At 61.6% G+C, this 57,080-nt stretch carries 51 protein-coding genes (1 of these 51 running past the window's edge); 34 read left to right on the forward strand and 17 right to left on the reverse strand.

Features of this window, described 5'->3' with window-relative positions:
• Nucleotides 1–600 carry the 3' portion of a helix-turn-helix transcriptional regulator gene (locus tag C515_RS0104720; RefSeq protein WP_028454599.1) on the forward strand. Its footprint begins 174 nt before the window's first position, so 600 of the gene's 774 nt are visible here — the last part of the coding sequence; its start codon lies off the left edge, out of view; it ends in the stop codon at nt 598–600.
• Nucleotides 601–805: 205 nt separating this feature from the next.
• On the opposite strand, the gene abc-f is transcribed toward C515_RS0104720, so the two are convergent.
• Both abc-f and C515_RS0104735 read right to left on the reverse strand, forming a co-directional pair.
• A complete protein-coding gene (gene abc-f / locus C515_RS0104730; RefSeq protein ID WP_028454600.1) occupies nt 806–2,707 on the reverse strand; it encodes a ribosomal protection-like ABC-F family protein in 1,902 nt (633 codons plus the stop codon).
• Nucleotides 2,708–2,737: 30 nt separating this feature from the next.
• The gene (locus C515_RS0104735) at nt 2,738–4,891 is read right to left on the reverse strand and encodes a DUF1631 family protein (protein WP_158380777.1); all 2,154 of its coding nucleotides are present in this window, start codon (nt 4,889–4,891) and stop codon (nt 2,738–2,740) included.
• Nucleotides 4,892–5,125: 234 nt separating this feature from the next.
• Between C515_RS0104735 and C515_RS19535 the strand changes: the two genes are divergently transcribed.
• The 4 genes from C515_RS19535 to C515_RS0104755 all read left to right on the forward strand — a co-directional run bounded on the left by C515_RS19535 (nt 5,126) and on the right by C515_RS0104755 (nt 14,073).
• Nucleotides 5,126–9,781, forward strand: coding sequence for an NAD-glutamate dehydrogenase (locus C515_RS19535; protein WP_051304638.1), 4,656 nt, complete (start codon nt 5,126–5,128; stop codon nt 9,779–9,781).
• Nucleotides 9,782–9,851: 70 nt separating this feature from the next.
• The gene (gene prfB, locus C515_RS0104745; protein ID WP_028454602.1) at nt 9,852–10,955 is read left to right on the forward strand and encodes a peptide chain release factor 2; all 1,104 of its coding nucleotides are present in this window, start codon (nt 9,852–9,854) and stop codon (nt 10,953–10,955) included.
• Nucleotides 10,956–11,127: 172 nt separating this feature from the next.
• Nucleotides 11,128–12,630, forward strand: a complete 1,503-nt coding sequence (gene lysS, locus C515_RS0104750) for a lysine--tRNA ligase (protein ID WP_028454603.1) — start codon at nt 11,128–11,130, stop codon at nt 12,628–12,630.
• A 168-nt stretch (nt 12,631–12,798) separates the two neighbouring features.
• Nucleotides 12,799–14,073 (forward strand): tyrosine-type recombinase/integrase, encoded by a 1,275-nt coding sequence (locus C515_RS0104755; protein WP_028454604.1) that lies wholly within the window; start codon nt 12,799–12,801, stop codon nt 14,071–14,073.
• A gap of 82 nt (nt 14,074–14,155) precedes the next feature.
• Here C515_RS0104755 and C515_RS0104760 read toward each other — a convergent pair whose 3' ends face one another.
• Nucleotides 14,156–14,497, reverse strand: coding sequence for a hypothetical protein (locus tag C515_RS0104760; protein WP_028454605.1), 342 nt, complete (start codon nt 14,495–14,497; stop codon nt 14,156–14,158).
• A gap of 667 nt (nt 14,498–15,164) precedes the next feature.
• Between C515_RS0104760 and C515_RS0104765 the strand changes: the two genes are divergently transcribed.
• From C515_RS0104765 to C515_RS19550, 13 genes are all read left to right on the forward strand, one after another.
• A complete protein-coding gene (locus C515_RS0104765) occupies nt 15,165–15,401 on the forward strand; it encodes a helix-turn-helix transcriptional regulator (protein ID WP_028454606.1) in 237 nt (78 codons plus the stop codon).
• Between the two features lie 11 nt (nt 15,402–15,412).
• Nucleotides 15,413–16,147 (forward strand): hypothetical protein, encoded by a 735-nt coding sequence (locus C515_RS0104770; protein ID WP_028454607.1) that lies wholly within the window; start codon nt 15,413–15,415, stop codon nt 16,145–16,147.
• Nucleotides 16,148–16,156: 9 nt separating this feature from the next.
• A complete protein-coding gene (locus C515_RS22965; protein WP_081686751.1) occupies nt 16,157–16,387 on the forward strand; it encodes an Ogr/Delta-like zinc finger protein in 231 nt (76 codons plus the stop codon).
• A 78-nt stretch (nt 16,388–16,465) separates the two neighbouring features.
• Complete coding sequence (locus tag C515_RS19540) at nt 16,466–16,921, forward strand: hypothetical protein (protein WP_211233976.1); 456 nt, start codon at nt 16,466–16,468, stop codon at nt 16,919–16,921.
• Between the two features lie 553 nt (nt 16,922–17,474).
• Nucleotides 17,475–17,648, forward strand: coding sequence for a hypothetical protein (locus C515_RS24270; RefSeq protein ID WP_169719576.1), 174 nt, complete (start codon nt 17,475–17,477; stop codon nt 17,646–17,648).
• Nucleotides 17,645–17,950: a DUF1484 family protein gene (locus C515_RS0104785; RefSeq protein WP_028454608.1), complete on the forward strand. Its 306-nt coding sequence runs from the start codon at nt 17,645–17,647 to the stop codon at nt 17,948–17,950. The genes C515_RS24270 and C515_RS0104785 overlap by 4 nt, the downstream gene beginning before the upstream one ends.
• Nucleotides 17,951–17,960: 10 nt before the next feature.
• Nucleotides 17,961–18,263, forward strand: a complete 303-nt coding sequence (locus tag C515_RS0104790; RefSeq protein WP_028454609.1) for a hypothetical protein — start codon at nt 17,961–17,963, stop codon at nt 18,261–18,263.
• Nucleotides 18,260–18,841: a hypothetical protein gene (locus tag C515_RS0104795; protein ID WP_028454610.1), complete on the forward strand. Its 582-nt coding sequence runs from the start codon at nt 18,260–18,262 to the stop codon at nt 18,839–18,841. The genes C515_RS0104790 and C515_RS0104795 overlap by 4 nt, the downstream gene beginning before the upstream one ends.
• A complete protein-coding gene (locus tag C515_RS0104800) occupies nt 18,838–21,627 on the forward strand; it encodes a toprim domain-containing protein (protein ID WP_051304640.1) in 2,790 nt (929 codons plus the stop codon). The genes C515_RS0104795 and C515_RS0104800 overlap by 4 nt, the downstream gene beginning before the upstream one ends.
• Before the next feature lie 62 nt (nt 21,628–21,689).
• Nucleotides 21,690–21,944 carry an AbrB/MazE/SpoVT family DNA-binding domain-containing protein gene (locus C515_RS0104805; RefSeq protein WP_028454612.1) on the forward strand — a complete coding sequence of 85 codons (255 nt, stop codon included), beginning with the start codon at nt 21,690–21,692 and terminating at the stop codon, nt 21,942–21,944.
• The gene (locus C515_RS0104810) at nt 21,941–22,285 is read left to right on the forward strand and encodes a type II toxin-antitoxin system ChpB family toxin (protein ID WP_028454613.1); all 345 of its coding nucleotides are present in this window, start codon (nt 21,941–21,943) and stop codon (nt 22,283–22,285) included. The genes C515_RS0104805 and C515_RS0104810 overlap by 4 nt, the downstream gene beginning before the upstream one ends.
• Before the next feature lie 15 nt (nt 22,286–22,300).
• A complete protein-coding gene (locus C515_RS22970) occupies nt 22,301–22,666 on the forward strand; it encodes a type II toxin-antitoxin system MqsA family antitoxin (RefSeq protein ID WP_081686752.1) in 366 nt (121 codons plus the stop codon).
• The gene (locus C515_RS19550) at nt 22,659–23,069 is read left to right on the forward strand and encodes a type II toxin-antitoxin system HicB family antitoxin (RefSeq protein ID WP_051304641.1); all 411 of its coding nucleotides are present in this window, start codon (nt 22,659–22,661) and stop codon (nt 23,067–23,069) included. The genes C515_RS22970 and C515_RS19550 overlap by 8 nt, the downstream gene beginning before the upstream one ends.
• Here C515_RS19550 and C515_RS0104825 read toward each other — a convergent pair.
• A complete protein-coding gene (locus C515_RS0104825; protein ID WP_144290344.1) occupies nt 23,066–23,701 on the reverse strand; it encodes a hypothetical protein in 636 nt (211 codons plus the stop codon). The genes C515_RS19550 and C515_RS0104825 overlap by 4 nt on opposite strands.
• A gap of 238 nt (nt 23,702–23,939) precedes the next feature.
• Here C515_RS0104825 and C515_RS23470 point away from each other — a divergent pair, with 238 nt between their 5' ends.
• The 3 genes from C515_RS23470 (at nt 23,940) to C515_RS0104835 (ending at nt 26,006) form a co-directional block, all read left to right on the forward strand.
• Complete coding sequence (locus C515_RS23470; RefSeq protein ID WP_144290345.1) at nt 23,940–24,176, forward strand: hypothetical protein; 237 nt, start codon at nt 23,940–23,942, stop codon at nt 24,174–24,176.
• Nucleotides 24,177–24,414: 238 nt separating this feature from the next.
• Nucleotides 24,415–24,663 carry a hypothetical protein gene (locus C515_RS0104830; RefSeq protein WP_028454615.1) on the forward strand — a complete coding sequence of 83 codons (249 nt, stop codon included), beginning with the start codon at nt 24,415–24,417 and terminating at the stop codon, nt 24,661–24,663.
• Between the two features lie 407 nt (nt 24,664–25,070).
• Nucleotides 25,071–26,006, forward strand: coding sequence for an NADP-dependent oxidoreductase (locus tag C515_RS0104835; protein WP_028454616.1), 936 nt, complete (start codon nt 25,071–25,073; stop codon nt 26,004–26,006).
• Nucleotides 26,007–26,102: 96 nt separating this feature from the next.
• Here the strand turns inward: C515_RS0104835 and C515_RS19555 are convergent, their stop codons facing one another.
• Entirely contained in the window at nt 26,103–26,498 is a 396-nt protein-coding gene (locus tag C515_RS19555; protein WP_051304642.1) for a hypothetical protein, read from the reverse strand.
• A 239-nt stretch (nt 26,499–26,737) separates the two neighbouring features.
• Between C515_RS19555 and C515_RS0104845 the strand changes: the two genes are divergently transcribed.
• The 4 genes from C515_RS0104845 to C515_RS22305 all read left to right on the forward strand — a co-directional run bounded on the left by C515_RS0104845 (nt 26,738) and on the right by C515_RS22305 (nt 32,819).
• Nucleotides 26,738–28,114: a sodium-dependent transporter gene (locus C515_RS0104845; protein ID WP_211233977.1), complete on the forward strand. Its 1,377-nt coding sequence runs from the start codon at nt 26,738–26,740 to the stop codon at nt 28,112–28,114.
• Nucleotides 28,115–28,264: 150 nt separating this feature from the next.
• Complete coding sequence (queF, locus tag C515_RS0104850) at nt 28,265–29,107, forward strand: NADPH-dependent 7-cyano-7-deazaguanine reductase QueF (RefSeq protein ID WP_028454618.1); 843 nt, start codon at nt 28,265–28,267, stop codon at nt 29,105–29,107.
• Nucleotides 29,108–29,199: 92 nt separating this feature from the next.
• Nucleotides 29,200–30,327, forward strand: coding sequence for an HD domain-containing phosphohydrolase (locus C515_RS0104855; protein ID WP_028454619.1), 1,128 nt, complete (start codon nt 29,200–29,202; stop codon nt 30,325–30,327).
• A 29-nt stretch (nt 30,328–30,356) separates the two neighbouring features.
• Nucleotides 30,357–32,819, forward strand: coding sequence for an ATP-binding protein (locus C515_RS22305; RefSeq protein WP_051304643.1), 2,463 nt, complete (start codon nt 30,357–30,359; stop codon nt 32,817–32,819).
• Here C515_RS22305 and C515_RS0104865 read toward each other — a convergent pair.
• Nucleotides 32,795–33,160 (reverse strand): cupin domain-containing protein, encoded by a 366-nt coding sequence (locus C515_RS0104865; RefSeq protein ID WP_028454620.1) that lies wholly within the window; start codon nt 33,158–33,160, stop codon nt 32,795–32,797. The genes C515_RS22305 and C515_RS0104865 overlap by 25 nt on opposite strands.
• A gap of 377 nt (nt 33,161–33,537) precedes the next feature.
• Here C515_RS0104865 and C515_RS0104870 point away from each other — a divergent pair, with 377 nt between their 5' ends.
• Nucleotides 33,538–34,392, forward strand: coding sequence for a Cof-type HAD-IIB family hydrolase (locus tag C515_RS0104870; RefSeq protein WP_028454621.1), 855 nt, complete (start codon nt 33,538–33,540; stop codon nt 34,390–34,392).
• Nucleotides 34,393–34,494: 102 nt separating this feature from the next.
• On the opposite strand, the gene dnaB is transcribed toward C515_RS0104870, so the two are convergent.
• Nucleotides 34,495–35,910, reverse strand: a complete 1,416-nt coding sequence (gene dnaB / locus C515_RS0104875) for a replicative DNA helicase (protein WP_505621170.1) — start codon at nt 35,908–35,910, stop codon at nt 34,495–34,497.
• A 57-nt stretch (nt 35,911–35,967) separates the two neighbouring features.
• On the opposite strand from dnaB, the gene C515_RS0104880 reads away from it, so the two are divergent.
• Complete coding sequence (locus tag C515_RS0104880) at nt 35,968–36,396, forward strand: type II toxin-antitoxin system RatA family toxin (protein WP_028454623.1); 429 nt, start codon at nt 35,968–35,970, stop codon at nt 36,394–36,396.
• Nucleotides 36,397–36,400: 4 nt separating this feature from the next.
• Nucleotides 36,401–36,709 carry an RnfH family protein gene (locus C515_RS0104885; protein WP_043648192.1) on the forward strand — a complete coding sequence of 103 codons (309 nt, stop codon included), beginning with the start codon at nt 36,401–36,403 and terminating at the stop codon, nt 36,707–36,709.
• A gap of 7 nt (nt 36,710–36,716) precedes the next feature.
• On the opposite strand, the gene C515_RS23985 is transcribed toward C515_RS0104885, so the two are convergent.
• Nucleotides 36,717–36,872 (reverse strand): hypothetical protein, encoded by a 156-nt coding sequence (locus C515_RS23985; RefSeq protein WP_158380779.1) that lies wholly within the window; start codon nt 36,870–36,872, stop codon nt 36,717–36,719.
• Between the two features lie 159 nt (nt 36,873–37,031).
• On the opposite strand from C515_RS23985, the gene C515_RS0104900 reads away from it, so the two are divergent.
• From C515_RS0104900 to C515_RS23475, 3 genes are all read left to right on the forward strand, one after another.
• Nucleotides 37,032–37,862: an SDR family NAD(P)-dependent oxidoreductase gene (locus C515_RS0104900; RefSeq protein ID WP_028454625.1), complete on the forward strand. Its 831-nt coding sequence runs from the start codon at nt 37,032–37,034 to the stop codon at nt 37,860–37,862.
• Nucleotides 37,863–38,042: 180 nt separating this feature from the next.
• On the forward strand, nt 38,043–39,353 hold the full coding sequence (locus C515_RS0104905; RefSeq protein WP_028454626.1) for a chitinase N-terminal domain-containing protein: 1,311 nt from the start codon (nt 38,043–38,045) through the stop codon (nt 39,351–39,353).
• Nucleotides 39,354–39,432: 79 nt separating this feature from the next.
• On the forward strand, nt 39,433–40,242 hold the full coding sequence (locus C515_RS23475; protein WP_144290346.1) for a hypothetical protein: 810 nt from the start codon (nt 39,433–39,435) through the stop codon (nt 40,240–40,242).
• A 39-nt stretch (nt 40,243–40,281) separates the two neighbouring features.
• Here the strand turns inward: C515_RS23475 and C515_RS0104910 are convergent, their stop codons facing one another.
• The 4 genes from C515_RS0104910 to C515_RS0104925 form a co-directional block, all read right to left on the reverse strand.
• On the reverse strand, nt 40,282–41,040 hold the full coding sequence (locus C515_RS0104910; RefSeq protein ID WP_028454627.1) for an MgtC/SapB family protein: 759 nt from the start codon (nt 41,038–41,040) through the stop codon (nt 40,282–40,284).
• A 297-nt stretch (nt 41,041–41,337) separates the two neighbouring features.
• Entirely contained in the window at nt 41,338–45,180 is a 3,843-nt protein-coding gene (locus tag C515_RS0104915) for a translocation/assembly module TamB domain-containing protein (RefSeq protein ID WP_144290347.1), read from the reverse strand.
• Nucleotides 45,177–46,931, reverse strand: a complete 1,755-nt coding sequence (locus tag C515_RS19570) for an autotransporter assembly complex protein TamA (RefSeq protein WP_051304644.1) — start codon at nt 46,929–46,931, stop codon at nt 45,177–45,179. Before C515_RS19570 ends, C515_RS0104915 begins: the two co-directional genes overlap by 4 nt.
• 46 nt (nt 46,932–46,977) lie before the next feature.
• A complete protein-coding gene (locus C515_RS0104925; RefSeq protein ID WP_028454629.1) occupies nt 46,978–47,925 on the reverse strand; it encodes a histone deacetylase family protein in 948 nt (315 codons plus the stop codon).
• 419 nt (nt 47,926–48,344) lie between these two features.
• On the opposite strand from C515_RS0104925, the gene C515_RS0104930 reads away from it, so the two are divergent.
• The 3 genes from C515_RS0104930 to C515_RS19575 are packed head-to-tail and all read left to right on the forward strand — an operon-like array spanning nt 48,345 to nt 52,203.
• On the forward strand, nt 48,345–49,265 hold the full coding sequence (locus C515_RS0104930; protein WP_028454630.1) for an AAA family ATPase: 921 nt from the start codon (nt 48,345–48,347) through the stop codon (nt 49,263–49,265).
• Nucleotides 49,265–50,242 carry a DUF58 domain-containing protein gene (locus C515_RS0104935; protein ID WP_043648133.1) on the forward strand — a complete coding sequence of 326 codons (978 nt, stop codon included), beginning with the start codon at nt 49,265–49,267 and terminating at the stop codon, nt 50,240–50,242. The genes C515_RS0104930 and C515_RS0104935 overlap by 1 nt, the downstream gene beginning before the upstream one ends.
• Complete coding sequence (locus C515_RS19575) at nt 50,239–52,203, forward strand: transglutaminase TgpA family protein (RefSeq protein WP_051304645.1); 1,965 nt, start codon at nt 50,239–50,241, stop codon at nt 52,201–52,203. Before C515_RS0104935 ends, C515_RS19575 begins: the two co-directional genes overlap by 4 nt.
• On the opposite strand, the gene C515_RS0104945 is transcribed toward C515_RS19575, so the two are convergent.
• From C515_RS0104945 to motA, 5 genes are all read right to left on the reverse strand, one after another.
• On the reverse strand, nt 52,172–52,963 hold the full coding sequence (locus C515_RS0104945; protein ID WP_245574987.1) for a TrmH family RNA methyltransferase: 792 nt from the start codon (nt 52,961–52,963) through the stop codon (nt 52,172–52,174). The two genes, C515_RS19575 and C515_RS0104945, sit on opposite strands and share 32 nt — an antisense overlap.
• Before the next feature lie 105 nt (nt 52,964–53,068).
• Entirely contained in the window at nt 53,069–54,436 is a 1,368-nt protein-coding gene (locus C515_RS0104950; protein ID WP_028454633.1) for a GAF domain-containing protein, read from the reverse strand.
• A complete protein-coding gene (locus C515_RS19580; protein ID WP_051304646.1) occupies nt 54,433–55,158 on the reverse strand; it encodes a class I SAM-dependent methyltransferase in 726 nt (241 codons plus the stop codon). The genes C515_RS0104950 and C515_RS19580 overlap by 4 nt, the downstream gene beginning before the upstream one ends.
• Before the next feature lie 5 nt (nt 55,159–55,163).
• Nucleotides 55,164–56,066, reverse strand: coding sequence for a flagellar motor protein MotB (motB, locus tag C515_RS0104960; protein WP_028454634.1), 903 nt, complete (start codon nt 56,064–56,066; stop codon nt 55,164–55,166).
• A gap of 27 nt (nt 56,067–56,093) precedes the next feature.
• Nucleotides 56,094–56,954, reverse strand: a complete 861-nt coding sequence (gene motA / locus C515_RS0104965) for a flagellar motor stator protein MotA (protein WP_028454635.1) — start codon at nt 56,952–56,954, stop codon at nt 56,094–56,096.
• Nucleotides 56,955–57,080 lie beyond the last annotated feature (126 nt).

Consider the following 57,080-nt stretch of genomic DNA (forward strand, 5'->3'; position numbering starts at 1 on the left):
GCGCGCGAAGTCAGCATGTCGGTCGCCGTGCTCGACCGGCTGGCCAATGCCCTGCGCATGGATCCGATGCAGCGCGGCTATCTGTTCGAGCTGGCCGGCAAGCTCGACCCCCAGCCTCACCATCCTGAAAGCCGGCTCGATCAGGCGATCATGCAGCAGCTGGTCGATGCGATTGCCACCCCCAGCTACCTGCTGGGCCCGTATTGGGACGTGCTGGCCTGGAATGCCGCCGCCGCCGGGCTGTTTGGCCACTGGCCGCGCTCGGGGGAGCCACTGAACCTGCTGGAATATGTGTTTTTTGCCGAGGATGCGCGGCAACTGATCGTCGACTGGGACAATCGCTGTCAGCGCCTGGTCGCGGAATTTCGCGCCGATAGCCGGGCCATGCTCGACGATCCGCATTTTCTGGCATTGCTGGCGCGCATGGAAGCCAGCGAGCGCTTTCGCACTTACTGGCATCAGCATGACGTGCTCGACCGCCAGGGCGGCTTGCGGCGTTTCCAGCATCCGCAGCACGGCGAACTGGCTTATCTGCAGTGCAGCTTTGCGCTGACCCAGCAGCAGGCACTCAAGCTGGTCATGCTGCTGCAGGCGGAGTAATACATCAGAATGTATTAGCCTGCAGCCCAATCATTAATTGAGCTTCAGAGATATACCCAAGATCGAGCTGAAACAGGTCGTTCATGGCAATGCCGGTGACGTGCTCTCGCCTTTCTCTGTGCTCTCTGTGGTCGATTTGGAGTGTGCCAAGCAGTCTTGCTACAGGGACCGCCATGCAGGCATCACCGCCGCAAACGCCCCCCAATCAAACCACCTGCAGCGCTTCCAGCTGCTCCTGCAGCTCCAGCCAGCGCAATTCCAGCTCGTCCAGCTCGGCTTTCAGCTCGGCTTCGCGCTTGAGCACCTGCTGCAATTCGTCCTTGCGCGCGGCCTCGTACAAGCCCTCTTCACCAAGCCGGCGACTCAGTTCGGCATGCTCGCTGCTGATGGGCGCCATCTTGCGCTCGATCTGCTGCAACTCCTTCTCCAGCGGCTTGCGCTGCACGGCCAGCTTCTGCCGCGCTTCGGCTTCATCGCGCTTTTGCTGCTTGCGATCCTGCCCGGCGCTTGAGGCACGCAACTCGCTGCTGGCGGCGGCGCGCTGCTCCTGGCTGTAGCGGGTGTAATCGTCCAGATCGCCGTCAAAGGGCCGCACGCGCCCGTTCTCGATCAGCCAGAAGTCATCCACGGTGGCGCGCAGCAGATGCCGGTCGTGCGAGACGACGATCAGCGCGCCTTCGAAGTCCTGCATGGCCAGCGTCAGTGCCTGGCGCATTTCGATGTCGAGGTGGTTGGTGGGTTCGTCCAGCAGCAGCAGATTGGGCTTTTGCCAGATCAGCAGCGCCAAGGCGAGGCGCGCCTTTTCGCCGCCGGAGAATGGCGCGATGGGCCCGGTCGCCATGTCACCATGGAAATCGAAGCCGCCCAGATAATTGCGGTGATCCTGCTCGCGGGTGGCCGGGTCGATTTTTTGCAGGTGCCACAGCGGCGATTCGTCCAGGCGCAGGTGTTCCAACTGGTGCTGGGCAAAGTAGCCGATCTTCAGGCCCTTGCCCTCGACCAGCTGGCCCGACAAGAGCGGGCGCTCACCGGCCAGCGCCTTGATCAGCGTGGATTTGCCGGCGCCATTCACACCCAGGAGGCCCAGTCTGGCGGTTTTCTCCAGGCTGAGATTCAGGCCGCTGAGAATGGGCCGGGCCGCATCGTAGCCCGCACAGCCGTTTTCGATGCGCAGCAACGGATTCGGGCTGGAATCCGGTTCGCGAAAGGCAAAACTGAACGGCGAATCGACATGCGCCGCTGCGATGCGTTCCATGCGCTCCAGCGATTTCACCCGGCTTTGCGCCTGCTTGGCCTTGCTGGCCTTGGCCTTGAAGCGGGTGATGAAGGATTCAAGATGCGCGATTTCGCGTTGCTGCTTTTCAAAGGCAGCCTGTTGCAGTGCGAGCTTCTGCGCCTTCTGCTCTTCAAAATCGGCGTAATTGCCGGTGTAGAGGTTGAGTTGCGCGCGTTCGATATGCAGGATCTGGCGCACGGTGTTGTCGAGGAAATCGCGGTCGTGCGAAATGACGACGAGCATGCCCTGGTACGAGCTCAGCCAGTTTTCCAGCCACACGACAGTTTCGAGGTCCAGGTGGTTGGTCGGCTCATCGAGCAGCAGCAGGTCGGAGCGGCACATCAGCGCCTGCGCCAGATTCAGGCGCATGCGCCAGCCGCCGGAAAAGCTGGATACGGGGCGTGCGGTTTCTTCCTGGGAAAAACCGAGTCCGGCCAGCAGCTTGCCGGCGCGCGCACGCGCGGAATAACCGTCGATGGCTTCGAGCCTGGCCAGCAGTTCGGCGTGCTCATGGCCCTGATGGTCGGCGATGGTGGCCAGCTCGCTTTCAATGCGGCACAGCTCGGCATCGCCCTGCAGCACGTAGTCGAGCGCGGAGATCGCCAGCGCGGGCGTTTCCTGCGCGACATGGGCAATGGTCAGGCGCGGGGGAAGTTCCAGGTCACCGGTATCGGCGTGCAATTCGCCGCGCAGCAAGGCAAAGAGGCTGGATTTGCCGGCGCCGTTGGCGCCCACCAGGCCAGTCTTGCTGCCCGGATGCAGGGTGAGATCAACGCGGTCGAGCAGCTGCTTCGTACCGCGCAGGAGAGTGAGGTTTTTAAGTCGGATCATGACCGGGAGTTTACCACCCCCGGTCGGTGCTCAGACAGCCAGGCTTTCGCGCACGCTGATGAGCGCGCGATCAGTCAGCGAACCGCCTTCCTGCAGGCGACGAATCAGGCCACGCCGCAAGGCTGCGTGCATTTCGTGCCGCAGCAGGGTCTTGCCATTGCCGCCGCTGCGGTTGGTCAGCAGGAAGCGCGTGCCCTGCGGGCTGATCCAGGAAACACGCAGGCGCATGGGCTCGGCTTCGCCATCCTGGAGCCACTCGACCCACTCGCCCCGCTCGGGGAGCACGTCTTGCGGCACCGGCACCAGCGCCGGCAGCGTTTCCGGTTCGGGCAGCAGCGACACCTGCTCCTTGATGACTGGTGCCGAGAGATCCAGCTGCACATCGGGCTGGGCCTTCAGGCCACTGCGAATGGCTGCGGCATGGCAGTGCACCAGCTCCGAGAAAAACTGCTTGCAATCGGCTTCGCTTGCACCTGCCGCGCGCGCCCCCTCTTCGAGTACCTTGAGCATTTCCGGCAGGGTATTGACCAGTTTCAGACGCTCTTCGGGACCGATTTTCGGCAACACGCTCCAGATCAGCTGGTCCATGGCATTGACGCGCGCCGCAAACAGGGGCTCGCTTTCTCCGGCGGGTCCATAGGCAGCGGCCAGCGCAGAGCGCCAGTATTGCGCGATGAAGTCGGCAACCAGCGGCGGCAATTCGCGGGTGCTGAAACGCACGCGCACCATCGTGTCGGCCGTGACGCGGCCGATTTCGCGCACTTCGGTATCAAGCAGTTCGCTGGTGGTTTCGGCGGTTTGCGCTTCAACCGCCTTCAGCTCGGCGGCCAGGAATGCTTCCAGCTCCTGCAGCGCAAGCTCGAATACTTCGACATTGTCGCCAAATTTGGCAACCACCCAGGCAACAACGGACGACAGCTTCTCGAAACGGCGATCACCCGTTTCCATTTTTTCCGGCGCGTCCAGCGCCGCTTCGGCAATGCAGTCCAGCAGGCGGCGTGCGGGGTGGTTCTTTCTGGCAAAGAAACTGCCGTCGAGCATCGACACCTTGAGCACCGGAATCTGCAGACGCCCGATCAGTCCTTTTACCGATGCCGGCAGCCGGCTGTCGTTGAACATGTGCTCGAACAGCAGTGCCACGAGATCCAGGGTCATGCCATCGACTTGCGAGAGCTTCTTGGCCCATGAGGTCGAGCGCAGGATGGCGACCATGTTGCGGCCAGCCAGAGTTTCTCCGCCCTGCTCGTCCACAAGCTCGCTGCTTGCTGCCAGAGTGGGATTTCTGCGCTGCAGGGCAGTCAGAAAATCAAGCCAGGCCGGTGGCGGCGCGTGTTCGGCATGCAGCGCCGAGCCGCCTGGCCCCTGCTGGGCAATTTCCAGCTGCTCCAGTGCGGCAAAGTGAGCGGCCAGGGCCTCGGCCTGCGGCAGGGGCAGGTGGACACCACCGGCAAACCCGGCCTTGCCGGGTGCATCTTCCGCTTTTGCCCCGGCAGCGGCGTCCGGCGCGGCTTTCTGTGCGCGGGCGACTTCGGCGGCAACGCGCGGCGTGCGCGGCATTACCGGCTCGACATGCTGCTGGATCAGGAACTGGTTCACGCTCTGGTAAACCTGGGCGACTTGCCCAGCCAGCTCGTTTTCGAAGGCCTTGAGTGCGACAAGGCGCGCATCCAGCCCGCTTTCCAGCTGCCGGCAGGCAGTCAGAAAGGCTTCACAGATGGCCTCCGGGCTCATCGGATTCGCCGTGGCTTCATCGGGCGCGATCAGGGTGGCGAAACGCTGCTCCAGCTGGCTGAGCTGTTCGCCGCCGTTGTTTTTCAGCGTTTGCGCCAGATTGGTGGCAGTGAGGTTTTCTTCGTACTCGTCGTTGGCTACCAGTGACAGCGCGGCAGGGCTGGCATTGACCTTGTAAAAATCATGCTTGGCCTGCACCGTCTGGCTGTGCGCAAGGCGGGCATTGAAGGCCGCAATGAAGCGCTGCCGAAATTCATCGGCCAGCAGGCTGCGTTTCTTCTGCATTTCCGCCCGGGCGGCGAAATAGGTGTCGCGCAGCTTGCGGTCGTGAGTCTTGTCGGCCAGATCGAGGTAGGTTTGCTCTAGCCGGGTGAAAAAACCGTCCAGCGACTGGCCGAGCAGCTGGATGGCCAGGTCGCGACACGCGGCAAGGGTGGGATCTGCAACCGGCATCTGCATGCTTGGGCCCGCTCTGGTAAACGATTGTGGCTGAGACTGGTTCATGGCGACTCCCGGGTGGGCGCTACTGCAGCATGCTAAATATGAGCAAATATTAGCATAACATAATACTCAACCCGGGCGCCGTCAATCATCGTAGGGCAACTGTTCGTCGCCTGGCGAGTCGGCTTGCTGCCCGCCCGGTGTGCTGGCTAGATTGAACTATCGCAGCCCTGCCGGATGTCGCCAATGACTAGCTTTGCCACTGATCTGACCGCAGCACTGGCTGCCCGCAAACTCGACTCGCTGTCTGCCTGCCTTGCGCACTACTTCCGCGATCTGCCCGACTCTGATCGCACCCTGCGCTCGCCCGACGAATGGCTGGGGCAATTCCTGATGCATGTCCGCCTGGCGGGCGACAGCGGCGACCTTGGCGCCTATCGGCTCAATGTCTGCAACCCCGATCTTGCCGAGCACGGCTGGCAGAGCCGCCACACCGTCATTGATCTGGTCATTCCCGACATGCCTTTTCTGGTGGACACCATTTCCATGGCGCTGGCCCGCCAGGGCTTGCGGGTGCATGTGCTGTTGCACCCGGTCATGACGGGCATCCGCCAGTCCGATGGCCACATCGCCGGCCAGCTGGATGGCGCAGGCCGCGAAGCCTGGATGCACTTCGAAGTGGATCGCGTCACTGGCCCGCGTGTCAATGCGCTTGTCGCGGAAATCGAGGCGGCGCTGCAGGCACTGCAGCAAGCCGTGCACGACTGGCCGGACATGCAGGCACTCGTCAAGGAAGAGCAAGCCTGGTATGCGGCCAGTCGCGCCGATGGGCATGCGGAAATCGCGGCATTTCTCGACTGGCTGCTGGCCGATCATTTCGTGTTCCTTGGCAGCCGCGATTATCACTTCAGCGATGGCGAGCTGCTGATCCGCAGCGAGCATGATCGTGGCATCCTGCGCAGCGACGCGCCCGGAACAGTCTCGCGCGTCTGGCAGCACCTCAGCCCGCCGCTGCGCGCCAGGGCCTTTACCGGCAACATCCTGCTGATCAAGTCGGCGCGCCGCTCGATCATTCACCGGCCGGCCTATCTCGATCTGGTCATCCTGCGCCGCTTTGCCGACGATGGTAGCCTTACTTCCGAACGGCGCTTTTTTGGCCTGTATGCCGCAAGCGCCTACAACACACCGGCGCGGCATATTCCCGTGCTGCGCCAGAAAATCGAAGCCGTGCTGGCGCGCACGGCAGCCGATCTGGGCGGGCATCGCGGCAAGGCGATGCTCAACATCCTGGACACCTATCCGCGCGACGAGCTCATCGAGATCAGCGAAGATGACCTGGCCCGCATCGCCACCGGCATCCTGGGGCTGCACGAGCGTCAGCATGTCCGAGCATTTTTCCGGGATGACATCTACCAGCGTTACACCTCGGTGATGGTGTTCGTGCCGCGCGACAATTACAACACCGACATCCGCCAGAAAATGGTCGACATCCTGCGCGAAGATCTGGCGGGCGAGCAGGTCGAATTCAATGTCGCCATGGGTGACGGCCCGCTGGCGCGCATCCAGTTTCGCGTGCATCGCCGCAGTGGCGAGCAGCCCGCCCAGGACTTCGCCGCGATCGAAGCGCGGATCAGCAAGGCTGCGCAGCGCTGGCAGGATGGGCTGCTGCACGCCCTGGTGGCAAGCCATGGCGAGGAGCACGGCAACCAGCTGTTCCAGCGCTACCAGTACGCCTTCAGCGCCGGTTATTGCGCCGAACACCCGCCCGAACTCGCAGTGCACGACATTGTGCATGCCGATCGCGCCTGCCGGCTCCAGGCACTGCAGCTGGCCTTGCATCCGGCTGGTCCGCTTGATCACGAACTCTGGCGCATCAAGCTCTACCACGCCCAGGCAATCACGCTGTCTGCCTGTCTGCCGCTGCTGGAAAACCTCGGCCTGCAAGTGCTGGACGAACGCCCGCATGCCGTCACACTGGCTGACGACAGCTCGGCTTGGATCATCGACATCGGCATCCGCCTGCCCATCGGGGCGTCGCTGGAAAATCCTGCGGACCGCGAGCGCATTCTGGCCGGCTTTGCCGCGATTTTTGCCCGGCAGACCGAAAATGACAGCTTCAACCGGCTGCAATTGCTGGCCGGCATGAACTGGCAGGATGTCCGGCTGCTGCGTGCCTATTGCCGCTACCTCAAACAGGTCGGGCTCAATCATTCAGCCGACCTGCTGGCCGACACCCTGCTCAAGCACGCCGGCATCGCCCGCCAGCTGGTGATGCTGTTTCATCTGCGCCACCAGCCCGACGACCCGCAGGATGCCGTGGCCGATCTGCTGGCCGAGGAAATCGCCCAGGCCTGTGCGGCACTGCCCAGCGTCGACGACGAGCGCATACTCAGTGGGCTACTCTCGGCCTGCGAGGCCACGGTGCGCAGCAATTTCTTCCAGCAGGCCGCCGATGGCGCACCGAAGCATTACCTGTCCTTCAAGATCGCATCGGCACGGGTACAGGGCATGCCGCAGCCGACGCCGCTTTACGAGATTTTCGTGTACGGCGCCGAGTTCGAGGGCATCCACCTGCGCGGTGGCAAAGTCGCGCGCGGCGGCTTGCGCTGGTCCGATCGTCGCGAGGATTTCCGCACCGAGGTGCTGGGGCTGGTCAAGGCACAGATGGTGAAAAACACGGTGATCGTCCCGGTAGGATCGAAAGGCGGCTTCGTACTGAAAAACCCGGCCAGCGATCGCGAACAATGGCTGGCGCAGGGCAAGGCCTGCTACCAGGACTTCATCCGCGGCCTGCTGGACCTGACCGACAATCTGCAACAAGGACAAATCCAGCCTCCGCCGCGGGTACGGCGCCGCGATGCGGATGACCCCTATCTGGTCGTCGCGGCCGACAAGGGCACGGCCAGTTTTTCCGATCTGGCCAATACGGTCAGCCAGGAATACGGCTTCTGGCTGGATGACGCTTTTGCCTCCGGCGGCTCGGTCGGCTACGACCACAAGAAAATGGGCATCACCGCGCGCGGTGCCTGGGTATCGGTCGAACGGCATTTTCGCGAAATGGGGCTGGATACGCGCAGCGAAGCCTTCACCGTGGTCGGCATTGGCGACATGTCGGGTGATGTCTTCGGCAATGGCATGCTGCTCTCGCCCTGCATCCGGCTGCTGGCGGCCTTTGACCATCGCCACATTTTCCTCGATCCCGACCCGGACCCGGTCGTGGCGCTGGCCGAGCGGCAACGGCTGTTTGCCCTGCCCCGCTCGTCCTGGGAGGACTACTCGCCCGAACTGATTTCCGAAGGTGGCGGTGTATATTCCCGTAGCCTAAAGAAGATAAGGCTCAGCCCGCAGATACAGTCAGTCCTATCCATTGCCGAGGCCGAGCTGGAGCCGGCCGCCCTGATCCAGCGCCTGCTGCGTGCCCCGGTTGACCTGCTGTACAACGGTGGCATCGGCACTTATGTCAAGGCCAGCCACCAGAGCCATGCCGAGGTGAACGACCGCGCCAATGATGCGGTGCGCATCGACGGGCGCGAGCTGCGCTGCCGCGTCGTTGCTGAAGGCGGCAATCTGGGCTTCACCCAGTCCGGACGCATCGAATACGCGCTCGCGGGCGGGCGCATCAATACCGACGCCATCGACAACTCCGCGGGGGTGGACTGCTCCGACCACGAGGTGAACATCAAGATTCTGCTCGGCGCCATCCTGCGCAACGGCGATCTGACCCTCAAGCAGCGCAACGAGCTGCTGGCGAGCATGACCGACACCGTCGCCGCGCAGGTACTGGCCGACAATGCCGCGCAAACACTGGCCATCACGCTGGAGCTGGCCCAGGGCATGTCGTTGCTGCCCGTACACCAGCGTCTGATGCAAAGACTGGAAAGCCAGGGCAAGCTCTCGCGGCGGCTGGAATACCTGCCCTCCGACAGCGTGCTGCAAGAACGCCAGGCCAGCGGCCAGTCCCTGACGCGCCCCGAGCTCGCCGTACTGCTGGCCTACGCCAAGATCGTGCTCAACCAGGCCTTGCTCGCCAGCACCCTGCCCGATGAGCCCAGACAGGTGGGCAATTTGCTGCACTATTTTCCTGCTGCACTGGTCGCGCGCTACGAAACGGACATCCTGGCGCATCCCTTGCGGCGCGAAATCATCGCCACGATACTCACCAACCGCATCGTCAACAATTACGGCCTGACCTGCGTTTTCCGCCTGACCGAAGAAACCGAGAGCCCCGACGAGCGCGTGATCGCCGCGCTCCTGCAGGCCGAAGCGCTGCTGGGCAGTACCGGCCTGATCACCGCGCTGGAAGCGCAGGAGACGCCGCTGCCCAGCGACGAGCGGGTGGCCCTGCTGCTGGCCATCCGCCGGCATACCGAACGGCTGGCACGCTGGCTGCTGCAGCATCCGGGACTCTGCGCCGACACACTGGCGCGCTGGCCGCAACTGCAGTCTGCGCTACTGGAAAGCCACGGCGTATCGGCCGCAGCCAGTGCCGGCTGGCTGGTGCGCACGCTGTTGCCGCACTCACTGGGTCTGATGGAGTTGCTGCAGCGGCTGCCTGCCGGGATCGACCCCGCACAGCTGCCCGCCTTGCTGGCCGACTATCTGGCGCTGCATCGCCGGCTCGGGCTGGACTGGCTGTCGGCCACCATCGAAGGGCTGCCGCGCGGCAATCGCTGGCAGACCCTGGCGCGGCTGGCCGCGCGCGATGAACTCAACCGCATTCTGGCCGAACTCACGCTGGCCGTGGGCGCCGCCGGAGCCGGTCGGGCAGAAGACTGGCTGGCCGGACAGGCAGAGGCGCTGACGCGCATTGATCGTCTCTTTGCCGGGCTGCAACAGGAGCAAGCCGACCTCGCCATGATCACGGCAGCCCTGCGCGAACTGCGGGCAAGGCTGCTGGCCTGACAAGGGGCAGCCAGCGCGCCGGGAGGCTGGTATAATCGGCGGTTTTGCAAGATAAAACGGACTGAACTGCATGGAAGCGGAACAGCTCAATCAGATCGCCAACCGGTTTGATGATCTCGGCCAGCGCGCCGATGAATTGAAGCGTTATCTGGATTACCCGGCCAAGGTCGACCGCCTCGAAGAAGTGGTGCGCCTGATCGAAGACCCGGAACTCTGGAACGACCAGAAAAAAGCCCAGGAAATCGGCCGCGAGAAAAAAGCGCTCGAAGATGTGGTCGTGGTGCTTGACGATGTCAGCAATGGCGTGCGGGATGGCCGCGAGCTGTTCGACATGGCGCGTGCCGAAGACGATTTCGACACCATCGCCGCGATCGAGGAAGACCTGGTCGCGCTCGAAGAGCGCATCGCCAAGCTCGAATTCCGCCGCATGTTCAACAATCCGATGGATCCAAGCCCCTGCTTCATCGACATTCAGTCGGGCGCCGGCGGCACCGAAGCCCAGGACTGGGCCGGCATGCTGCTGCGCATGTACGTACGCTATGGTGAGCGCAAGGGTTTTGACGTTGAAGTGCTGGAAGAATCCGCCGGTGAAGTCGCCGGCATCACCAGCGCGACGATCAAGCTCTCCGGTGACTACGCCTTCGGCTTTTTGCGCACCGAGACCGGCGTGCACCGCCTGGTGCGCGTGTCGCCGTTTGACTCCAACGCGCGCCGCCATACCTCGTTCTGCTCGGTGTTCGTCTACCCGGAAGTCGACGACAGCATCGAAATCGAGATCAATCCGGCCGATGTACGCACCGACACCTTCCGCGCCTCCGGCGCCGGCGGCCAGCACATCAACAAGACCGACTCGGCCGTGCGCCTGACGCACATCCCGACCAATACCGTCGTGCAGTGCCAGAACGACCGTTCCCAGCACAAGAACCGCGACGAAGCCTGGAAAATGCTGCGCGCCAAGCTCTACGAGCTGGAGCTGAGGAAGCGCATGGAAGCGCAGCAATCGCTCGAAGCCGGGAAGTCGGATATTGGCTGGGGTCACCAGATCCGCTCCTACGTTTTCGACCAGAGCCGCATCAAGGATCTGCGCACCGGTTATGAAGTGGGCAACCTCAAGGGCGTCATGGACGGCGATCTGGACGGCTTCATCGAGGCCAGCCTGAAACAGGGCGTTTAAATGTGTGCATTGCGTAGGAGGGGTTAAGCGCAGCGATACCCATCACTACCGCAAACTGGATCAAACCTTGATGGGTATCGGTCTACGACCTCAACCCATCCTACGAATTCGGGGCAGATGCCTGGGTATCTGCCTGTAACCTCCATAAATAAAGAATCGCAGGCAGATACCCATGTCCGACGAACAAATCATCCAGCAAGACGAAAACCAGATCATCGCCGAGCGCCGTGCCAAACTGGCCGCGATCCGCGAGAAAGGCGTCGCCTTCCCCAATGACTTCAAGCGCGAGCACCTGTCCGCCGACCTGCACGCCAAATACGGCGAAGTCGAGAAGGAAGAACTGGAAGCCAAGGCCATTGTCGTCAGCGTTGCCGGCCGCATGATGCTCAAGCGCGTGATGGGCAAGGCCAGCTTTGCCACCGTGCAGGACGGGGCTGGCCGCATCCAGTTCTACGTCAGCCGCGACTCGGTCGGCGAGGATGTCTACGCCAGCTTCAAGACCTGGGACATGGGCGACATCATCGCCGCCCGCGGCACGCTGATGAAAACCAAGACCGGCGAACTCTCGGTGCAAGTTACCGAATTGCGCCTCCTGACCAAGTCGCTGCGCCCGCTGCCGGAAAAATTCCACGGCCTGACCGACCAGGAAACCAAGTACCGTCAGCGCTACGTCGACCTGATCACCAACGAGCAGTCGCGCAACACCTTCATCAAACGCAGCAAGATCGTGCAGCGCCTGCGCGAATACATGGTGAACGAAGGTTATCTGGAAGTTGAAACCCCGATGATGCACCCGATTCCGGGCGGCGCATCGGCCAAGCCGTTCGCCACGCACCACAATGCGCTCGACATGCCGCTCTACCTGCGCATTGCGCCCGAGCTGTACCTGAAGCGTCTGGTGGTCGGCGGTCTGGAGCGCGTGTTCGAAGTGAACCGCAACTTCCGCAACGAAGGCATGAGCACCCGCCACAATCCGGAATTCACCATGGTTGAATTCTATGAGGCGTATGCCGACTACCAGCGCATGATGGAAATGACCGAAGGCATCATCCGCGCCTGCGCGATCGAAGCCACCGGCCACGCCGTCGTCGAATACCAGGGCAAGCAGGTCGACCTGTCCAAGCCCTTCGCCCGCTTCACCATTGCCGGCGCAATCAAGCACTACAACCCGGAATACACCGACGAACAGCTGCATGATCGCGCCTTCCTGAAGGCCGAAATTGCGCGCCTGGGCGGAAAGCCCGTTCTTACTGATGGCATTGGCGGCCTGCAACTGAGCCTGTTTGAAGAGAATACTGAGGGCAAGCTGTGGGAGCCGACCTTCATCGTCGATTATCCGGCCGAAGTGTCGCCGCTGGCGCGCGCATCTGACACGCAAGCCGGCATCACCGAGCGTTTCGAGCTGTTCATCGTCGGCCGCGAGCATGCCAATGGCTATTCCGAGTTGAACGATCCGGAAGACCAGGCCGCCCGCTTCCAGGCACAGGTTGACCTGAAAGAAGCCGGCGACGATGAAGCCATGCACTTTGACGCCGACTACATCCGGGCGCTTGAGCACGGCCTCGCGCCGACCGGTGGTTGCGGCATCGGTATTGATCGATTGGTCATGCTGCTGACCGACGCGCCGAGCATCCGCGACGTCATCCTCTTCCCGCAAATGCGCAGAGAGGATTAACCAACCTCTTTCGCCAAGGCCCGCGAAACCCGCATGAAACTTAGGTTTGTGCGGGTTTTTTCTTGCGCTGAGTTCCGCTGTCTTTCAGCAAAAGCCGGGTATCTTTGGGGGTATATTTAGGGGTATATTTCGCTTGTTTTCATCAGCAGATACCCCCAGCGAGGTTTTGTGGCTCTGACCAAATTGCAGGCAGACAATGCCAGGCCAAGAGAGGACGGCAAGCCGTTAAAGCTGTCGGATGCCTTGGGGCTGACCCTGTGGGTAATGCCTACAGGGGCGAAATACTGGCGCTGGAAGTACCGCTGGGGCGGCAAAGAAAAATCGCTAGCCCTTGGCGTGTACCCCGAGGTGTCGCTCAAAGAGGCTCGCCAAAGGCGAGACGCCGCCCGCCTGCAATTGGCGCAAGGTGATGACCCCAGCGCCGCCCGCAAGGCGGAAAAACTCGCTCGTCAGATGGCCGCACGCGACAGTTTCGAGGTTGTGGCCAGAGAATGGCACCGGGTTGAAGCCGCGCAATGGGCTCCCGGCCATGCGCGTGCAGTTTTGCGCACGCTGGAAATTCATCTTTTCCCGGCCATTGGCGCGCGTCCTGTTCGCGCGGTGACATCGGCGGAACTGCTGACCTTGTTGCGGCGCATTGAGCAGACTGGCAAGCGGGATACCGCCAAGCGTCTGCGTGAACGCTGCTCGGCTATTTTTGCACTGGCGATTGCGTCCGGCCTGGCCGAATCCGACCCTGCCGCGCCTTTGGTGCGGGCTCTGCAGGCGCCAGTCAGCAAACCACGTGCGGCACTGTCACGCGAGCAGTTGCCAGCGTTTCTGCAGCAACTGTTTTCCACCGAGGATTGCGCACTGCAGACGCGCTATCTGATCCAGGTGGTGATGATCTGCTTTACCCGCATTGGCGAAACCGTGATGGCTGAATGGGCGCATATCGATTTCGACAAGGCGGAATGGACAATCCCGCCGGAAAACCGCAAGCTGAAACACAAGCTGAAAGCGGCGGGAAGTCCGCATGTAGTGCCACTGCCCAGGCAGGTTCTGGAGATTTTCACCAAGCTGCAGAAATTCCAGCAGGACGGCAACCCCTATGTATTCCCGGCCATGGCCCGCAAGAAGAGCAGGCACATGAGCGCCACGACACCGCTTAAGACCTTCGAGCGCATGGGTTATGCCGGGAAGGACAAAAGCAATGGCCACATTGTCACGCATGGTTTCAGGGCCACAGCTTCCACCATTCTGAACGAGGCGGGTTTCAATCCGGATGCGGTGGAGCGCCAGCTGTCACATGGCGAGCCCAACCAGGTTCGCGCCGCCTACAACCGCGCCTACTACATGCCGGAGCGCTTGGCGATGCTGCAATGCTGGGCCGATTACCTCGACAGGGTACTAGAGGAAGGTACTGCTTTGCCCTTGTTGGCACCGGCCAGAGTTATCCCCTGATTCTGTGGATAAGGGGGCTGACTGAGCGGCAAATCTTTTGCCAATCAGGCAATCTGCTGGCCTGCCAAAGAATTACGCAGACTCAAGCCCGTTGGTATTTCATGCGGTAGCAGCCAGGGCAGATGTAGCCGGTATTGCGTTTCACCCTCATGGCCCGGTCGTCGTACAGCTCCACCATGTCAAAGTCCTTGACGTTGGTGATGGCCAACTCGCCCAAGCCTTGCGCCGACAACCAGGCCCGCACGTGCTGCACCTGGTTTGGATCAGAGGCGCGGGCTGTGAAAATTCGTACCTCCCTGCCGGCAGCGATCAACTCCCTTACCCGGTCAAGCATCGGCTTGATCGGCTCCCCGATGCAGCCATCCATGTAGCCGTGATGCGTGGCCAATGTGCCGTCCAGGTCAACGCCAGTCCATTTACCCATCTTCATATCCTCCGTTGATATGCGCCGTTTGCCCCATAAACGGCCTCTGGCGCGTTGCATGCCCAATGCATGCTTTGTGCCATTCGGGGCCGGATAACGCAACAGAGGCCCGCTGTGCGCCAGTCATGACCAATTAGCCGGACAGAGGAGCTGGCACCCCTGGCGCGCCATCGAAGCCCCGCCTCGCCCCCACCCTTCAGGGGGCGCTTTCCATGCAGGTGCATAAATGCCGCTAACCCGCGCCAGTTCTGGGGTGGCGCGGGGCGGCAAGGCGTGAAAAAAACTTGCGGATTTATGCAGTCTCAGGGGGTGTTGCCGCGACAGAAACAGCGGCAAATCGCGCACTCAGCCGGGCAACAGCAAAAAGCACTTGCGCCAAGGCTCTCTGGCTTCTTTTATCCGCCGCCAGCCTGCAAAACCAGCGCATTAACCCCGACCGAGGGCCTGGCCAATGCGCGCACATAAATCCGCCAAACCATCGCTTGCGGGTTTCATCGGCTTGCGCCTGCATGCAGAAAGAAACCATTTTCGGGGGTTCTTGCTGTGCCAGCCGCTGGCACAGCGGCCAGTGCATGACCAGCCACCATCGCTCCGGCATTGTTTACTCCATACCGCAAGGCAGTGCATGCCAGCGGTTCCCGGTAAACAACAGCAGGAGGTAAATGTCATGGCGGCCACCGCCCAATCTCATAGCTCCACCCATCCGGCCAAGCTGGATCGGTTCGTACGGCTCCCCGAAGTGCGCCGCATCACCGGCCTGTGCACCACGACCATCTATGCCCGCATCGCCCGGAACGAGTTTCCGAAGCAGATCAGCTGCGGCGGTCGTGCCGTTGCCTGGCTTGAAAGCGATCTGATTGCCTGGCAACAACGCATTCTGGATCAGCAAACCAACAAGAATTGACGAGGTGTTAAATGGATTTTCTTACGCAAGAACAGCAGGACGAAATAACCCGACTGCAAGCCGATTACCAAACGGCGCTGGCCGAATTTCTGGCCAAGCATGAAGTAGTGCAAGCGCTGGATGAAAAGCTGGCAGCCATCGACAAGACCATCTCCGCAGCGGAAAGCGAAGCCGAGGCCGCCCGCAGCGAGCGCAAATCGCTGATTGCCACCCTGCTTGGCAGCGATACCAAGCCACTGAAGGCTGCGAAAGCCAAAGAACGCAGCGCCTATGCCGTTGTCGAGGATTACCAGGAATTGCGTGCCGATCTGGTCAAGGAACGCGAATTGCTGGCTTTTAACGCCATGGATGCCAGAAATAAAGCCGCTCACCTGCGCAACAAAGCCAGAGAGAATATCGGGATCATCCTCCGCAATTATGCCATTCAGCAGCTATGCCAAAGCCAAGCCATGGCTTTGCTGATGACTGCGCTGCGCATCCAGCCAATCGACTATACATTCGCACCCCACCAAGCCACATTCTCAGCTTCAGCATCTCATGCTAATACAGCGTGGTTTGAGCGAGGGATCAGCGGAGCCGACATCAAGGGTGCTCTCACAGAGATTGAGAAAAAATCATTGCAATTGTCGGCATATATCCCCGCCGGACTGGAAAACATTTCCGAACCCGTACCATGCGCCAATAACTATGAGTGGCTAAGCCCAATTGGATACGTAAAACGTAAAGAATCACTGGGCCTGCAGTGAGGATTAGCCATGTCCATGACCTGCCCTCACTGCGGAAAAGTCATGCATGTCCGCACCAGTCAAAAGGCATCTCTAGTCAGCAAAGAGGCATATTACCGCTGCAGCAATGCCAATTGCGGCCATATTGCCATCGGCATTACTGAACTGATCCGAACAGTGGTTCCCGCCAATCACCCGAACCCCAACTGCTCTTTGCCCGTGGTTAAACCTGATAAGGCAGCACCACCCATTTTATTCTGAAACCCATTCTTTAATTTTTACACTGGCAACAGTGTACGGGAATTGCTGCGCCCGTTTTTTGCAGCCTGGAGAAATGCAATGTCTAACAAAATGTGGATTGGTGTCGATCTGGATGGCACCTTGGCTGAAAGTGTATATGGCGGCATTGCCGCACGGCAGATTGGCAATCCGATTGCCAGCATGCTAACCCGCGTCAAGCAGTGGATTGATGACGACAAATACGAGGTGCGCATCTTTACGGCGCGCGCTGCCGATAGCGCACAAATCCCGATTATTCAGCGCTGGTTGGATGATAACGGGATTGGCGGTTTGAAAATCACCCATGCCAAGGATGGCAATCTGGCGTTGATTTTCGACAACATCGCCATTCGCATTGATGAAAACACCGGGAAAATTTGCGAAGACTGCATCAAGTATTTGAACCAGCAGAAATTCAAATATACCGCCACACCGCGCATTCAAGCCATGGCGTATGTATCAGGGATGACTGGAAATAACTACAGCGCCGATGGTTTCATGCAGACCGATTGCTAACCAGCCGGATTGAAAAGCGCGCGGGGGTTCGCTTTCAATCGCCAACCGAATTGACCACTCACCGGGGCAGCGAATGAGGAAATGGAAATAGCACGCGGCAATGCCGCCAACTTTCAGGAGTAATGCCATGCAACAGACAAAAGAAAAGCCCCGCGAACGGGGCTCAAATAATCCTTTAAATCACCTTACCCAATTACCCACAGCAGCGCGGAGTAAAAGGACAATGTATTCTGCATCACACCGTTTCGGTAAGCAAGCGCGATTTGCCCGTGTCCGGCTTGACACACCGGCCAATCCGGCCAAAAATGCGGCAGCTGCGCTCAATCGCGCAGCCGGGTTTGGCGACCCGATCAAGAAGGCGGACAGCCGCCCTGCGGCTTTTTTTGCGTCCGCTTGCAACACCATTGGTACGTCCTCGATGGCGGGCCGTGGTGGGGATACCTTCGGGTATGCCGGTTCCTTCTTGCCGGTTCGCCAACCCTGCCACGCGCCTGCCCCCTCCGTTTGGCGACGGAGCGGCGGGCTACACGCCCATCAAGAAGGAGGACTCCCCATGTCCAGGTTCCGCCGCATCCTGCGCGCGCTTTTCCCCGCTACCGCCCATCCTGTATCCATCGTTGCCACCGAGCTTGAGGCCCGAGCGCTTGCCACTTTGCTGGCCAGCCAAGGCCGACGCGCCATCTACCACGCCACCGCGAACGGCTTTGCCGTGGGGGTGGTGGCATGAAGCGCGATCTTTACACCATCCCTGCGCTGCCGGAATGCGCCGTGGCAGAACACCCGCTGCGCGCGCTGCTGGCCAGCGCCCAATCCCCTGCCCAGGCTGAGGCTCTGGAGTCCCTGAGCCAGCGACTGCATCACGTGAATGATGCCCTCGTAGAACAGGAAGAGGGATTGCTCGCCTTGCTCACTCTGCTTGGCTACTCAGAAACCCAATCCATCAATTGCGCCCTTCTGGAGTGCCTGCTGATGCCCATCGTGGCACGCCTGCAGCACACCACAACCGCGCTGCACAACCTGATTGACTGAGGGGAACGAGATGATGAATAGCAAACAAGCGCTGGCCAATGAAATGGCGCGCCTGGGCAAACGTTGCGGGCGAAAACTTGGTGTCGAGCTTGGCAAAGACCTGCTCGGCTTCGCCCACATTGACCTGGATATGGCAAGAAAGCAGGATGAACTGGAAGTTGCCGCTGCAATGGCATTTGGTCGCGGCGTCATCGAAGGCTGCCTTTTTCAACTCACAGGAGCCGAAATCAGTGAACAGGAAATCGGCCTGGTGCTGAACCGTCTGCACGCCATGGTGCTGCAGGCTGTTGCTACTGCTGGAGGTGCGCAATGAACAAACTCTATGACGCCACCCTGCTGGCCGTAGCCGATGGTCAGCTGACCATAGCGCTGATCCTGGGCGAAACCGAACAGCAATTGATCCTGCCTTGCGCCCCCGGCGGCGGGGATTGGCAATCCCGGCAAATCGGCCAAATTGGCATTGCCGAGCAGTATGCCAATGACGAGGGGCACTGGCGCTTTATACCCTATCTGGAACAATCCCTGCGGCGCTGCCCCGATCTGGATTGCCACTACGGCGACGAACTGCAACTTGGCTGGCGTTGCGAGCAGCTGGGTGAATTCAGCGCTCCGGCACATATTGTCCCAGGCGCGGAAGGCGCCTTTATCCCCGATGAAACCAGGCCGCTTACGCTGCCAGTCCCTCCGGAGTTCTTCGAACTTTGCAATCAGTTCAACATGAGTGCCGAGTGGGTATTGCGCGGATTCATTGCCGATGCCGCCGAACTGCGGAACTACGTGGCCGAGCCGCGCGCCGACGGCTACAGCAGCAATGGCAGCGATGAACGCATGCTGGCCAATGACTATCTGGAGCGCGCCTATGCGGCACTGCGCCGGGGAGGACGGCCATGACACCGGGAACTCACGAAACCGGCCAGCTTGGCGGCTATTTTTCCGCCCTGAAAGACCGGATTGACCTGCATGATCTGGCCGGCAAGCTGGGGTTGAAACGCCAAGGACAGAACGGCAATTACCACAGCCCGCATCACCCGGACAAAGGCGCATCGCTCTCGGTCTTCAATGGCGGGCGCGCCTGGAAAGATCATTCCGGCGAAGCGCAAGGCAGCTGCATTGATCTGGCGCTGTTTTGCCGGCCAGATTTGCGCACCCCGCTTGAGGCCGCCCGCCTGCTGGGCGACTGGTACGGCCTGCCCATGCCCAGCGCATCAGCACGCCAAACCGGCAAACCGGTAGAGAAAACCAAGGCGGAATTTATCGCAGAGCGCTGCCTGGAAAAACCGGAAGCGGTCGTGGACTACCTCAAGGGCCGCGGCATTTCCGAGAGCGTGATACGGCATGCCATCCAGCAAAAAACGCTGGGCTGGAATACCTGGCAAAGTGGCAGCATTGCCGCTGGCCAGGTTGGGCATGGCGGGCCGGCGGCAGCCTTCATTGTGCGCAGGCAAAACCCGGCTCGCGTGGCGGCTGTGGATCTCCGGTATGCCGATCCGGCGCTGAATGGCGGCAACAAAACCAGCAGCCAGGGCGAACGCGACGGCATCGGCTGGACCAGCGACCTGCAACGCCTGCTGCGTGCGCATGTGGTGTACCTGGTGGAAAGTCCGATCAATGCGCTTTCCATTGAAACCTGCGCAGAGCACGGCCTTGGCAAAGGATTTGCCGCGCTGGCCCTGCGCGGCACCGGCAATGCCACGAAAATTGATTGGGCATTCCTGCACGGCAAGCGGGTGATTGTGGCGCTGGATCAGGCCGATGCGGTCAACCCGGTCAGCGGAGAGCGTCCAGGGCTGAAAGCGGCCTGGGCTCTGAACGATGAACTGGTGCGCCATGGTATCGCCGCGCAGTTTGTCGACATGATGGACTGGGAGGACGGCGAGGACATCAATGACGTGTTGCAGCAGCATGGCGCTGCCGAGCTGGCCAAGCGCCTGAAGCGGCTGGAGCCCTGGCTGATTGCCGGCATGCCGGCAGGGAGCGAAGCCGACCGCAGCAAACTGGAAGGACGGCGGCGCATTTTCCTGCCCGCACACGACCTTGGCGTTTACTGGCGCTTCCGCTGCCGGCCAGACTTCACCCAGTACGTGGAAAAATTCGAGCAGGGCAATGAGGACGAAGGGCCGAAACGGGAAACCCTGGGCGACCTGTGCTCATTCCGGATTGCCGCCCTGACCCGCCTGCGCATCCAGGGCCACCAGGCCACGCTTTCCGGCATGCCAGACACCAGCTATGAGCTGCTGTTCGGCATCAGCGCGCAGACGGCGCGACATGGCGACCAGCTTTGCCGCCATGTGGCCACTGAGGACAAACTGCACAATCTGGATTGGTGGGGACAGCGCTTTGGCGCGATCTGGAAACCCGGCGAATTCAAGCGCATGGTGAACATTCTGGAGCGTACTGCTGGGCTGCATGAGCAAAGCGTGGTGAATTTCGTCGGGCTGGCCTGGAGCAATGGCGAACTGACGGCGCGGGAAGGCAAGGACTGCTTTTTTCTCGATCCGGACAAGCAGTGCCCCTATGCCGCGCTGACCTTCCCGCGCGGCACGCCAGAACAGGCGGCGCGGGTGATTCGCGCCTATCAGCAAACCTTCAAGCAGAATGCGGCCAGCATGGCGCTGGTATGGGTGCTGGGGGCGCACCTGAAAAACGTGCTGGATTTCTACCCGCACTTCCAGATGCAGGCGGAGAAAGGCGCGGGCAAATCCAAGCTCATGGAATCGCTGGAGCGCCATACCGCGTTTACGGTGTTTTCCGGGCAATCGCTGAAGACCGATCACCGCCGCCGCATGTCCGTGTCGTACACCTCACAGCCGGTGGCCTGGGACGAGTTTTCCAAGCTGCCGCGCGCAGTGCTGGGCGATATTGACGAGCTGCTGCAAAGTACCTACCGCAGCAGCTACACCAAGGTCGGGGCCAGCGCCCTGCCTTACCTGATGTGCGCCCCGGTGCTGCTGGCCGGTGAAGAAGTGGATGTGCAATCGCTGCAGTCAAAGATTTGCCGCACCACGCTGTCAGTGGCCAAACAAGGCCCGCTGCTGCCGCGCGACCTGCCCCAGTTCCCGCTTTGGCAGTGGCTGCAGTTTCTGGCCAAGACAGCGCCAGGCGCGATTCGGGAGAGTTTCCAGCGCTGGCAGACCACCTGCAGCAACTACAGCCGCGCCAGCCAGCAAGACCCAACAGCGGCACGGATGCGGGAGAACTACGCGGCCATCCTGACCGCCTGGACGCTGCTGTGCGACTTTACCGGGCTGGATCAGGACGAGGGCGACTTCGTGAACGACTTGCTGGCGGAAATGAACCGGCACATCACGGAAACCGACAGCGAGCGACAACCCTGGGTGTGGATCATGGAAATTTTCGCCTCCGAGCTGGAAGCGGGCCGCTTCGATTACCCCTACTGCTGGAGCAATCGGGATGGTGAACCCGTGTTGTGCGTACGAGCCGCCCACATCATGGATCACCTATCCACGGCCAGCCATTTGCGCTCCAAATTTGACGCCATGCCGATCAAAACCAGCCGGGTTTTCAAGCAGCAGCTGCTATCCAGCGGTGCGGTCATTGGCGATGAGGCCACCAAGGTGATTGCCGGCCGGCGCGTGGTGAAGCTGCAGGAAATCAGCATCAAGCGACTGGGGCAATTCAACATCCACCTGTCACCCAGCCATGAACAGGCAGGATGACAGGCTTGTATCCGGCCCATGCCGTAGATACAATGTATAAACATTACATGGGAGGTGCTGTCATGCGGCTATCCATTCAGAAATGGGGGAACAGCGCCAGCGTTCGCCTGCCCGCTGCGCTGCTGGAACAAATTGGCGCGACGGTCGGCAGCACGCTGGATGTGACCGTGACCAAGGATGGCGTTTTGCTCAAGCCGGCACGCCGCCCCAGCTACAAACTGGCCGATCTGCTGGCGCAATGCGATGCCAGCCAGCCACTACCGGAAGACCTGGCCGCTTGGGAAAACATGACGCCGATCGGGAGAGAGGAGGTATGAAGGCATTCCGGCGCGGCGATATTGTGCGGGTTTGCCTGAACCCGACCGTGGGGCGCGAACAGCAGGGCGACATGCGCCCGGCGCTGGTGCTGAGTTCTGAACCCTTCAACAAAATGGCCGGGGTGGCTGTTATCGCCCCGATCAGCCAGGGGGCCAACTTTGCGCGCGTGGCCGGATTCACGGCCAGCCTGTCGGGCTCTGGCTGTGAAACGCAAGGCGTTGTTGTTGCCAGCATGCTTCGTTCTGTGGATCTGCAAGGCCGGCAGGCCAAATTTGTCGAAACCGCGCCGGATTACGTCGTTGCTGACGTGCTGGCGCGTGTCCAGGCGATTTTTGATTAAGCAACAAGGGCCTACATGTCTTTCACCTGCCCTCACTGTGGCGATCAAATGCATGTCCGCTCCAGCAGGATGATGAGCGAAAGCTGCAAAGAAACATATTACAGGTGTCGCAACAAGGATTGCGGCGCTGGAGGGAAGGCTCATTCCACTATAGCCCCACTCTATCTACCGGCGACTTACGCAACTCCCGAGTTCGTTACCAGCGTGCGCAAAAAATTGAACCTGACTCAACAACAAGCCGATGAAATTTTGGCCTGTCGCGATGATGATGTGTTCGCAGACTATGAAAGCGGCAAGATCAAACCACCGCGAATTTTGGCCAAACTGCTGAAATTGCTGGATCGTCATCCTGAGCTGCTTGATGAAATCAAAAATGCCTGATGTCGCCTCACTCCTCGATAGCGAGGCTGCCAGTCAGGCGCCTCTCAATCAGGCACTGGCCAGTGGCGACATGATGGAGCTATCCAGGGCGCTCAGGCAGGTTGCCAGCCGCGATCAACAAGACATCGTGCGCTTTCCCGTTGCCATTGAAGCGGGCGATGACCTGCACGCTTATGGCGTCGTTGTTCCTGATCTGCCGGGGTGCTTTTCGGGTGGCGACTCCTTGCAGGATGCCATCACCAGCGCAGCGGAAGCGATCACGCTGCACTTGTCTTGTCTGGCCACCGATGGGCGACCCTTGCCACGCCCCAGCCTGGATGCCGAGCACTGGCGCAACCCCGAATTTGCCGGTTTCAGCTGGGCAATCATCCGCATCGATCTCGCCCAGCTCGACAACCTTTAGCCGATCCGGCGCAATTCATCCCGAAGCGCATCGAATTGGCGTGCACATTCCCGCGTAATGGTCGGCAGTGGCAAACTGGCCTCTGTCCGGCCTCCACCGCTGCGAGCGGGATTTGCATAGCAAGCCAGCTCGCCAGATGCCAGCGATTGCCCGAAACAGCCCTGCTGCCATTCCCGCACTTTTTCCCGGCTGGTATCCAGGCCAAGAAAAGCCGCTTCCGTGAGCTGCTGGATCACGTAGCGCCGCCAGCGCTTCATCAGGCCACCATACGCGGCAGCGGCGGCCCCCATTTCGCTACGGTCGCCTGCGGTTTTGGCATCAGCGAGCCTTTCCATAGCGTCCTGCGCCTGCTCGGCAAAGTCAGTTGCCCTGTCATTCGTCTGAATATCGCACTCTGCCGCCAGTTTTTTTGCGGCCTTCCGGATGTATTTCACGATTAGAAAAAGCCCATGCGCGTATAAGTACCCGTACTTATACACCTCAAAATCCTTACAAACCAGCCATAAACCGGCATTTTCAGTTACGGCACGTGAAATATCGCCATGAAAAAGGAAACGGATCAAAACGACAGAAAAGGCAGGCTGCCTATTTTTTGCTGTGGATAAGTGGTTTTGCCCCCTGCAAAAGCTCATTGGGAAGTCACAGGCAGTTGAAAAATTTGGTGTAGTTTGGTGTAGATTTTCGCTAAGTTATTGATTATCTAAGGCGACCCCCTACACCACTACCACCAAAAAACTACACCATTTACCCTTGGAAACTACACCATTTGCCGCAAAATCTACACCGTACCTTTTTTGCGACACTTTCTCTATTTCTTCTTTTTTCTTTATTTTTCAAAGAGAAAGAGAAGAAAAGCGGAGAGAGTAAAAAATGGGCAACTACACCATTTCAAAAACGGGCCTTTTTGGAACTACACCATTTCAAACCAAAACTGCACCGAAATGGTGTAGTTTTGGCGCGCCCAGCTCTTCACCGCTCAAACCCGCGCCAGCATTGGCTTTGCGCCCGACTTCCCGGAAAAATCGAAAAACAAATGGTGTAGTTTTCTGGGCAAATGGTGTAGATTTTCGGGGAAATGGTGCAGCCTGTTTTGTTTATATTCAATGACTTAGCGGCATACTACACCAAATACACCACTTTTTCTCTGTGTGTGTGTTCCCCGCAGAAGCAAAACCGGGACCTTACAAAGTAGTCTCGTTTTTTGCCAATACCCCCACCAAACACCCCCGCCGCCGTCCTACCGGCACACCTGTATCAAGAGCCGCCGTACCTGGGCTTTATGACACCGTTGTCAGACGATGGCAGCCTGTCTATCCTCTTGCCGCTAGTCACTCAAGGAAAGCCCATGGCAGGACCGGCAGAACGCAAGCGCAATTCACGACAGCGCCGCCACGATGCAGCCCAGGCAGCCAAAGCCGCTGGCGCACATAACGTCTGGGTGCCAGTGCAGATGAATACCGAAGTCGATGAAAGCACCCGCGCGGCATTTCGTGACACGGCGCTACGGCACGGCCTGACCGTGGGCAAGCTCTTGGACTTCATTGCGCAAACCCAGTCCCTGGATGCATTTGCACGGCAAGCCCAAGCCGAGTGATGCCATTTCTCAAGTGGCCAAGTACCCCCGATCTTTAACAATCAGGAATGGGTTTTTACCTTGCCGGGGGTATCAATGGGGGTATGCGCCTAACAAAAATCGGCAACAATCATTTATTTTCAATGACTTAATGCTCAATTCCTCTTCCCGCAAATGCGCCGCGAAGACTGAGGTATTGCCCTGCAGCCATCTCAGTGATTGGGCTGCAAACAGATACCCAAAGGGCCGGCTTGATGCCGGCCTTTTTGCATTCGTCGAGTGCCTGCACGGTCAGGACTGGATGATGAATCAATACGGGCTAAACCTGACTTGAAAGTGCACCGATTGCGCCCACGTAGCTGATTGTGCCGGACGCCTAAGCCGGCAGGCCATTGCGCCCCTTCTTCCCACGCCAACAGGAAATCTTCATGAAAGCTGTCCGCATCCACGCCTATGGTGACCGTTCTGTCCTGCGCTACGAAGACGCGCCGCTGCCCGAGTGCGGCGACGACGACGTGCTGATTCGCGTTATCGCCGCCGCGGTGAATCCGGTCGACTGGAAAATCCGCGAGGGCTATCTGAAGGAGATGCTGCCCTACAAGCTGCCGCTGACGCCGGGCTGGGATGTGGCCGGCATCGTCGAGCGCGTGGGCAGCAAGGTCAGCGGTGTTGCGGTTGGTGATCGCGTCTATTCGCGCCCGGACATCAGCCGTCAGGGCAGTTATGCCGAGTACATCGCAGTGCGCGCCAGCGAAGTCGCAGCCATGCCGCGCACGCTGGGCTATGCCGCAGCCGCCAGCCTGCCGCTCGCCGGTATTACCGCCTGGGAATCGCTGATCGACAAGGGCAATCTGCAGGCGGGCCAGAGCGTGCTGATCCATGCCGCCGCGGGTGGGGTCGGCTCGCTTGCCGTGCAGCTGGCGAAATGGCGCGGCGCGCACGTCATCGCCACCGCCTCGGCCGCCAATGTTGCACTGGTGCAAAGCCTGGGCGCCGACGAAGTAATCGACTACCGCACGATGCCGTTCGCTGAACATGTGCGCGATGTCGATCTGGTGTTCGATACGGTTGGCGGCGATGTGCAGGAGCAATCCTGGTCGGTACTGAAGGCCGGCGGCACGCTGGTCTCCATCGTGGCGCCGCCGGATGCCGCACGCGCCGCGGCAGCTGGTGTGCAGGGCAAGTTTGTCTTCATCCAGCCCAGCGCGACCATCCTGCGCGAACTGGCGACACTGGCCGATGCAGGCCAGCTGCGCCCGCTCATCGGCGCCGAATTTGGCCTGGAACGCATTGCCGAGGCGCACGCGCTCAGCGAGAGCGGCCGCACGGTCGGCAAGATCGTGCTGCACATCGGAAAACCCTGAAATCATGCCGGGCCGTGCCGGTCCGGCGGTTTTGCCTGCTTGAGCGAACAAAACCCGGCGTAGCGGCGTCGCCGGGCCGGGTTTTGTTGCCGGTGCTTACTTGCCGGCCGGGTTGATGCCGCGCAACGATTGCGTGCGCTTCTCGCCCAGGCCCTGGCGAATGTTCACCGCGTGATATTTGGCCAGGGCAATGCGCTGCTCCTTGGGGATGCTGTCGTCGTGGTACGCCGCCTGGATCAGCTCTTTCTGGATGAAGGCGAGCTGGCGCGCCATCAGCTCGCAGTTTTCCATCGGCACGCCCTGATTGAGCGAGGCGACGATCTGCAGCGCATCGCGCTTGATCTGGTAGACCAGCGACTTTTTCAACAGCTCGTTGTGTTCGGCGGGCTTGCTGCTCACAGCGGGCAACAGTTCGCTGGGCGGAAAACGCCCGCGCGTTTCCTGCGGCAGCAGGTCGGTCTTGTCAATCAGTCGTGTCAGCCAGCGCAACATGGTGTCATCCTCGTGTACGGAGCAAGCAGAGCGAGGAAAGCTTATAGCACAGCTCGCTGAATCATTACTACGTAATTCCAGGGTCACCCGGCAGGCTGTCGCGGCACCCGCCATGCCGGCGGCATGATTGCAGCGCGTGGCCCGGGATTTCCCCACTTGGGTAATCCCGAATGGACACCGCTTTGGCCCCTGGCTGATAGTTGCGAAAAACTACAGCAACATCCACGGGAATGGCGGTGATGAGCGCAGGACAACGAGACGGCTTTACTTCAACCTTTGGCGTGCTGGTCGCCACGCTGGGTTCGGCAGTGGGGCTGGGCAATATCTGGAAGTTTCCCTACCTGACCGGCGAAAACGGCGGCGCCGGCTTTCTGCTGGTCTATCTGCTGGCCACACTGCTGGTGGGCCTGCCGGTGATGATCAGCGAAATCATGCTCGGGCGCGCCGCGCGCGCCGACGCGGTCAGCACCTTTGCCACGCTGGCGCCGAAACGCCCGGCCTGGCAGGCCATCGGCTTCATGGGCCTGGTTTCCGCCATCCTGATTCTGGCCTTCTATACCGGCGTGGCCGGCTGGGTGTTCGCCTACATTTTCAAGGCGATCAGCGGCGGCATCGCCACGACCGACCCCAAGGTCGCCGGTGCCGCCTTTGGCGCACTGGTCAGCAACCCGCTGCAGGTACTGCTCTGGCAGTGGTTCGTGCTGGCCTTTACCGGCGGCATCATCATCATGGGCGTGTCCAAGGGCATCGAGGCGGTCGCCAAGAAGCTGATGCCCATCCTGTTCCTGCTGCTGGTGCTGCTGTGCGTGCGCAGCCTGACATTGCCGGGCGCCATGGAAGGACTGAAATTCCTGTTCGCGCCAGACTTCTCCAAGATCACCAGCGGCGTGGTGCTCACCGCGCTGGGGCTGGCCTTCTTCAAGCTGTCGATCGGCATCGGCACGATGCTGACCTATGGCAGCTACTTCCGCCCCGAGCAGAACATTCCCGCCACCGCCCTGCGCGTGATGCTGGCCGACCTCACCGTGTCGATGCTGGCCGGCATGGCGATTTTCCCGGCGGTGTTTTCCTTCGGTTTCGCGCCGGCCGGCGGGCCTTCGCTGGTGTTCATGACCATTCCGGCGGTCTTCGCCAGCATGCCGGGCGGGCAGATCTTCATGGTGCTGTTTTTCGTGCTGGCCGCCATTGCCGCCACCGGCGCGATGCTGTCGATCCTGGAAGTACCGGTCGCCGTGCTCAACGAGCGCTTTGGTCTCAGCCGGCGCAATGCCACGCTGCTGTCGGTGGGGGTGCTGGCGCTGGCCGGCGCGCCGGCCATCCTGTCGGAATCGCTGACTGCCGGCTGGCAACTGTTCGGCATGAATCCCTTTGCGCTGTTCGACTACCTCAGCTCGAACGTGCTGATGCCGCTGGGCGGCATCCTGATGTGCCTGTTCGTCGGCTGGGTTTACGGCCTGCCGCAGCTGGAGGCCGAGCTGTCCAATCGCGGACGGCTGGCCAATGGCTGGCTGGTGCGCATCCTCTTCGTGCTGGTGCGTTATGTGTCGCCGCTGCTGGTGCTGGTGGTGATGCTCAACGGCCTGGGCGTGCTGGCGCTGCTGGGGCTGAAGTTCTGAGCGCGAGCGCCAATACAGTGACATGTATTACCATGCAGCCAATTGAATGATTAGGCCACATGGCGATACCCTCGAACATTCAATTCTGCATCTTACGCAGGCAGCACAAGCCGGTACAATCCGGCTTTTGCTTTTTCAGGTGACATCGCGATGAGTGACGCCAGCCTCTCCCCGCTGGGCAAGCCGGTTGCCTACCAGACCGAATACTGCCCTTCCCTGCTGTTTCCCATCCCGCGCCAGGGCAAGCGCGACGAGATCGGCATCACCGGCCGCCTGCCCTTCATGGGCATGGACATCTGGAACGGCTATGAATTGTCCTGGCTTAATCTCCGAGGCAAGCCGCAGGTGGCGATTGCCGTCTTCATGATTCCCGCCGACAGCCCGAACATCGTCGAATCCAAATCCTTCAAGCTGTATCTCAACAGCTTCAACCAGACCAGGCTGGCCAACGCCAGCGCGCTGGCCGAGCTGCTGCGCGGCGATCTCTCCGCAGCGGTCGGCGCGCCGGTGATCGTGCAGATCCGCGAGCCGGAAGCATTTGCCGGGCTGAAATTCGGCGAGCTGGCCGGCTACAACATCGACAATCTGGACATCGAGGTTGACCAGTACACGCCGCAGCCGCAGCTGCTGCGCTGTGACCTCGACGAGGATCACCCGGATGCGGGGCCCGTTGAAGAAATCCTCACGTCCAATCTGCTGAAGTCGAACTGCCTCGTCACCGGCCAGCCCGACTGGGCCAGCGTGCAGATTGCCTACACCGGCCAGCCGATCAACCGCGAAAGCCTGCTGCGCTACCTGATCTCGTTTCGCAACCACAATGAATTCCACGAGCAGTGCGTCGAGCGCATCTTCATGGACATCCTGCGCCAGTGCGAGCCGCTGAAGCTGGCTGTCTACGCGCGCTACACGCGCCGCGGCGGGCTGGACATCAATCCGTGGCGCGCCAACCACAACGGCGCACTGCCCCCCAATCTGCGCGGCGCGCGCCAGTAAGCAGCGCCGAGCCACCGGGGTCTGCCTGGCCAGCTGGCGCTATCGCCTGCCGGCTTCCATACTGCAAGCACTACGCGCAGACGGACCAGGCCATGACAGACCTTTCCCTCACCGAACCGGTCATCCAGGACCCCGAGAGCTTTCAGGACTTCCGCGAAGCGCTGGCCGACTACGCGCCGCGCATCGAGCAGCTGCTGGCCGAACTGCGCCAGCAACCCGCCAACACCGTCCTGATCGCCGACCTGTTCCGCTGCTTTCACAACATCAAGGGCGATGCCGGCCTTTGCCAGGTGCATTTTGTCATCCCGCTGGTCCACAGCGTCGAAACCCTGCTCACGCGCGTACGTGCCGGCGAATTGCGCTGCAGCGAGCTGCTGGGCGAAATTCTCCTGCTGACACTGGATCGCCTCGAGCAGGCGGTGGAAAACCTGGCCGCCAAGCGGCCACTGGCCCAGCTGCAGCTGCTCGAGCTGCAGCTGGGACTGGAAGCGCTGGGTGAAGAGAGCAGCGCTGCGCTGGATGTCGCGGCTGCGCGGCTGATCGAGGCGGTGACCGGCTTCAAGCCGGCAACGGTGCAGCTGCCGCAACGCCTGGGCTTGCAGGCCCAGCTGCCACCCGGCGCCGCACAGGAAGATCTGCATTTCTTTCATTCGCTGGCCCTGCAACTGGAAAACCAGTCTCCGCTCTTTCAGGGACGCACGGCTCGCAACCTGAAACTCGCGCTCGACACCAACCATGCGGCGGGAACACCGGTCGACCCGGTACAGCTTGAGGCCGCCGTGTATCTGCATGACGTGGGCATGATGCTGCTGCCGGCCGATTGCTGGCTGGACAATGGCGTGCTCAATGCCGAGCAGCACGAGCACATGCACCTGCATCCAGGCTGGGCTGCCGGCTTGCTGGCGCGCATGCCGGGCTGGAGTCTGGCCGCCGAAATCTGCCTGCAGCATCACGAGCGCCCCGATGGCAGCGGCTACCCCAATGGCCTGCAGCTGGCGCAAATTCATCATGGCGCGCGTATCCTGGCACTGGTCGATGCCTTTGAGGCGGTGATGCTCAAGCACAGCCATCGCGGCCAGCAGCGCTCGGTCTTGCGGGCCATTTCCGAAATCAATGCCACCGAGCAGCAATTCGATGCCTTCTGGGTCGAACCCTTCAACCGCATCATCCGCACGATGCTGGAAGCCAGCGCCTCGGCCCCCGGCAGTGCTCGCAGCTGAGCGCACGCGCCAGAGAGGAAGGTAGCGCAATGAATTCCCCGGGCATCAGCGAGGAACTGTTCGACACGGTGGCCCTGATCGCCGAGCAGAGCCACGACAAGCGTGCCGAAGCCTTCGGCTTGTGTGAAACCACGCTGGCGCGCGCGCGCGAACTGCATGATGACCTGGCTTTCATCGTCGTGGCCCAGCACTACGCCGTGCTGATCGACCAGCAGGGTTATCCCGACGCCGCGATCAACATCCTCCATGAAGCCCTGCAGCTGGCACAAAGCCATCACCTCTTCGCCGACGAAGCCAAACTGCTCAACCTGATCGGGCGTTCGCTCTACACCCGGGCCGAATACCGCCAGGCCATGCAGGCCTGGGCACGCTGCCTGGAAAGCGCCAGCCTGGCGCATGACCGGATTACCTGGATCTACGCCAAGATCGGCATCGGCCAGATTTACGACGCACTCAATGATTCCGAAACCGCCGTGCAGGTGCTGACCATTGCCGCCGAGCACGCGGAAAACCAGCGCAATCCGGATCTGATCCTGAATGCCCACCTCAATCTGGGCGTCAACCTGTACCGGCTGGGGCGCTACGCCGAAGCCGAAAAGGCCTATGCCATCGTGCTGAGCCTGAGCCGCGAACTGGGCCACAAGGACGACGAGGGCGAAACGCTGTTCCGCTTTGCCGAAATCGCCATTGCCCGCGAACAGTACGACGAGGCACTGACCGGGCTTGCCGCCGCCGAACGGCTATGCCACGAATCCAGCCACTGGTGGGGGCTGGCAAACATCTGTCTTGCCAAGGGCAATGCGCTGGCCGCACAGGGCAAGCACGCCAGTGCCGTCAGCCGGGTACGTGAAGGACTGGAGCACGCGCGTCATGCCGGTGCGACCCACATCGAAGCGCGACTCTGGCATGCGCTCGCGGCCCATGCCGAGCAGCTGGGCGACCTGCAGCAGGCCTATGCAGCCTTCAAGCAGGCCAGCCAGCTTGACCAGCAGGTGCTGGCGGCCAGCTACAATCCGCAGCAGCAGCGCGAACTGGAAGACCTGGCGGGCCTGCGCACCAGCCCGAGCCGGCAGCTGCTGGAGCTGTCCACCGACAGCCAGCTGGAGCTGCACGAGCTTGACGAGGTGCTGGGCGAGCTGGCTGCCAGGGGCTGCGACATTGTCGATGTTCCGCAATGCTCGATCTGGCTGCGCGAGGAAAACAGCCAGCAGCTGCGCTGCATCTGCCGGCATGACCAGCGCCGGCAGCAGGACAGCCGCGGCGATGTACTGCTGCGGCAACAGTTTCCCGTGCTGTTCGGCTTGCTGGATCGCGGCGAGAGCATCATTGCCCACGTTGCCCGTTATCACCAGCACACCTGGCAGCTGTACGAACACTACCTGGGCGCACTGGGCATCGAGGCACTGCTGTGCCAGCCGCTGCAGCTGCACGGACAATGCACCGGGCTGATCATGTTCGAGCACCTGGACGGCCAGCACAACTGGTCAGCCGACGAGCTGCTGCATGCCAGCCAGCTGGCCACCATCGCCACCCGCGTGATCGCCAATCTCGACCGTCAGCGCTTTCTGGAGGACATCGCCAAGCTCAATGTGGCGCTGCGCGAAAGCAATGAGTTGCTGGAAGCGCGCGTGCGCGCCCGTACCGCCGAGCTGGAAAACGCCAATCATGATCTTGCCCAGGCCATGAATCATCTGGTGCAGGCCGAGAAGATCGCCGCGCTGGGCAATCTGGTGGCCGGGCTGGCGCACGAACTCAACACGCCGCTGGGCATCAATATGGTCTCGGCCACCACGCTGATCGACAAGGTCAACGAGCTTGCCCGGCTGATGGCCGAAGGCAGCCTGAAGAAAAGCTGGCTGGAAACCTTTGCCGGCGAAGCCAGCGAAGCGGCCCAGCTGATCGTGCGCAATGCCCGGCGCGCCAGCGACATGATGAACAACTTCAAGCAGGTGGCGGTCGATACCTCGTCCAACCAGCGTCGCACCTTTGATCTGCGCACCACACTGGATGAGGTGCTGTGGGCGCTGTCTCCCCAGTACAAGAACCGCCCGGTCGAGTTCGTGCTCGATGTACCGCAGGGTGTGCTGGTGGACAACTACCCGGGAGCCTTTGAACAGATCATGACCAACCTGATCAGCAATTCGCTGATTCATGGTTTCGTCACGCAACAGACCGGGCGCATCACCATCAGCCTGCTCTCGCCGCCCGACGCCGACGAGTGCGTACTGAGCTATCAGGACACGGGCAAGGGCATTCCCGAAGCGCTGCACAAGCGCGTGTTCGAGCCCTTCTTCACCACCCGCTTTGGCCAGGGTGGCAGCGGCCTGGGGCTCTATCTGGTTTATTCGCTGATCAGCGGGACGCTGGGCGGCGATGTGCGCCTGCAAACACCGCCCGGCGGCAGCGGCGTGCTCTTCGAACTGCGCTTTCCGCGTCAGGCCGCCCTGGACTTGCCGGCCGCAGGCAATCAGGCAGCAGATGCCGAGTCGTAAACGACGAAGTACTTGCGTACGGCCTCGACCACCTCGAAACGCCCGGCAAAACCACCCGGAATGACCGCCGCCTCGCCAGGACCGACCGTGAGGCTCTGGCCGGCCTCGTCATGCAGCCGCACCAGGCCGCTGATCACGCAGAAGAACTCATGCTTGTCGGGGGCAAAGCGGATGCGCCACTCGCCGGGCTCACAGGCCCAGATGCCGCAACTGAGCGCGTGATCGGAACTCTGATAGTGCTCCCAGGTGATGCGCTGGGGCGAATGCGGGCTGAGCAGGCGGTCGGGGCGCGGCTCGTCATGGCTGGCGGCAACGGTGGCGCGAAAATCGATGATCTGCATGAGTATCTTGGGCAGAAATGCTGACTGGAGGCCAAGTATACCGTGCGCAGGGCTCCAGCCTGACAGGGCCCGGGAAAAAGCAGCCAGCAAAACAGCGACTGAGTTGCGCTTGCGCCAATGCTGCTGCCGCGCGGATCTGCCTCCCTGCTCGTCAGACAACGCTACTTTGAACATCAGGGGCACTGCTGCGGGGAAAATACTGAGCAATGCCGCAGTTTGCGGCGCCCTTAGCCACGAATCTCGGCACCGCTGGATGTGGTGCGGGTCTTGCCGGGCGAACCTGCCAGGCCGTCGACACATTTTGGCCGCTGCTGAATGCCCGTATAATCGGGCGACACGGCCCCGTGTGCCGTGCCCCCTTTTCGAGCAGGCCCGCCATGTCCCCATCCCCCGACCCAACCATCCACCCGGTTCAGCTGGATCACCGGCCCGACATCCGCCTGATTGCCTGCGACATGGACGGCACGCTGCTCGACGACGAGCACGCCATCCATGACGATTTCTGGCCGCTGATCGACGAGCTGCACCGCCGCGGCGTGCTGTTCTGCCCGGCCAGCGGGCGCCAGTATTACAGCCTGCTGGAGCGCTTTGCGCCGGTCGCCGACGAGCTGGTCTTCATCGCCGAAAATGGCAGCTATGTCGTCCAGCAGGGCGAGGAGCTCAGTTCGGACTGCCTGGCACTCGACGACGCGCGCGCGCTGCTGCGCGAATACCGCGCGCTGCATGCGCAGCACGCCGACGTGAATGTCGTGCTCTGCGGCAAGCGCTCTGCCTATATCGAAGCGACCGATGCGGCCTTCCGTACCGAGGTGGACCGCTATTACCCGCGCCTGCAGGTGGTCGACGATCTGCTGGCGGTCAGCGATGACATTCTCAAGGTCGCCCTCTTCACCCCGCGCTCGTCGGAAGCGCTGATCCTGCCGGCCTTCGGCGCCTGGCGCGCCAGCCATCTGGTGGTGGTGTCCGGCCAGCACTGGCTGGACATCATGGCGCCGGGCGTCAACAAGGGTTCCGGGATTCGCCATATCCAGCAGCTGCGCGGCATTACGCGCGAACAGACCATGGTGTTCGGCGATTTCCTCAACGACCTGGAAATGATGGACGAAGCCGCCTACTCCTTCGCGATGGCCAATGCCCATCCGCTGCTGAAGGAACGCGCGAATTATCTCGCGCCGGGCAACACCGACAATGGCGTGGTGCGCACCATCAAGGCCGTGCTGGGGCTGGACTGACCCCGCTTCCGTCTGGCCGGCGATCTGCGCAATCTGGAATACGCTCGACCGTATGTAGCTGCAGCCATTTACCTTTCTTGGCTGCAACCCCATACCCATCAATCAGGATTCGAGATCGCTGTTCCAGTCGTCCGGACGGATCATGGCGTTGCCAAAGCGCGAATACATGCCCTGGAACACCAGCGGCACGCGACCAACCGGGCCGTTCCGGTGCTTGCCGACGATGCACTCGGCGAGGCCCTTGTGCGGGCTGTCCGGGTTGTAGTACTCGTCGCGGTACATGAACATGATCAAGTCGGCATCCTGCTCGATCGCGCCGGATTCGCGCAAGTCGGACATCATCGGACGCTTGTCGGTACGCTGCTCCACCGAACGGGAGAGCTGCGACAACGCGATGATGGGCACCTTCAGCTCCTTGGCCAGGCCCTTGAGCGAGCGCGAAATTTCGCCCAGCTCGGTTGCGCGGTTCTGGTCGCGCGCGCCGGCGCGCCCCGCCATCAGCTGCAGGTAATCGATCACCACCAGGCCCAGCTTGCCATTGTGCTGGCGCGCCAGGCGCCGGCAGCGCGTGCGGATATCGAGTGCCGTCAGCGCACCGGTTTCCTCGATGAAGATCGGCGCCTCCGAGAGCTTGCCCACGGCGTGTGTGAGCTTGAGCCAGTCCTCGTCATCGAAACGGCCGGTTTTCAGCTTGTGCATGTCGATGCGCCCCACCGAGCCGACCATCCGCATGCCCAGCTGCGTGGCGCCCATTTCCATCGAGAAGATGGCCACCGGCAGCTTGAGCTCGCAGCCCACATGCTCGGCGATGTTCACCGAAAATGCCGTCTTGCCCATCGAGGGGCGGCCGGCGACGATGATCAGGTCGCCGGGCTGCAGGCCCGAGGTCATTTTATCGAGGTCAATGAAGCCGGTGGCGGTGCCCGTGACTTCCGAGGGGTTTTCCTGCTGATAGAGGTGATCGATGCGCTCGACGATTTCCTTCAGGATTGGCGGCATGGCGAAAAAACCCTGCTGGCCCTTGCCCGACTGCTCGGCGATCTGGAAGACCTTGGATTCGGCCTCGTCAAGCAGCTCCTTGGCCTCGCGCCCGCCGGGACTGTAGGCGGCATCGGCGATTTCGGTGGCGACGCTGGCGAGCTGGCGCATGACCGACTTTTCGCGGACGATTTCCGCATAGCGCCGGATATTGGCCGCCGATGGCGTGTTCTGCACCAGGCTGCCGAGGTAGGCCAGCCCGCCCACATAGACGAGGTCGTTGTTGGAATCGAGCGCCTCGGAGACGGTGATCACGTCGGCCGGGCGGTTCAGCTCGATCAGCTTGGCAATGACTTCAAAAATGCGCCGGTGGTCATCGCGGTAGAAGTCGGCAGCAAACAGGATGTCGGCAATGCGGTCGAATGCGCCGTTTTCCAGCAGCAAGCCGCCCAGCACCGATTGCTCGGCTTCCACCGAATGCGGAGGGAGACGGAGGTTTTCCAGTTGCGCGCTGTCATACGCGGCAGTAGCATCTTGCAGATTCATGGACTCGGGCCAGCTGACAAACTCAAGCCGGCCATTCTACTTTCTGCCCGCATGCAGTGCATCCGCAAATCCGTACTTGTTCCCCATTCAGCCGACCAGATGTATGAACTGGTCGTGCGCTGTGAAGATTACCCGCGCTTTTTGCCCTGGTGCGGCGGCGTGGAAATTCATGAGCAGAGCGCGACGGTGCTCGATGTGACCGTGCGCATCGAGTTCATGAAGATCAGCAGTCATTTCCGCACCCGCGATACGCTTGAGCCCAACCGCATCCTGATGGAATTCGTGGACGGGCCGTTTCGCCACTTGCGCGGCGAGTGGCTGTTCACGCCGCTGATGAGCGATGCGTGCAAGATCGAATTCGAGCTGGACTACGAGTTTTCCAGCAAGACGCTGGAGGCCGTCATCGGCCCGGTGTTCAGCAAAATCACCTCCACCTTTGTCGATGCCTTCATCCGCCAGGCCGACAAGCTTTATGGTTGAAACCATGCCGCAGATCACCGTTGAAGTGGTTTACGCCACCCGCGAAAAACAGAAACTGGTCAACATCAGGGTCGAGGAAGGCTGTAGCGCCGCGCAGGCCATCGAACGCTCGGGGCTCTTGGCCGAATTCCCGGAAATCAATCTTGCCGCCAGCAAGATCGGGATTTTCGCCAAGATGGTGAAGCCGGAAACGGTGCTGCGCGACAAGGATCGCGTGGAAATCTACCGCCCGCTGATTGCCGACCCGAAGGAGGTGCGCCGCCAGCGCGTGGCCGACGGCAAGGTCATGAAAAAGGGTGGTGGCGAGGCCTGAAGCAGCCTTAAGGTTCGTTTTTGCGCCCGCCGGTCAGCAGCACGCCGGGCGCTGCACTCTCCGGCTTGGCGGCCTGACGCTGTTCGCGCTCGCGCAGGATGAACCAGGCCAGGATGGCCAGCCCCAAGAGGGCAGCCACAAGCAGCAGCAAGATCTTGATCATTGTTTTTCCAGGGTTTTCGTTGTCTCGCCGCGCAGTCATGGCTGGCGGCTGGTTTGCGCACAAAAGCAGCAGGCACATTAGACCGTCAAAAGCGCTTTGCCAAGTTTTTCCAGCGTGGCATCATCCGCCGCCTGCCACCATTCGTCGGATTTCCCTGAAATGCCCAGCATTCTTATCACCGGTTGCTCGTCCGGCATCGGCCATCATGCCGCGCATGCGCTCAAGGCGCGCGGCTGGCGCGTGTTTGCCTCGGCACGCAAGATCGAAGATGTCAGCCGCCTGCGCGCCGAAGGCCTGGAGGCCATCCTGCTTGATGTCGCTGACAGTCATTCGATCGAAACGGCCGTGCAATGGCTGGCCGGCGAAACGGGTGAGCGCCTCGATGCACTCTTCAACAACGCCGGCTTCGGCGTGCCCGGTGCGGTGGAAGACCTCAGCCGCGCGGCCCTGCGCCACCAGTTTGACACCAATGTCTTTGGCAGCATCGAGCTTTGCAATGCCATCCTTCCCTGGATGCGCAAGGCGGGCAGCGGGCGCATCGTGTTCAACAGCTCGGTGCTCGGCTTTGCCGCGATGCCGATGCGCGGCGCCTACAACGCCAGCAAGTTCGCCCTGGAAGGCTTTGCCGACACGCTGCGCCTGGAACTGGCGGGCTCCGGCATACATGCCATCCTGCTGGAGCCCGGCCCCATCCGCAGCGAATTCCGCCGCAATGCCGCGCGTGAATTCGCGCACTGGGTGGCCGCGCGCCAGACCGGCCTGCATGCCGCGCGCTATGCTGCGATGCAGGCGCGCCTCGCCACTGAGGGCGACGCCACGGCCTTCACCCTGGGCCCGGAAGCAACCAGCCGCGCCCTGTTGCGCGCCCTGCAGGACCGGCGCCCGGCGGCACGCTATCGCGTCACCACGCCGACACAGGTGTTCTGGTATCTGAAGCGCTGCCTGCCCACACGCTGGCTGGACCAGCTGCTGAACAGGGCGGGATCCTGATACTAGCAATGGGTATTGCCCTGCAGCCTTTCATGCAAAAAGGCTGTAGCCACATACCTGCGAGCAATAACCAGCAACAAACCGGATGCCGCACTGCGTATTCCATCCTGCATGTTCAGGATGCGCAGCGCGGCCCGGCGCGGTATGCTGAAAGCCTGTCTTCGCTGCCCGAGCAAGTGTATGCGCTCCTTCCTGCTGCCCACCGTGCTGCCCCTCCTGCTGCAATTCGCGCTGAGCCTGAGTGCACAGGCTGCGCTGCTGACGCCCGCCGAGGCCGACCAGCTCGGCGACCGGGTGTGCAAGCCGGCCAGCAACGGCCTGCTGGATTGCATGCTGCTCGATGCCCCGGTCGCGCCGGGCAACGATGCCAGCATCGTGCCGCTGCCGCAGTATGAATTCAGCGGCGAACAGTTTCCCCCGCCCTTTACCGATCAACCCAACCGCCCCACCCTGGATCCGCTTCCGCCCCGCCTGCCGGGCCGCTCGGTCACCATTGCCTGGGACATTGGCTACGGTACCGCCGCGCAATACTGGGAAATCTGGGACAACGGCCAGTTGCGGGTGCGCAGCCGACAGTTCAGCCAGCGCAGCCTGCTGAAAAACCAGGCGGAAGGCAGCGAGCCACTGGCCGGCATCGATACGATTTCGGTACAAAGCGGCAGCCATACGCTGGACGGCCTCGCCGAGGGGCGGCATGAATTCGATGTGCGCCTGTGCAATACCGATCGCAACAGCAAGCCGGTCTGCACCGTTGTCACGGCCAGCACCTGGGTCGGCGAAGACGCCGACGGTGCAAGCGGAGCTGCCAGCGCCGATGGCGAGGCCAGCTTTGAAGGCTTGCCCAGCCCGCCGGAAATCGCCTGGTTCCCGCAGATCAATACCGGCGAGCCATTCGAGCTGGCGTGGAACATCTGGTGGGGCAAGCCGGGCAGCTACTGGCAAGTGCTGCTGGATGGCAAGCTGATGCATGAGTCGCGCAGCTTTCGTGAATCCACGCCGCACAGCCAGTCTGCCGCGATGGCCATCAGCGGGCTGTTGCCCGGCGTGCACAAGCTGACGGTGCGCCTGTGCAACCAGCTGCTGTGTACCGAAAGCCAGCCGGCCAATCTGGAGGTGCTGCTGCCGCCCGAGCAGGGGGTACGCCCGCAAGTCAGCCTGGAACGCGGCACGCCGGACAGCATGATCCTGAGCTGGTCGATTCCGCAGGCCAGGGTCAAGGCCATGCCGGAACGCTGGCGCCTGCTGGATGGCGAAGGCGGCCGCGAAATAGTCGAACCGGCAGCTTTGGGTCGCTGGCAAACCGGCATTCGCAACTGCCAGGTGAATGAACGCCAGGCCCCGGCCATCAGCACCGTCAGCTACTGCAGCGAAACACGCCTGCCAGTCGGGGGCTTGCCGGAAAGCCTGGTGGTCGAAGTTTGCCGTGGCGAGGAATGCCTGCAGAGCACGCCGCGCGCACTGGCCAGCCGCGCGCCGGACAAGCCCGAATAAAACCCTCCGGATTGTGCGGGGCCTATTCAGTTAACTCAGCTGCAGGTGAAAAACCGCACTCCCTCAATTTGGATAAAACATGCGAAAAACCATCGTATTAATTACAATTATATTCACAACCGCCGCGTATGCAGAGGAGTGCAGCACAATAAAAAACGCAAAAACACGACTATTTTGCTACGACAAATTACACAAACCATCCAATCAAACAAAACAATCAAAAATTCTTTCAGAAGAGCAAATAGCAATTAACTCAGCATTGCACGCCCTTAGACGCTTACAAAGCGCGGTTCGCTCAGGACTGAATAAAATCCAGTATTCAGATCAGAAAATCGATATGCACCAAGCTGTTGATGAATCACTTCGATCAATCCCCGATAGCGACATAAAAAAAATTATCATCAAAACATCCGAGCACTATGATTTTGCAGGTGAAGTTTGGAATAGCTTATTCACCACCACGTATGCCGATAACTTCTGGAACTTACATGAAAGCAGACTTGAAAAAGAGTATGGCGTTCGTCGCTATGACAGCCGCCACCAGAAAACAGGTGTAGAGGCCATATCCCAGAAATCCCTTGATATAGACACGATCTTCTTGCAAGTAATTTGGCAGGCAGCAAATAGGCAACTTGCTGTTGCAGAGCTTCTGAACTCGCAACGCAGCTTGAATGATATGCGCGCAATTCCATTTCTAGCCGCAGTTGATCGCTATTATGCAAAAATTAACGCAAATGAAAATTTAGCAGAGGAGGCTCTCGCCTCTTTGCCCAATTGGCCAGAAGCTCGGCAGCATGCCGAATTCGATGATCTTCCTACCCCATCTGCAGCACCAAAAGCCTCACCCCAAACTGAGCCGAAACCCCAATATTTCACGGACGAGCTTTGAAGCTTGAGCGATCGTGAATGCCAGAGGCTCTGACTCTGCTCAGTTGCGGGCATGGCCCAGCCGGTACTCGCGCAGCCCTTCAAACTGCGGCAAGACCAGGGCGAGGTGGCTCAGCGGCGAGCCCGCGCGCTTGTTGAGCGCGACACAGACGAAATGCCACTCCTGCAAGCCCTGTTTCATTTCGATGCTGATGCTGCCGCCGGCGACGACATAACCGTGCGCGTGGGCAAACTGCCGCAACTCGTCCTCGCTGATCCGCGCATCCTCGGCAAAGCGCAACGTCACGGCGATTGCCGGGCGCGAGGGCAACCAGCTCTCCAGCCGGCCGCCCCACATCATGCTGCTGACGCACAGCAGCGTCAGCAGCATCGCCGCCATGTAAAAACCCAGGCCGATCAGGATGCCGATGGTGGCGGCAGCCCACAGCGAAGCGGCCGTGGTGAGCCCGCTGATATTGAAGCCCTCGCGCATGATGACACCGGCACACAGAAAGCCCAGACCACTGACGATGCCCTGGATGACGCGTGTCGGATCGCCGGCGGCAGCCGCGCCCCCCAGGTGCTGGGCCAGCTGACCGCCAAACCAGTATTGCGGGTAGCCAACGGCAACCACCAGCGCCGTCGAGGCCATGCACACCAGGCCATAGGTGCGCATGCCGGCCGCGCGGCCACGGTAGCTGCGCTCATACCCCAGCAGGAGCCCCAGCAGCATCGAGCCCAGCAAATGCAGGCCCATGACCAGATTGGCGGTGACTTCCGGCAAGGACCAGTATTGGGCAAAGAGTTCGGCATGCAGCATGGCCCGCCTCCGCAAGGCTGATGCTTGCAACTTAGCCTGTCCGGCCGTACCGGGGGGGGATTTCCCGGCCTGACGGCGGCCTTGAATACGCTTCAGCGGCCTGATGAACAAGGTTTACGTGGCCAGAGTGTCACTGCGGGCATACAGCGCCAACCCTTTTCAACGCAGAGGCGCAGAGAAAAGTGCAATGTGCTTTGTTCACTCTGCGTCTTTGCCGCTCTGCGTTGGGTTTCGACTTGGCCCTGCAGCAAGGCTGGCGCGGTTGAGGTGGCGCACTTCAGGAAGCTGCTTGCCGCCTCAATCGAAACTGAGCGTGTAATAGGCATCGACCGAGCTCTTGTCGACACCGATGCGCGTCACCAGCGCCCAGCGCCGGCTCAGCGTCAGCGAGAATTTCACCGCATCGCTCAGGCCATCGACGCTCTTTTCCAGCGAGACGCGCAATTGCCGCGTCATCTGCTTGCTCACCGAGAAAATCTGGCTGTTGCTGCCGTCCTCGTTGCGCTCGGTCCGGTAGCCCACCTCATCGATGCCGACCGAATCCAGAAGGTCATCGGTCAAGCCCTTGCCGCCCCCGCTACCGGCCATGCTGTTGAGCATCTGCAGCAGCAGCGCACTGTCGGATTTGTCCATGCCCGAAGCGCTGTGCCCGAACATCAGCCAGGACAGTTTCTCGGTATCGGACACCACCGGGTCGGAATACAGCGCCACCCGGGGCGAGCGAGCGGTGCCGCTGACCTTCACACCGGCATCGACCTGCGGATTGCGGCGGATGGCGAGGATGTCCAGGCCCGGATTGTCGAGCGGTCCCTGGAAGGACAGGATGCCGCGCTCGATGTCGAGCTTCTGCCCGTAAGCGCGGAACTGCCCACCCTCTTCGACCCGCACGGTACCGGCGCCGTGCAGCGGTCGCCCCGGCTGTGCGCGCAGCCGCAACTGGCCGGCCAGCAGGGCATCAAGACCGTAGCCGCGCACGCGAAAATCCTGGCCGAGGTCCAGATCGAGCTGCATGGCCATTTTCATCGGGCGTTCATCGCTTTTCGTCTCGCGCCCGCGCACGACGACATCGTCGGACAATTGCGGCACCTGATTGTCGACATACTGGATGTCCCCCTGATCGGCCTTGAATGCGCCACTGACCTGCAGCGCGCCGTCGGCGATTTTCAGCTGACCCTGCCCTGAAGCCACCAGCAGCATGTCGGCCTTGCTGACCAGCGTAAAACGCTCCAGTTTCAGCGTGGCGACGGCATTGAGCTGCTCGCTGTCCAGCGCCAGCGTGCCGCTGCCGCTGAGATTGCCCCGCCCGCCCCGGAACTGCAGCTTCTCCAGCAGGATCTTGCGCTGATCGAGCCGCAATGCCAGTTCGCCCTCGCGCAGGGCGATACCCGTTTCCGGATCGGTCACCAGCAGTTGCTGGCCGGTCAGCCTGCCGGTGAATTCCGGGCGCGCCGGCGTACCGGACACATCAACCCGGGCCTTCAGCTGGCCGCCAAGTTTGACATCGGTGCCCAGCAGGCCAGCCAGGCGAGCAAGATCGGGGATATTGCCATCAACACTCAATGCCACCGGGGCCTGCATGGCAATACCTGTACCCGTATCAAACTGGCCACTGCCCTTGAGTCCCAGCTGCCCGACCCGATTCGCACGAAGCTCTCCCGCCAGTTGCAAGCGGTTGGCCACACTCGCCAGATTCAGCTCCAGCTGTTCCAGCCCCAGCCATTGCGTGCGCGCACGCGGTTGGGCTGGCAACCAGCCCAGATCCCCCTGCAGACGCCGCACACCAAGCTTGCCATTGAGCACACCGTCGTAGACCAGATCCCAGTCTGCGGCAGCCTGCAGATCCCCCCGCAGCGCGGGCAACGGCGCGAAGGCCTGCCAGTCAGACATGGCGAGCTGCGGCACGGCGCCGCGGCTCAACCAGCTGCGGCCATCCCAGCGCAGGTATTGCAGTGCCAGCGTGCTGGCGCCATAGCGCAGCTGCAGGGGGCCGACATCCAGACGCTCCGGACCGGCGGTAATGCTGACGGGGGCCAGCAACTGCAGCGGCTTGTGCCATTGGCCGTTGAACTGGCGCAGCTGGCCCTGCCACTGCCAGCGCTCGTCCAGCCCACCAGCCAGGGCCAGCTCGGCACTAACGCCCGTTTGCTGCGGCAAGCGCAGCACAAGCCGGCCCTCATGGCGGGCGCGGTTGCCATCGATGTCGGCGTCGACCTGTTCGATGACGGTGCCTTCGACCGTCAGCTGCTGCAGCCGGGCCACCAGACTGAAAGGCCCGCTGCCATCCGGATTGAGGCTGGCGGCAAGCGTGCCCTGATTCAGCGCCACACCGAAGGGAGTGCTCAGCCCGCCCAGCTGCAGCTCGGTCGTGATGCGCGGATTGCGCAGCGCACCGCTGAGCGTGGCGCTGCCCTGGATGCGCCCCGCAAAACCTCGTCCCAGCTGCTGCAGCTCGGGCAAGGCCAGCTGCAGGCGCAGGGTGTCGCTCGTCAGGCCCAGGCTGCCCCGCGCTTCGACGCGGTTGCTGCCGAGGCTCAGCCAGGCATCGACCTCGCGCAGTCGCTGGTCGTCCAGCTGCAGCTGGCCAAGCCCGGCCAGCGCGGCGCCATTGAAGCGGCTGTCCTGCAGCCGGTAATCGAGCCTGGCACGCAGCTGCGGCTGCACGGCGCCGGTGGCGCGCAATTCGCCGGAAATCTGTCCGGCCGGCAGCGCCAGCCATTCGGCGGGGTCCAGATTGCGAAAGCGGCTGTCCAGCCGGAAATCCAGCGCCTGTCCAAGACCCAGTTCGCCCTTGAGCTCCAGCTCGCTCTTGCCGCGCTGCAAGGCCAGCTTGCGAATGGCCAGGCGGCGCTCGCGCTCGGGATTAAGCCAGCCCAGGCTGGTCTGCAGGTCGACCTTGCGGCTGCTGTCGCTGAGCGCGAGTTCGATGTCCGGTGCCAGCCAGGGGCCATTGAGCGCCAGCTTGCCACCCAGCTTTGCCGCGGGCTGGCGTGACCAGAATCGGGCAGGATCCAGACTGGCGAGCGTGGCAGCCAGGCGGATCTGCCCATTCTGGAGGTGAACATCGGCCATGATGCGGCCATCACCCAGGGTATCAAGCCGCAACCCTTTCAGGTAAAGGGCCTCGTCCTTATACTCAACGGCAGTATTGAGTTTTGTCACGGGAATGGCGTGCAGGTCGGCGCTGGCAGCGCGGCGGTTTTCCAACTGCAGGGAGCCGCTGGCCTGCCCCTGCCCCAAGGGCTTGAGCGTCAGATGAATGTCCAGATCGGCTTGCGGCAGCGTCGCGACAAACGAGCGGGGATTCAGCCCGCGCACTGCCACCTGGCCGGATTTCACGATCTGGTAGCCGTGTTCGGCAAAGGCATCAAGGTTCAGCGTGGCGTTGGCGCGCACCGGCTGACCGTCCAGCCGCGCGGTGAGGGCCAGATCACGCAGCGGCCCTTGCGCCTGCAGACGAGCCTGCAAGGCATGCCCCTCCAGCTCGCCGTCAAAACCCAGGCGCGCGGTCAGTGCGAAGGGCTGGCGACCATCAAGACTGGCCGTCCCCGTGAGCATTCCCTGCGGCAGCTGCAACTGCCGCAACAGCAGCTGGTGCTGGCGTCCGCTGCTGGACAGCTCGGCCTGCAGCGCACTGAGCACCAGTTGCCGGTCGACATGCAAGCGCCCCAGTTGCAGGCGATCGATGCGCAAGGCCAGCGGCAGGGTGAGATCGGTCGGCGGCGGCCCCGGCGGCTTGCCCGGTGCCTGCGGCTTGGCGCGATAATCGAGCGTGCCCACATCCAGCTCAGTGATATCCAGACGACGCACCAGCAGGGAATAAGGCTCCCAGGCAATCAGGGCGTGATCGATGGCGATGCGCTGTGCCGGGGTTTCCACCTGCAGGCCGCGCAATTCCAGCCGCGACCAGAACGATCCTTCCAGCGCCTGCAGCTTCACCGTGCCGCTGGCATTGATCCTGTCCAGCAGCCAGCTGCGCCCGGCACTGCTGTCCAGCCAGGCCAGGCCTGCGGTCAGCAGCAGCGCGGGCAGCAGCAGCAAGGCCAGCAGCCCCCAGACCAGCCAGCGCAGGACGCGGCGGTGCCAGGGCCAGCGCTGCTTGCCCGCAGGTGGTGGTGAGGCTGGGGTGGGAGGTGCACTCACAGCGCCAGCCCCATCGCCAGGCTGATGCGCCATTTGCGCGGTTCCAGCCCGTAGGCCAGATCGGCGCCCAGTGTGCCGACCGGGCTGATCCAGCGTGCGCCCACCCCCACGCCAGCGACCGGATCCAGCGCCGACCAGCTATCCTGCGCGCCGCCATAATCGGCAAACACGGCGGCACGCCAGTCCTTGTAGACCTGTTGCTGGAATTCGATGGCCGCCGTGGCCAGCACCCGCGCCGGGAAGGTGGCGCCGCCACTCTGGATGCCCAGGCTTTGATAGGTGTAACCACGCACGCTATTGCTGCCGCCGGCACGGAAGAGCCAGTCGCTGGGCACCAGCTCGGGCGCATGCGTGAAGGTCTGCCCCAGCTCCAGCCTGCCGATCAGCAGCTGTTCGGAGTTCAGTTTCAGGTAGCGCACGGCCCGGCCGTACAAGCGCAGAAAGTCGGTATCCGACAAAAGCGACTTGGCACCGCCGCCGGCTTCGAACTGCAGCAGCTCGCCATCGCGAGGATCTCGAATGCTGTCGATCTCGCGGCTTTTCCAGATGTAATTGACGGTCAGCGCCTGCGGGCGCTGGTCGATGCCATCACCCTGCCGCTGCTCGGTCTGGTATTCCAGCGCCAGTGTCTGGTCAAGGGTGAATTCCTGCTTGCTGCGTGTAATCCCGGCCGTGTAACTGTGGGAGTCGAGGCCGGCAATGTCGCTGCGCACCAGATCGGCATAGCCGCTGAGGTCATAGCCCCATTCATCGCGCGGCAGGCCGACATTCACGTTGTAGCTTTGCTCGCGCTGTTCGAGATTGACCTTGCCGGCAAACACCCAGCCCTGGTTGAACAGGTTGAGGTAGCGATAATCGACGGCGGTACGAAATCCGGTATTGGTGGTGAAACCGACACCAAAGCCCCATTTGTGCAAGGGCGCCTCTTCCACCCGTACATGCACCGGCGCAGCGTAGGGCGGTGTCTCGGGGTAGTCGGCATTGATCAGCACAGAGGCAAACTGGGCCTGGTTTTGCAACTCGGTCTGCAAGCCAAGCAGGTCGCGGCGCCGGTAGGTGTCGCCTTCCTGAAAACGGATGTGATTGCTGACCAGTTGTTCCGGATAGCGCTGCAGCCCTTCGATCAGGATGGGGCCATACACATAGGCCGGGCCGCTATTCAGCGTCAGCGTCAGTGCGGCCGTGCCCTGCTCCGGGTCGATGTCGGCGAGGCTGCCGACAATGCTTGCCGTCGGATAATCGCGCACCTGCAACCTGTCGAGCGCTTCGCGCTTGGCCTGATCCCACTGGGCCTGGCGAAAGCGCTCGCCAACCGGCAGGGGCCAGGCTTCGGCCAGCCTGCCACGCAGGCGCTGCAGGCTTTCGGCATTGTTTTCGATATCGCCGGCGAGCGCGATGCTGACCGAAGTCACGCGCACCGGCTCGCCCTCCGCGACATACAGCTGAATATGCGGTTTGTCCGCTTCGCCGTTCTGGTCGATGCGGATTTCGGGCTTGAAGTAGCCTTCGGTGGCCAGCAGCGCACGGATGCGTTCCGGCGCGGTGTCGACCAGACGGGCCAGTTGCTCGGCGCTGACGCGCTTGTCACCTTGCCATTTGTACAGTTCGAGGTGCTTTTCCAGCAGTTCGGCGATGTCGGAAGACGCATGCACGCTCACCCGGTATCGAATGGCGGCGACCTCGTCGCCGGCCGCGATGGCAACAAGCGGTGCGGCGGCAAACAAGGCAAGAATCAGGCGCGAGCTGGACATCCGTGGGCGAACAGGGCGAAGAGGTGGTCCATTCTAGCCGATAGTCCTAGTCTCCGGTCATCACCCGCACATGCTCGGCCACGCTGCGCCCAAGCGCCGAGAGATCATATCCCCCTTCCAGCATGGAGACGATGCGATGGCTGGCGTGACGGGCCGCCAGCTGCATCAGCTGCCGGGTAACCCAGGCATAGTCGGCCTCGACGAGTCCGAGCGAGCCCATGTCGTCTTCGAGATGGGCGTCAAAACCGGCCGAAATGAAAATGAACTGGGGGGCAAACGCCTCCAGCGCCGGCAACCAGCGTTCCGTGACCACTTCGCGGAACTGTTGCCCGGTACTGGCCCGCGGCAGCGGGACATTCACCATATTGCTGCCCTTGGGCACATCGCCGCTGTAGGGGTAAAACGGATGCTGGAAAATGCTGACCATCAGGATGCGCGCATCGCCGGCACAGATGTCCTCGGTGCCGTTGCCGTGATGCACGTCGAAATCAACGATGGCCACACGCTCAAGGCCATGGCAGGCCAGCGCGTGGTGGGCTGCGATGCTGATGTTGTTGAAAAAGCAGAAGCCCATGCTCTGGGCCCGTTCGGCGTGATGGCCGGGTGGGCGAATGGCGCAGAAGGCATTCTGGGCCTTGCCCTGCATGACCAGATCGACCGCCTTGATGCCGGCGCCAGCTGCGTGATAGGCCGCCCGCAACGTGTAGGCATTGATCGCGGTATCAGGATCAAGCTGTACCGTGCCGACAGCCGGGCTTCGCGTGGCCAGTTCGTCCAGATAGGCCGCGGCATGCACACGCTCGATTTGCTCTCGGGATGCCGGGCTGGCATCGACATGCAGCAGATAGTCCCAGAGCCCGGCGGCAATCAGCCTGTCCTGAATGGCGGCCAGGCGCGCCGGGCATTCGGGGTGGCCCTTGCCCATGTCGTGCATGCTGCAGGATGAATGAGAAACATAGGCGGTAGCTCCACCTGCGCTATTCCATGCGGACACCTTGCCATCTCCTGCGGCTCGACGGCCGCGTCTTTTTATCTGTTGCTTTTATAAGGCTCTGTTGAGGTTTGATTAATTTTTACGCGATGGGCTATTTTGCCCCAGTACCAGGCATTTGCCACGCCGCAGTACGGGTACTGTCAGTGGCAAATAACGCCGTAATGGGGCAAAAGAGCCCATCGCCCGCAGGGCAGCCCCGCCATGCTTGCCGGATGCTTTGTCGCCCATGCTCGTCAATACCCGTATTGACTTGCGCTTGGCTTCGCGCCCCAGCCAGTTGGCGGGGCTGCGTAAAAACTAATCAACCCTCAACAGAGCCTAGTCTACGCGCGTGCCCTGACAGCGGCAAACCGAAAGAAGATGATGACAAGGCAGGACGGACATGTCATTTTGAAAGAAATCGTTCCAAGGTCCGGCAGATGAATTCATTGCAGCAAGCCTTCCAGAAAACACTGGCCACACTGGATACCATCATTCTTGGCAAGTCGCAGATCCTGAGGCTGGCCCAGGCCTGCCTGCTCGCCCGTGGACATCTGCTGATCGAAGGCCTGCCCGGCGTTGGCAAAACCACGCTTGCCCACGCACTGGCGCAATGCTGCGGCCTGGATTTCCGTCGCGTGCAGTTCACCAGCGACATGCTGCCGGCCGACCTGATCGGCGTTTCCGTTTATGAACGCAGCAGCGAACAATTCCGTTTTCACGAAGGCCCGCTCTTTTCGCAACTGCTACTGGCTGATGAGATCAATCGCGCCTCCCCCAAGACACAGTCAGCCCTGCTGGAGGCGATGGAGGAACAGCAGGTCAGCGTGGATGGCACCAGCCATCGCCTGCCCGAGCCGTTTTTCGTAATCGCCACGCAAAATCCGCTGCAGCAGATCGGCACCTACCCCTTGCCCGAATCACAGCTTGATCGCTTTCTGATCCGCGTCGAGCTGGGTTATCCGGACGCTGCCGCCGAACGCGCGCTGCTGCAAGGCGCAGACCGCCGCAGTACGCTGGCCAGCCTCGCGGCCGTGGTCAGCCCGGGCGAACTGCTGCACGCACAACAGGAAATCCGCAAGGTGCATGCCAGCCCGGCCCTGCTGGACTACATTCAGCTGCTGGTGCATGCCACCCGCCATCATCAGGACATCAGCTACGGACTCTCCCCGCGGGCCGCGCTGGGCATGCTAAACCTGGCACGGGCTTACGCCTGGCAAGAAGGACGAGATCTCGTCCTGCCGGAAGATGTCCAGGCCATCTTTCCCGGCGTGGCAACCCACCGCATGCTCTTGCGCAGCACCGGCCAGCCCGCGCATGGCTTGGCCGAGCAGCTGCTGCAACAGATTGCCATTCCCTGATGAAGCTGCCTGCCCCGCTCGCCCACCGCTATGAAATCTGGCTGCAGCGCCGGCTCGCCGTCAATTCGGCCTGCCAGACGCTGGGCCTGAAGAACATCTTCGTCCTGCCTACCCCCTACGGGCTGGCGGTGGTGATGGTGATCCTGCTGCTCTTGCTGGGTGCAATCAATTACCAGAACAGCCTGATGTTCTTTGCTGCGTTCCTGCTTGCCGGCATCACGCACGGCGCACTGATTCACAGCTTTCTCAATCTGCACCGGCTCACCCTTGAAGCGGCTGGCGCAACACCGGTATTTGCCGGTGATACCGCCCAGTTCAGCCTGCGCCTCAGCAGCACTGTTGCCCGCCGGCGGGTAAACATCCAGCTCGGCATTCATGCCGATATCCCTGCCAGCCTGCTGACCGAACTGGCGCCGGATGGGGAAGGCGTGCTGCGGCCAGGCATGCCGGCATTGCAGCGCGGACGGCATGCCATGCCGCGCGTGCGGATAGTCAGTACGGCGCCTGTAGGCTGGTTTCGCTGCTGGAGTTATGCGCAACTGGCCGCCGAAGTGCTCGTCTATCCACGCCCCGAAGCTGCACCGCCTCCACTGCCCAGGCAAGCCGGCAATACCGCGCAGGGCATGCGTGCGATCGCGGGCAGCGAAGAAGTCGCCGGATTGCGGCCTTACCAGCTGGGCGACACCGCTCAGCACATTGCCTGGAAGCAGAGCGCACGCAGTGGCGTGCTGAGCAGCAAGCAACTGGAGGCTTCATCCGGCGAGCTGATCGATCTGGACTGGCATGCCCTGGAATTGCCTGACGTGGAAAGCCGCCTGTCGCGGCTGGCCGCCTGGGTGCTTGCGGCGGAAGAGGCGGGCTGCAGCTATTCACTCACCCTGCCCCACCGCCAGATTGGCCCGGGCAGCGGCCCCCAGCATCGCGAAGCCTGTCTGGGCCAGCTGGCCCTTTTCCCTGCCGAGCAGGCCCGTTCATGAAAACCAGCCCGACGCTGACCGCCCAGCAGCAGCTGGAAATGGGGGTGCTGACGGCACTGATCTCGCTGCCGCATCTGCTCAGCTTCGGGGGCTGGCTGGCCATATTGCTGGGTATCCTCCTCGCCATCCATATCGGACGCGCCCATGCCAGACAACCCTTGCTGGCGCGCTGGCTCGTCTGGCTGATGGCAGCCACTACTGCTTTTGTGGTCTGGAAGGAGTTGGGCAGTCTGGTAGGACAGGACGGCGGGCTGGCGATCTTCACCAGCCTGGTGGTACTGAAAACCTTTGAAGCCCGGACACGGCGCGATGGCCGCCTGGTCGTACTGCTGTGTTTTTTCAGCGCTGGCGGGCAATTTCTGCATGAGCAAACCCCGCTGATGGCGCTATCGTCCCTGCTGGCCATCGGCCTGACGCTGCTGTGCGCGCTGCGTATAGAAAACCCGGCTGGCGGCTTGCACAGTCAGGCGCGCCTCACCGGTCTGCTTTGCCTGGAGGCCATTCCGCTTGCAATCCTGCTGTTCGTGATGTTTCCGCGTTTGCCAGGCCCTTTGTGGCGCATGCCTGCCGAGCCACAGGCCATCAGCGGGTTGTCCGACAAGGTACTGGATCCGGGCAGCATCAGTGAAATGGCAACCGACGAATCGGTGGCCTTCCGCGCCGAATTCAGCGGCGCCGAACCTGCACGCTCCCAGCTCTACTGGCGCGGCCCGGTGTTTGGCCTGTTTGACGGGCAGCGCTGGCTGACCGCGCCACCGGTTCGCGCGCCAGCCGAACCGCTGAGCCGTCAGCTGCAAACAGTCAGTTACAGCGTGACGCTGGAAGCCCATCAGCAGCGCTGGCTGCTGGCGCTGGATGTACCGACAAGCCCACCTGGCGGGGCCTGGATGACACCCGCCCGGCAAGTACTGGCCACACAGAATGTCGACAAGCGCATCAATTATCAGCTGACTTCGGCACTGGACTGGGCCAGCGCCGAACAGCTCGTACCCGAAGACATGCTGATCCTCCCCGCTGGCAGCAACCCGCGCGCCGAAGCGTTGGCCGCCAGCTGGCGCGGCCTGCCGGCAAGCCAGCGCGTGCAGCGGGGCCTGCTCTGGCTACAGCAGAACGGCTTTCGCTATACCCTGAATCCGCCCAAGCTGACGAGCCAGCAACCCATCGATGAGTTTCTCTTCTCCAGCAAACGGGGCTTCTGCGAGCACTACGCCAGCAGCTATGCCTTTCTGATGCGCGCTGCCGGTGTACCGGCCCGGGTCATCACCGGTTATCTTGGCGGCCAAAAGAACGAAACGGGCAATTACTACATCGTCCGACAGGCCGATGCACACGCCTGGGTGGAAGTCTGGCTGGCCGGTCGTGGCTGGCAGCGGGTCGATCCGACCGCCGTCATCGCTCCGGCGCGCATTCAGGAAGGACTTGCGCAAAGTCTGCCCGCCAATACCGAGCTGCCGCTGATGCTGCAATCCGAAGCCGGCTGGCTCAAGGGCCTGCGCATGCAGAGCGATGCCCTGATGTATCTGTGGAACAACTGGGTCGTGCAGTACGACGCCCGCCGCCAGCTGGAAGTGCTGCGCAAACTGAAGATTCCGGATGTGTTCAGCTGGGAATTTCTGGCCGGGCTAGTGGGAGGCATTGCCCTGATCCTGTTCGCCGGTTTTTTACTGGCCAGCCGCTGGCCATTTGCCGCGCGCGCCGCCAAGGATGCGGATCAGCAGCTATACGCACGCTTCTGTCGCCTGCTTGGCAAGCGCGGCCACACCCGGTTACCGCACGAAGGCCCGGCTGATTTTGCCAGACGTGTCACCATGGAGTGGCCACAGGCCGCAGCACAGGTCAGCGAATTTACCCAGCTTTACATCCGCGCACGCTATGGCGTGAGCCCAGGCCCCGAAGACCGCAAGCGCCAGTACGCCCTGCTGCGGGGGCTCAAGCGCCTGCCGGCAAACCGCACTGCCTGACTCGTTCGTAGAGACAGATGGCGGCTGCGGCTGCGACATTCAGCGATTCGATGCCGGGCTGCATGGGAATGCGCAGACGCAGCGAAGCCAGACCGGCAATGGCCGGGCTCACCCCCGTGCCCTCCGAGCCCATGACGAGCACCACATCACCCGTCCAGTCGGCCCGGTACAGGTCGATCGCACCATCCAGCAAGGTCGCAGCGATGCGCCCGGAAAATCCGGCCAGCAAGGGCAGCAGTTCGACGCGGTCGCAAATATCAAGGACGGCATGGGCGCCCATGCCCGCCCGCAACACCTTGGGCGACCAGACATCCGCGCAGCCCAGCCCTGCCCACACCTGATCAACCCCTGCCGCCGCAGCGGTACGCAGAATGCTCCCCAAATTACCTGGGTCCTGTATGCCATCCAGAGCAAGGCAGAGCCCACGCTGCAGCGGCATACCCCCAAAGTCGGCAAATGATGCAATGGCCAGCACCCCGCTTGGGCTGGGCAATTCGCTCAGCTGTGCATACAAGGGCGCGGCCAGTACGCATGGCGTACCGGGATGACGCCGCAATAGTGCAGCGATTTCCGGGTCATGCAGCCCTTCTTCAGTGACAAACACCCGCTCCAGTTGAAGACCGGCATCCAGCCAGGCAGCCAGCAGATGCGCGCCATCCAAGAGCGTCTTGCCTTGCTTCAAGCGTTCGCGACGCTGCGTGGCAAGTTTCAGTGCCGACTTGAATGCCGGATTGCTGGCGGACTGGATGAAGTCGGACACGATTGCGAACCTGTTCTGTGTTGGCGCCTGCACTGCAGGACGCAGAGAATACATGCGGACGAGGCAAGATGCGGCCTATGGGCAGTGATGGCATCACTGCAAGCGCTAGCGCTGCGCAAAACGGGTCAGCGCGCGGCTCGTGAGGGTACAGACCTGCTTGAAATATGTATAGTGCCGCTCGCCAAGGCTCTGCTGGCCATGACAGTCCCCATAAATCAAGCCCAGGGGCTTGTTGCCGACAAAAATCGACATCAGGCAGCAAGGCTCGCTGCCAAGCGCCCGGAATGAGGGCGGCAAATGCGGCGCGTAGCGCGGGTACTGTTCGGGACTGAGCCAGATGCTCTGCGGTTTTTGCAGCAGCTGGCTGAAGAGACTGCTTTCCTTGAGCGATACCGCCAGTGCACGCATCGGGTCACCATTAGCAAAACCGTGCGCATAGCGGACCTTCAGCATCTGCTCTTCGGGCTGAAGCAGGATAAAAGCGATGCGGGGCAGCTTCAGGCCTTCCACCAGAGCACGCATTGCCAGCGACATGATCTGGTTGGTGGCGGTGGCTTGCTGAGCGGCGAGATGCAGGGCTTGCAGGCGCTCGGCCAGTATGTCGCGTGGTGCCTCGGCCGCCTGGGCCGCAGGCTGAGTCTGGGTGCTGCTTGCCGGCTTGGGCCATTCACCCGGCTGCATCGGCAGAAATGCCGGCCAGATGGCAATCTGCGGGTAGCGCCAATCCTGGCGGATAAACTGCACGCCGATGCGCACGGTGCGCTGCCAGATTTCTTCCGGATCGCGATTCAGGATGGCCGCGATGGCGGACAGGTTTTCGCCAACGCCTGCCACCCACCAGCCCTGCTCCAGTACCTGCACCAAGGCGTGCTGCTTGTGCTGCAAGCGGGCGCGCTCACTGGGCAGCTCTTCGGGAATGCAGAGCTTGTGCAAAACGGAGGGAATCTGCCAGGCGTGCAACAGGTCGGCTAAGCCAGTTTCGCCCTGTGGCGGTGCCTGCAGCACTGGCCCGAGCTCTGCCAGCACAGCGGGCAGCACACCCAGCATGGCTGCGGCATCCAGTTCTTCCGGATAGGCATCGTTGCGCAGGATGCTGAACTCCCGCGCCAGGCGCTGCGCCAGGCGCGCGCGGGCGATCAGGTTCAGCAACTGGCCGTGCGACAACTTGCCCTGCAGCAGAGTTTCCAGCGCCGGCAATTGCACACAACGCTCCAGAAACGGCACCACGCCGAGCAGCATGACAGCATGCTCGATGGCGATAATGTCCGCAGCCAGACTGCTCTTCGGGCGCTGATTGGCGAAACGCAGCACCTGAACGAACAGCAGTGGATCGGACAAAATCAGCGCGACAATATCGGCAGGGCGCGCCTGCTCGCCGCGGCGTCTGAGGGCGGCAAGCTGTTCCTTGCTGGCCTGCAGAATGGGCAAGGCATGCTGCTGCCAGAAGACAACCCAGGGGCTGCTGCGCGTCATGCGATTCGCCAGAACATGATTTTGCCGCCTTTCCAGTCGCCACAATCGACCACGTCGTCCGGCCTTACATCCGGAACGGCAAAGCTATTGCTGATCAACATCCCCCCCTCGCCCATTTCACTGCAGACCTTCTCCCAAACAGTAGCCATGGGCTCGCTGGACAGAAAAACATAGACACAATCAAATGCCGACAAATCCAGCCTGCGCAAGTCCCCGCGCCGCCAGTCGATGGCTGAAGGCAGACTGCAGCGGCCCAGCAACCAGAGCAAAGGGCTGCGCTCAATGCCACTGAGCTGCAAATCGGGGCGATGCCGGTGCAAGTGTGCAAGCACGCGCCCAGTCCCCGCTCCCAGATCAATCAGGCGCGCGTTGGGAGGAACCCGTTCGACCAGCACCTGCAGGGCCCCGCCTCCCGAGAAATACAGGGGCACACGATCACGGATTGCCGAACCGGACAGCAGCCACAAAAGGATGGCTGCACCAAGAAAATACCAGGCAGGCAAGGCCAGCTGATGAACCACAACGACGGCAGGCAAAAACAGCGCATGAATCAGGCACCACCACCGGCCGTCGTGCAGGCGCCAGGCTAGAACGACGGCAAGCGTACAGCTGATGGCAAGCGCCCCTCCAGCTGGAACGTATCCCTGCGAGCCCACGAAACCAGTCGCCGTCAAGGCAGCAATCAGCAGAAAGACCGCAGCTTGCGAGCGAAGAAACATCATGAGTACTACTGGACGCTGACCGCAGAAGCCGCCGGGGCATCGGGCGCGGCCTCGTCGCCACGGCCGGCTTGTTCCTTGATATCCTGCTCGGCCTCACGATTTAGAACGACAATGCTGATGCGGCGATTGATGGGATTGTAGATATTGCCGGCATCGAGGTGCACCTTGTCACCGAAGCCATTCACCCGCAGGACTTTCTCGTCGCTCATGCCACCAGTCACCAGTTCGCGACGCGACGCATTGGCACGCTCGGCGGATAGCTCCCAGTTGGTGAACCCCGCTGCGCCGCCAGCAAAACGTGAAGCATCGGTGTGCCCGGACAGGGACACCGCGTTCGGTACTTCATTGAGCAGCACTGCAATTTCATGCAGGATTTCGCGGGCATAAGGTTCAAGCACGGCACTGCCGGAGCGGAACATCGGACGATTCTGCTCGTCTACGATCTGGATGCGCAGGCCTTCAGCAACCATGTCAAAACGCAACTGGCTCTTGAACTGCTTGAGCTTGGTGTTCGTCTGACTCTTGTCATCCATCAGTGCTTCAAATTTCTTTTTCAGGTCAGACAGGCGCTTCTTGTCCTTGGCAGATTCTTCAAGCGGTGGCACATCGCCCTTCTTGACCTGCCCAGCCTGCTTGCTCAAATCCTGCCCGCCACCCTGGATGATCGACTCGGCATCCCCTGCCCCCGAACCGCCGGCATTGGCGACCTTCAGCGGATTCGAGAAATAGTCGGAAATGCCTTTGAGATTGCCCTTGGACACCGAGCCCAGCAGCCACATCAACAGAAAGAATGCCATCATGGCTGTCACGAAATCGGCGTAGGCAATTTTCCATGCACCGCCATGATGGCCATGGCCACCTTTCTTGATTTTCTTTACGACTATTGGGCGCTGGGAGTCGTCGCTCATGCTGCTCTGCCTGTTTGCTGATCCGGCTTACTTGTTCTTGGCGTTCTTCACGAAGTCTTCCAGCTCCTGGAAGCTGGGACGCTCGGTCGAATCCAGCACCTTGCGGCCGAATTCGACGGCGACTTGCGGCGCATAACCGTTCAGGCTGGCAAGCAGGGTCACCTTGATGGTCTGGAAGACCTGAGTTGATTCCTTGGCCTTGGTTTCCAGCAGGGTGCCCAGCGGGCCGACAAAACCGTAAGCCAGCCAGATCCCCATGAAGGTACCGACCAGTGCGGCGCCAATCAGCTTGCCTAGCTCGCTGGGCGGCAAATGCAGCGAACCCATCGTGTGCACCACCCCCATCACTGCGGCAACAATACCAAAGGCTGGCAAGCCATCGGCAAGCTTGGTGATGGCCGTGGCCGGCAATTCAACTTCGTGGTGGTGCGTTTCGAGTTCAACGTCCATGAGATTCTCGATCTCGAAGGCATTGAGGTTGCCCCCCACCATCAGGCGCAGGTAGTCGGTCATGAATTCGACCACGTGATGATCGTGCGAGACCTTGGGGTATTTCGAGAAGATCGGGCTAGCGTGCGGGTCTTCCACATCGCCCTCGATGGACATCAGGCCTTCCTTGCGCACCTTGGAGAGCAGCTCGAACATGCAGGCAAACAGGTCCATGTAAAAGGCTTTTGAATACGGGCTACCCTTGAAGATGCTGGGCAGCGCCTTCATCGTTGCCTTCAGGGGCTTGCCGCCATATGCCGCAATCATGCCCCCGAGCGCGCCGCCAAAAATGATCACGATCTCGCTGGGCTGCCACAACACCCCCAAATGACCACCATGCCATGCATAGGCGCCGAGAATGCAGACACACATGAACACATAACCGACGATGACAAACATGCGCGAAAAGGTCCTTGATTGCGGAGCGGGAGACGGCGTTAACCCGGCTGCTGACAGCCATGGCTAGATATTAGAGGCTCTGAATCGGGGCCACAACCCGAACAGGCCAAAGCAGACCAAGGCACG

The organism is Chitinilyticum litopenaei DSM 21440, assembly GCF_000428145.1.
GTDB classification, from domain to species: domain Bacteria; phylum Pseudomonadota; class Gammaproteobacteria; order Burkholderiales; family Chitinibacteraceae; genus Chitinilyticum; species Chitinilyticum litopenaei.

What these genes read in the sequence shown, in the direction of transcription:
- C515_RS19540 (WP_211233976.1), top strand. Translation starts at nt 16,466, where the DNA reads ATGTCTAACAAAATGTGGATTGGTGTCGATCTGGATGGCACCTTGGCT.
- C515_RS0104910 (WP_028454627.1), bottom strand. Translation starts at nt 41,040, where the DNA reads ATGCTGCATGCCGAACTCTTTGCCCAATACTGGTCCTTGCCGGAAGTC.
- C515_RS0104905 (WP_028454626.1), top strand. Translation starts at nt 38,043, where the DNA reads ATGCGCTCCTTCCTGCTGCCCACCGTGCTGCCCCTCCTGCTGCAATTC.
- C515_RS0104810 (WP_028454613.1), top strand. Translation starts at nt 21,941, where the DNA reads ATGAAGGCATTCCGGCGCGGCGATATTGTGCGGGTTTGCCTGAACCCG.
- motB (WP_028454634.1), bottom strand. Translation starts at nt 56,066, where the DNA reads ATGAGCGACGACTCCCAGCGCCCAATAGTCGTAAAGAAAATCAAGAAA.
- C515_RS19550 (WP_051304641.1), top strand. Translation starts at nt 22,659, where the DNA reads ATGCCTGATGTCGCCTCACTCCTCGATAGCGAGGCTGCCAGTCAGGCG.
- C515_RS0104900 (WP_028454625.1), top strand. Translation starts at nt 37,032, where the DNA reads ATGCCCAGCATTCTTATCACCGGTTGCTCGTCCGGCATCGGCCATCAT.
- C515_RS24270 (WP_169719576.1), top strand. Translation starts at nt 17,475, where the DNA reads ATGTCCAGGTTCCGCCGCATCCTGCGCGCGCTTTTCCCCGCTACCGCC.
- C515_RS0104855 (WP_028454619.1), top strand. Translation starts at nt 29,200, where the DNA reads ATGACAGACCTTTCCCTCACCGAACCGGTCATCCAGGACCCCGAGAGC.
- C515_RS0104865 (WP_028454620.1), bottom strand. Translation starts at nt 33,160, where the DNA reads ATGCAGATCATCGATTTTCGCGCCACCGTTGCCGCCAGCCATGACGAG.
- C515_RS23985 (WP_158380779.1), bottom strand. Translation starts at nt 36,872, where the DNA reads ATGATCAAGATCTTGCTGCTGCTTGTGGCTGCCCTCTTGGGGCTGGCC.
- C515_RS22965 (WP_081686751.1), top strand. Translation starts at nt 16,157, where the DNA reads ATGTCCATGACCTGCCCTCACTGCGGAAAAGTCATGCATGTCCGCACC.
- C515_RS0104950 (WP_028454633.1), bottom strand. Translation starts at nt 54,436, where the DNA reads ATGACGCGCAGCAGCCCCTGGGTTGTCTTCTGGCAGCAGCATGCCTTG.
- C515_RS22305 (WP_051304643.1), top strand. Translation starts at nt 30,357, where the DNA reads ATGAATTCCCCGGGCATCAGCGAGGAACTGTTCGACACGGTGGCCCTG.
- C515_RS0104770 (WP_028454607.1), top strand. Translation starts at nt 15,413, where the DNA reads ATGGATTTTCTTACGCAAGAACAGCAGGACGAAATAACCCGACTGCAA.
- C515_RS0104765 (WP_028454606.1), top strand. Translation starts at nt 15,165, where the DNA reads ATGGCGGCCACCGCCCAATCTCATAGCTCCACCCATCCGGCCAAGCTG.
- C515_RS19555 (WP_051304642.1), bottom strand. Translation starts at nt 26,498, where the DNA reads ATGTTGCGCTGGCTGACACGACTGATTGACAAGACCGACCTGCTGCCG.
- C515_RS22970 (WP_081686752.1), top strand. Translation starts at nt 22,301, where the DNA reads ATGTCTTTCACCTGCCCTCACTGTGGCGATCAAATGCATGTCCGCTCC.
- C515_RS23475 (WP_144290346.1), top strand. Translation starts at nt 39,433, where the DNA reads ATGCGAAAAACCATCGTATTAATTACAATTATATTCACAACCGCCGCG.
- C515_RS19580 (WP_051304646.1), bottom strand. Translation starts at nt 55,158, where the DNA reads ATGATGTTTCTTCGCTCGCAAGCTGCGGTCTTTCTGCTGATTGCTGCC.
- C515_RS0104805 (WP_028454612.1), top strand. Translation starts at nt 21,690, where the DNA reads ATGCGGCTATCCATTCAGAAATGGGGGAACAGCGCCAGCGTTCGCCTG.
- abc-f (WP_028454600.1), bottom strand. Translation starts at nt 2,707, where the DNA reads ATGATCCGACTTAAAAACCTCACTCTCCTGCGCGGTACGAAGCAGCTG.
- C515_RS0104785 (WP_028454608.1), top strand. Translation starts at nt 17,645, where the DNA reads ATGAAGCGCGATCTTTACACCATCCCTGCGCTGCCGGAATGCGCCGTG.
- C515_RS0104880 (WP_028454623.1), top strand. Translation starts at nt 35,968, where the DNA reads ATGCAGTGCATCCGCAAATCCGTACTTGTTCCCCATTCAGCCGACCAG.
- C515_RS19575 (WP_051304645.1), top strand. Translation starts at nt 50,239, where the DNA reads ATGAAAACCAGCCCGACGCTGACCGCCCAGCAGCAGCTGGAAATGGGG.
- C515_RS23470 (WP_144290345.1), top strand. Translation starts at nt 23,940, where the DNA reads ATGGGCAACTACACCATTTCAAAAACGGGCCTTTTTGGAACTACACCA.
- C515_RS0104760 (WP_028454605.1), bottom strand. Translation starts at nt 14,497, where the DNA reads ATGGGTAAATGGACTGGCGTTGACCTGGACGGCACATTGGCCACGCAT.
- C515_RS0104845 (WP_211233977.1), top strand. Translation starts at nt 26,738, where the DNA reads ATGAGCGCAGGACAACGAGACGGCTTTACTTCAACCTTTGGCGTGCTG.
- motA (WP_028454635.1), bottom strand. Translation starts at nt 56,954, where the DNA reads ATGTTTGTCATCGTCGGTTATGTGTTCATGTGTGTCTGCATTCTCGGC.
- C515_RS0104825 (WP_144290344.1), bottom strand. Translation starts at nt 23,701, where the DNA reads ATGAGCTTTTGCAGGGGGCAAAACCACTTATCCACAGCAAAAAATAGG.
- prfB (WP_028454602.1), top strand. Translation starts at nt 9,852, where the DNA reads ATGGAAGCGGAACAGCTCAATCAGATCGCCAACCGGTTTGATGATCTC.
- C515_RS19570 (WP_051304644.1), bottom strand. Translation starts at nt 46,931, where the DNA reads ATGTCCAGCTCGCGCCTGATTCTTGCCTTGTTTGCCGCCGCACCGCTT.
- C515_RS0104790 (WP_028454609.1), top strand. Translation starts at nt 17,961, where the DNA reads ATGATGAATAGCAAACAAGCGCTGGCCAATGAAATGGCGCGCCTGGGC.
- C515_RS0104830 (WP_028454615.1), top strand. Translation starts at nt 24,415, where the DNA reads ATGGCAGGACCGGCAGAACGCAAGCGCAATTCACGACAGCGCCGCCAC.
- C515_RS0104935 (WP_043648133.1), top strand. Translation starts at nt 49,265, where the DNA reads ATGAAGCTGCCTGCCCCGCTCGCCCACCGCTATGAAATCTGGCTGCAG.
- C515_RS0104835 (WP_028454616.1), top strand. Translation starts at nt 25,071, where the DNA reads ATGAAAGCTGTCCGCATCCACGCCTATGGTGACCGTTCTGTCCTGCGC.
- C515_RS0104885 (WP_043648192.1), top strand. Translation starts at nt 36,401, where the DNA reads ATGCCGCAGATCACCGTTGAAGTGGTTTACGCCACCCGCGAAAAACAG.
- C515_RS0104735 (WP_158380777.1), bottom strand. Translation starts at nt 4,891, where the DNA reads ATGCCGGTTGCAGATCCCACCCTTGCCGCGTGTCGCGACCTGGCCATC.
- C515_RS0104795 (WP_028454610.1), top strand. Translation starts at nt 18,260, where the DNA reads ATGAACAAACTCTATGACGCCACCCTGCTGGCCGTAGCCGATGGTCAG.
- C515_RS0104800 (WP_051304640.1), top strand. Translation starts at nt 18,838, where the DNA reads ATGACACCGGGAACTCACGAAACCGGCCAGCTTGGCGGCTATTTTTCC.
- C515_RS19535 (WP_051304638.1), top strand. Translation starts at nt 5,126, where the DNA reads ATGACTAGCTTTGCCACTGATCTGACCGCAGCACTGGCTGCCCGCAAA.
- queF (WP_028454618.1), top strand. Translation starts at nt 28,265, where the DNA reads ATGAGTGACGCCAGCCTCTCCCCGCTGGGCAAGCCGGTTGCCTACCAG.
- lysS (WP_028454603.1), top strand. Translation starts at nt 11,128, where the DNA reads ATGTCCGACGAACAAATCATCCAGCAAGACGAAAACCAGATCATCGCC.
- C515_RS0104930 (WP_028454630.1), top strand. Translation starts at nt 48,345, where the DNA reads ATGAATTCATTGCAGCAAGCCTTCCAGAAAACACTGGCCACACTGGAT.
- C515_RS0104870 (WP_028454621.1), top strand. Translation starts at nt 33,538, where the DNA reads ATGTCCCCATCCCCCGACCCAACCATCCACCCGGTTCAGCTGGATCAC.